46 protein-coding genes and 2 pseudogenes (1 of these 48 only partly in view) are annotated in these 46,141 nt (G+C 40.3%); 8 read left to right on the top strand and 40 right to left on the bottom strand.

From position 1 onward, the window contains the following. Positions 1-141: 141 nt before the first annotated feature. From nt5e to QM406_RS00775, 10 genes are all read right to left on the bottom strand, one after another. Complete coding sequence (nt5e, locus tag QM406_RS00820) at positions 142-2,175, bottom strand: cell surface ecto-5'-nucleotidase Nt5e (protein WP_414273135.1); 2,034 nt, start codon at positions 2,173-2,175, stop codon at positions 142-144. A gap of 139 nt (positions 2,176-2,314) precedes the next feature. Continuing rightward, positions 2,315-3,583: a D-alanyl-lipoteichoic acid biosynthesis protein DltD gene (gene dltD, locus QM406_RS00815; protein WP_414273134.1), complete on the bottom strand. Its 1,269-nt coding sequence runs from the start codon at positions 3,581-3,583 to the stop codon at positions 2,315-2,317. After that, complete coding sequence (gene dltC, locus QM406_RS00810) at positions 3,576-3,815, bottom strand: D-alanine--poly(phosphoribitol) ligase subunit DltC (protein ID WP_049549333.1); 240 nt, start codon at positions 3,813-3,815, stop codon at positions 3,576-3,578. Before dltC ends, dltD begins: the two co-directional genes overlap by 8 nt. Before the next feature lie 13 nt (positions 3,816-3,828). After that, positions 3,829-5,073: a D-alanyl-lipoteichoic acid biosynthesis protein DltB gene (gene dltB / locus QM406_RS00805; protein WP_049549334.1), complete on the bottom strand. Its 1,245-nt coding sequence runs from the start codon at positions 5,071-5,073 to the stop codon at positions 3,829-3,831. Next, a complete protein-coding gene (gene dltA, locus QM406_RS00800; RefSeq protein ID WP_414273133.1) occupies positions 5,070-6,620 on the bottom strand; it encodes a D-alanine--poly(phosphoribitol) ligase subunit DltA in 1,551 nt (516 codons plus the stop codon). The genes dltB and dltA overlap by 4 nt, the downstream gene beginning before the upstream one ends. Before the next feature lie 20 nt (positions 6,621-6,640). Continuing rightward, complete coding sequence (locus QM406_RS00795; protein ID WP_075232369.1) at positions 6,641-6,772, bottom strand: teichoic acid D-Ala incorporation-associated protein DltX; 132 nt, start codon at positions 6,770-6,772, stop codon at positions 6,641-6,643. Positions 6,773-6,999: 227 nt separating this feature from the next. Beyond that, entirely contained in the window at positions 7,000-7,704 is a 705-nt protein-coding gene (locus tag QM406_RS00790; RefSeq protein ID WP_020902151.1) for an MIP/aquaporin family protein, read from the bottom strand. Between the two features lie 70 nt (positions 7,705-7,774). Then, positions 7,775-9,601: a type 1 glycerol-3-phosphate oxidase gene (glpO, locus tag QM406_RS00785; protein ID WP_084862640.1), complete on the bottom strand. Its 1,827-nt coding sequence runs from the start codon at positions 9,599-9,601 to the stop codon at positions 7,775-7,777. Between the two features lie 41 nt (positions 9,602-9,642). Then, positions 9,643-11,151, bottom strand: a complete 1,509-nt coding sequence (gene glpK, locus QM406_RS00780) for a glycerol kinase GlpK (protein WP_414273132.1) — start codon at positions 11,149-11,151, stop codon at positions 9,643-9,645. 158 nt (positions 11,152-11,309) lie between these two features. Beyond that, complete coding sequence (locus QM406_RS00775) at positions 11,310-12,737, bottom strand: helix-turn-helix domain-containing protein (protein WP_414273131.1); 1,428 nt, start codon at positions 12,735-12,737, stop codon at positions 11,310-11,312. A gap of 166 nt (positions 12,738-12,903) precedes the next feature. Here QM406_RS00775 and hslO point away from each other — a divergent pair, with 166 nt between their 5' ends. Continuing rightward, on the top strand, positions 12,904-13,776 hold the full coding sequence (hslO, locus tag QM406_RS00770; RefSeq protein ID WP_414273130.1) for an Hsp33 family molecular chaperone HslO: 873 nt from the start codon (positions 12,904-12,906) through the stop codon (positions 13,774-13,776). Continuing rightward, positions 13,763-14,743, top strand: a complete 981-nt coding sequence (gene dusB, locus QM406_RS00765; RefSeq protein ID WP_414273129.1) for a tRNA dihydrouridine synthase DusB — start codon at positions 13,763-13,765, stop codon at positions 14,741-14,743. The genes hslO and dusB overlap by 14 nt, the downstream gene beginning before the upstream one ends. Positions 14,744-14,994: 251 nt before the next feature. Here the strand turns inward: dusB and tnpA are convergent. The 4 genes and pseudogenes from tnpA to QM406_RS00745 form a co-directional block, all read right to left on the bottom strand. Further along, positions 14,995-15,497, bottom strand: a pseudogene (gene tnpA, locus QM406_RS00760) (IS200/IS605 family transposase). Between the two features lie 256 nt (positions 15,498-15,753). After that, a complete protein-coding gene (locus tag QM406_RS00755; RefSeq protein ID WP_414273128.1) occupies positions 15,754-17,316 on the bottom strand; it encodes a hypothetical protein in 1,563 nt (520 codons plus the stop codon). Further along, positions 17,282-18,277 (bottom strand): hypothetical protein, encoded by a 996-nt coding sequence (locus tag QM406_RS00750; RefSeq protein WP_414273127.1) that lies wholly within the window; start codon positions 18,275-18,277, stop codon positions 17,282-17,284. The genes QM406_RS00755 and QM406_RS00750 overlap by 35 nt, the downstream gene beginning before the upstream one ends. Positions 18,278-18,367: 90 nt before the next feature. Next, on the bottom strand, positions 18,368-19,051 hold the full coding sequence (locus QM406_RS00745) for a hypothetical protein (RefSeq protein WP_414273126.1): 684 nt from the start codon (positions 19,049-19,051) through the stop codon (positions 18,368-18,370). A 342-nt stretch (positions 19,052-19,393) separates the two neighbouring features. On the opposite strand from QM406_RS00745, the pseudogene QM406_RS00740 reads away from it, so the two are divergent. The 4 genes and pseudogenes from QM406_RS00740 to QM406_RS00725 all read left to right on the top strand — a co-directional run. Then, a pseudogene (locus tag QM406_RS00740) lies at positions 19,394-19,630 on the top strand (hypothetical protein); the annotation flags it as partial. 105 nt (positions 19,631-19,735) lie between these two features. Then, positions 19,736-20,782 (top strand): DNA cytosine methyltransferase, encoded by a 1,047-nt coding sequence (locus tag QM406_RS00735; RefSeq protein WP_414273125.1) that lies wholly within the window; start codon positions 19,736-19,738, stop codon positions 20,780-20,782. Further along, the gene (locus tag QM406_RS00730) at positions 20,775-21,854 is read left to right on the top strand and encodes a DUF262 domain-containing protein (protein WP_414273124.1); all 1,080 of its coding nucleotides are present in this window, start codon (positions 20,775-20,777) and stop codon (positions 21,852-21,854) included. The genes QM406_RS00735 and QM406_RS00730 overlap by 8 nt, the downstream gene beginning before the upstream one ends. Continuing rightward, a complete protein-coding gene (locus QM406_RS00725; protein ID WP_414273123.1) occupies positions 21,847-22,593 on the top strand; it encodes an MAE_28990/MAE_18760 family HEPN-like nuclease in 747 nt (248 codons plus the stop codon). The genes QM406_RS00730 and QM406_RS00725 overlap by 8 nt, the downstream gene beginning before the upstream one ends. A 248-nt stretch (positions 22,594-22,841) precedes the next feature. Here the strand turns inward: QM406_RS00725 and QM406_RS00720 are convergent, their stop codons facing one another. The 17 genes from QM406_RS00720 to QM406_RS00640 form a co-directional block, all read right to left on the bottom strand. Beyond that, positions 22,842-23,441: a response regulator transcription factor gene (locus QM406_RS00720; protein WP_006154868.1), complete on the bottom strand. Its 600-nt coding sequence runs from the start codon at positions 23,439-23,441 to the stop codon at positions 22,842-22,844. Further along, the gene (locus tag QM406_RS00715) at positions 23,442-24,539 is read right to left on the bottom strand and encodes a sensor histidine kinase (RefSeq protein ID WP_414273122.1); all 1,098 of its coding nucleotides are present in this window, start codon (positions 24,537-24,539) and stop codon (positions 23,442-23,444) included. It abuts the gene before it with no gap. Further along, entirely contained in the window at positions 24,539-25,276 is a 738-nt protein-coding gene (locus tag QM406_RS00710; protein WP_414273121.1) for an ABC transporter permease, read from the bottom strand. The genes QM406_RS00715 and QM406_RS00710 overlap by 1 nt, the downstream gene beginning before the upstream one ends. A 1-nt stretch (position 25,277) precedes the next feature. After that, positions 25,278-26,162, bottom strand: a complete 885-nt coding sequence (locus QM406_RS00705; protein WP_414273120.1) for an ABC transporter ATP-binding protein — start codon at positions 26,160-26,162, stop codon at positions 25,278-25,280. Next, the gene (locus QM406_RS00700) at positions 26,149-26,343 is read right to left on the bottom strand and encodes a hypothetical protein (RefSeq protein WP_000709296.1); all 195 of its coding nucleotides are present in this window, start codon (positions 26,341-26,343) and stop codon (positions 26,149-26,151) included. The genes QM406_RS00705 and QM406_RS00700 overlap by 14 nt, the downstream gene beginning before the upstream one ends. After that, complete coding sequence (locus QM406_RS00695) at positions 26,340-26,546, bottom strand: hypothetical protein (RefSeq protein ID WP_025171227.1); 207 nt, start codon at positions 26,544-26,546, stop codon at positions 26,340-26,342. The genes QM406_RS00700 and QM406_RS00695 overlap by 4 nt, the downstream gene beginning before the upstream one ends. Before the next feature lie 148 nt (positions 26,547-26,694). After that, complete coding sequence (locus QM406_RS00690; RefSeq protein WP_248034427.1) at positions 26,695-27,237, bottom strand: SP0191 family lipoprotein; 543 nt, start codon at positions 27,235-27,237, stop codon at positions 26,695-26,697. A gap of 10 nt (positions 27,238-27,247) precedes the next feature. Then, complete coding sequence (locus QM406_RS00685) at positions 27,248-28,912, bottom strand: DAK2 domain-containing protein (RefSeq protein WP_414273119.1); 1,665 nt, start codon at positions 28,910-28,912, stop codon at positions 27,248-27,250. 2 nt (positions 28,913-28,914) lie between these two features. After that, the gene (locus tag QM406_RS00680; RefSeq protein WP_000216431.1) at positions 28,915-29,280 is read right to left on the bottom strand and encodes an Asp23/Gls24 family envelope stress response protein; all 366 of its coding nucleotides are present in this window, start codon (positions 29,278-29,280) and stop codon (positions 28,915-28,917) included. A gap of 150 nt (positions 29,281-29,430) precedes the next feature. After that, positions 29,431-29,619: a 50S ribosomal protein L28 gene (gene rpmB / locus QM406_RS00675; protein WP_001140948.1), complete on the bottom strand. Its 189-nt coding sequence runs from the start codon at positions 29,617-29,619 to the stop codon at positions 29,431-29,433. A gap of 106 nt (positions 29,620-29,725) precedes the next feature. Then, on the bottom strand, positions 29,726-30,400 hold the full coding sequence (locus QM406_RS00670) for a LiaF transmembrane domain-containing protein (RefSeq protein ID WP_414273118.1): 675 nt from the start codon (positions 30,398-30,400) through the stop codon (positions 29,726-29,728). A 4-nt stretch (positions 30,401-30,404) separates the two neighbouring features. Next, the gene (locus QM406_RS00665; protein ID WP_414273117.1) at positions 30,405-30,851 is read right to left on the bottom strand and encodes a LytTR family DNA-binding domain-containing protein; all 447 of its coding nucleotides are present in this window, start codon (positions 30,849-30,851) and stop codon (positions 30,405-30,407) included. A gap of 118 nt (positions 30,852-30,969) precedes the next feature. Beyond that, complete coding sequence (locus QM406_RS00660) at positions 30,970-31,473, bottom strand: phosphatase PAP2 family protein (RefSeq protein WP_414273116.1); 504 nt, start codon at positions 31,471-31,473, stop codon at positions 30,970-30,972. A 2-nt stretch (positions 31,474-31,475) separates the two neighbouring features. Continuing rightward, positions 31,476-31,832 (bottom strand): DUF2200 domain-containing protein, encoded by a 357-nt coding sequence (locus QM406_RS00655; protein ID WP_414273115.1) that lies wholly within the window; start codon positions 31,830-31,832, stop codon positions 31,476-31,478. A 67-nt stretch (positions 31,833-31,899) separates the two neighbouring features. Continuing rightward, positions 31,900-33,660: an ABC transporter ATP-binding protein gene (locus QM406_RS00650; RefSeq protein WP_414273114.1), complete on the bottom strand. Its 1,761-nt coding sequence runs from the start codon at positions 33,658-33,660 to the stop codon at positions 31,900-31,902. Further along, positions 33,650-35,419: an ABC transporter ATP-binding protein gene (locus QM406_RS00645; protein ID WP_414273113.1), complete on the bottom strand. Its 1,770-nt coding sequence runs from the start codon at positions 35,417-35,419 to the stop codon at positions 33,650-33,652. The genes QM406_RS00650 and QM406_RS00645 overlap by 11 nt, the downstream gene beginning before the upstream one ends. Continuing rightward, positions 35,403-35,864: a MarR family winged helix-turn-helix transcriptional regulator gene (locus tag QM406_RS00640; protein WP_414273112.1), complete on the bottom strand. Its 462-nt coding sequence runs from the start codon at positions 35,862-35,864 to the stop codon at positions 35,403-35,405. Before QM406_RS00640 ends, QM406_RS00645 begins: the two co-directional genes overlap by 17 nt. Before the next feature lie 197 nt (positions 35,865-36,061). Between QM406_RS00640 and QM406_RS00635 the strand changes: the two genes are divergently transcribed. Then, a complete protein-coding gene (locus QM406_RS00635; RefSeq protein ID WP_315640346.1) occupies positions 36,062-36,721 on the top strand; it encodes a hypothetical protein in 660 nt (219 codons plus the stop codon). A 221-nt stretch (positions 36,722-36,942) separates the two neighbouring features. Here QM406_RS00635 and QM406_RS00630 read toward each other — a convergent pair whose 3' ends face one another. Together QM406_RS00630 and QM406_RS00625 are read right to left on the bottom strand one after the other, a co-directional pair. Continuing rightward, positions 36,943-37,659, bottom strand: a complete 717-nt coding sequence (locus QM406_RS00630) for a YebC/PmpR family DNA-binding transcriptional regulator (protein ID WP_045762594.1) — start codon at positions 37,657-37,659, stop codon at positions 36,943-36,945. A gap of 97 nt (positions 37,660-37,756) precedes the next feature. After that, positions 37,757-39,127, bottom strand: a complete 1,371-nt coding sequence (locus tag QM406_RS00625) for an MATE family efflux transporter (RefSeq protein WP_414273111.1) — start codon at positions 39,125-39,127, stop codon at positions 37,757-37,759. A 108-nt stretch (positions 39,128-39,235) separates the two neighbouring features. On the opposite strand from QM406_RS00625, the gene QM406_RS00620 reads away from it, so the two are divergent. Then, positions 39,236-39,790 (top strand): GNAT family N-acetyltransferase, encoded by a 555-nt coding sequence (locus tag QM406_RS00620; protein WP_414273110.1) that lies wholly within the window; start codon positions 39,236-39,238, stop codon positions 39,788-39,790. Between the two features lie 588 nt (positions 39,791-40,378). Here QM406_RS00620 and QM406_RS00615 read toward each other — a convergent pair. From QM406_RS00615 to QM406_RS00585, 7 genes are all read right to left on the bottom strand, one after another. Further along, complete coding sequence (locus QM406_RS00615; RefSeq protein WP_075229618.1) at positions 40,379-40,573, bottom strand: PspC domain-containing protein; 195 nt, start codon at positions 40,571-40,573, stop codon at positions 40,379-40,381. Between the two features lie 176 nt (positions 40,574-40,749). Beyond that, entirely contained in the window at positions 40,750-41,904 is a 1,155-nt protein-coding gene (gene recA / locus QM406_RS00610) for a recombinase RecA (RefSeq protein WP_315640339.1), read from the bottom strand. Positions 41,905-41,945: 41 nt separating this feature from the next. Further along, the gene (locus QM406_RS00605; RefSeq protein WP_371607900.1) at positions 41,946-43,214 is read right to left on the bottom strand and encodes a competence/damage-inducible protein A; all 1,269 of its coding nucleotides are present in this window, start codon (positions 43,212-43,214) and stop codon (positions 41,946-41,948) included. A gap of 79 nt (positions 43,215-43,293) precedes the next feature. Then, the gene (gene brpA, locus QM406_RS00600; RefSeq protein WP_153224558.1) at positions 43,294-44,313 is read right to left on the bottom strand and encodes a biofilm formation/cell division transcriptional regulator BrpA; all 1,020 of its coding nucleotides are present in this window, start codon (positions 44,311-44,313) and stop codon (positions 43,294-43,296) included. 4 nt (positions 44,314-44,317) lie between these two features. Next, positions 44,318-44,839: a GNAT family N-acetyltransferase gene (locus QM406_RS00595; protein WP_153224559.1), complete on the bottom strand. Its 522-nt coding sequence runs from the start codon at positions 44,837-44,839 to the stop codon at positions 44,318-44,320. Then, positions 44,829-45,272 (bottom strand): tRNA (adenosine(37)-N6)-threonylcarbamoyltransferase complex ATPase subunit type 1 TsaE, encoded by a 444-nt coding sequence (tsaE, locus tag QM406_RS00590; protein ID WP_007555495.1) that lies wholly within the window; start codon positions 45,270-45,272, stop codon positions 44,829-44,831. Before tsaE ends, QM406_RS00595 begins: the two co-directional genes overlap by 11 nt. Positions 45,273-45,358: 86 nt before the next feature. Beyond that, positions 45,359-46,141 carry the 3' portion of an NCS2 family permease gene (locus QM406_RS00585; RefSeq protein WP_075232344.1) on the bottom strand. It continues 639 nt past the right edge of the window, so 783 of the gene's 1,422 nt are visible here — the last part of the coding sequence; its start codon lies beyond the right edge, outside the window; the stop codon is at positions 45,359-45,361.

The raw sequence follows: 46,141 nt of genomic DNA, 5'->3' as shown, positions 1-46,141 counted from the left end.
AAATGCCTTTGGTTTTAGGAACTTTGACAACTTTAAGAAACGAATTTTCATCGCTCTTAATATAAAAATAGAGAGGACAACGATTGTCCTCTCCAGATGTTAGCTTTTTATTCAACCCACTACAGTTGACAGAGAGCCGAATTATTTTTCTTGTTTACGGCTAGTCCAGAGGGCTGTCGCTCCAAGAATCATACCCAATAGCATCATGAAAATAGATTGTTCACTACCTGTATTAGGAAGTAATTTTTCTGATACGACTGTCTTGTTAGCAAATTTATCTGCAACCTTATAATCAACTTTTACAGTAGACGGTTGAGTCGGTTTTGTTGCTTGGTCTTCTACTGGTTTAGCTGGATCTTGCTCTTTACCTTCTTCAGGCAATGTAAATGTTTTTGAATCCACAGAAATCGTGCGTGAGTTTGGATTTACCTTTTCATACTGAGTCAAATCTGCTGTTTTAAGGTAATCTTCAAAGGCAGCATCCATTGAAGGACCTTCTTCTCTGGCACCACCAAGCATGGTATAACCGTCACCACCTGCTGCAAGGAAGTCATTGGTTGCTAGGTAGTAGACTTTTTCCAAATCTAGTTTTTCATAAAGACCAGTCGCACGATTCTTAACTTGAACAGCCAAGACACGTTTGCCTGCAGCTAGGTTTGTATCGTAGTAGACCTTGGCTCCTGAAATCTGTAAGAAGCCGCCACTTGGTTCTAGCAATGGTTGACCATTTTCATCCAGAACAGTTTTTCCTGCCTTATCAACCTGCAAGATAGATCCGAGTGATTTTTCAAACATATCCAGAACTTGCTGACCAGTTACTTGAATTTGTGAGATTGTGTTCCCAAATGGTAGAACCGCAATGACATTTCCTTTTGTAATTGGCTTATCTTTGGCAATCGTTTCACGCAAGCCACCACCGTTTGTCACAGCGATATCCGTCGGATGACTAAAGCCTGTTTGACCATACTGGTAGAGAGAATCTGCGACAACATTTCCAAGGTTAGTTTCGCGGACACGGACATTTTCACGGTCACCGTTCAATTCAACTGGGCTATTTGAAACAACTTCTACAGCATTTTCAGCGTCATACTTTTGTTTGATGTCCTTGACAAGTTTTTCAATTTTTGGATTAGCTTCCAATTTCTTAGCATCAGCAGCTGCAATGAGTGAAGGATTACCCAATAATTGACGAGATTTGTAAGTGATTTTTCCGACATTATGGAGATAGCTTCCTGTCTGGTTGTAGGTCACATTGTTCCCATAGGTAGTCGATTCTACTGTATGAGAGTGACCGTCAATCACTGTAACACGCTTACCTTTCAAAAGAGGATTTTTTGAAAGTGCTTCTGCAAGAGTAGAACCACGCCATTCTACTGGTGTTGTTGTATCAACTCCCAAATGAGCAAGGACAACATAGTGTTTGTAGTCTTTGCCTTCTGCCAAGGCTTTAGCTTGAATCTCTTCGATAACCTTGTTAACCTCGGCAATAGGTTCTGTAAAGGTTACTCCTTTGACATTTTTAGGGTGGGTCTTAGTAGCTGTCTCAGGCGTTGTCACACCGATGACGACAAATTCATCACCTTCAACATCCTTATTCTTATCAACAATTGTTGCTGCTTCAAATAGACGAGCGCCATTCACATAAGTGTTTGAGCTGAGCAATGGGAAGTTCAAAATTTCTTTGTATTTTTTAACTTCATCAAGTCCAAAGTCAAACTCATGATTTCCTACAGCCATAGCATCGTATCCCATCTCATTTAGGATTTTGGCGCGAGCTTCACCCTTTGTAGAGTTTGAAATCGGTAGACCTTGGAAGGCATCACCTGCATCCACCACTAGAGTCGTTTGGTTGCCCTTTTCTCGCTCCTTCTCAATAACTGTCGCGAGTTTGGCATCTCCGATTACTCCTTTTTCTTCTACGATACGACCATGCACGTCATTGGTGTGCAAGATAACAGTATCTGCTTCTTCTTTTTGAGGTGCAGCTTCTTCAGCTGGCGTTGCCGGACTTGTAACAACCTCAGGAGTCGCTGCTACTACTGGTGCTTCTGCAGTATTTACAACTTCTGTAGCTTCTGAAGTACTAGTATTTTCTTCAGCATAGACCTGTCCAGCTAAGAAGGCTGGAGCTAATAGGGCTGTCGATAGGACTGGCAACAAAAAACGTTTATTCATATTGAAATCCCTTTCTCTTCTTTCTTCTACCATTATACGCTATTTAGCATCATTTTAAAACTTTTAACCTTTTTGAAGGTAATCTATCTGACATTTCATAAAAAAAGTCTGAACAAAAAGTTCAAACTCCTTTTCTATATTATTGAAAATCTTTAATATTCCCATCGTAATTTGCCCAATCCTGGCTAAAGAAACGGTCATTCATCTGGTAATTAGGTGCTGTTGTCGGATTGCTCAAAAAGGGATTTACCACCTTATCAAACGCCAACCAGCCTAACCAACCGATATGAATCGTATCCTTAACAAAGTAGGGATCTCCACCATTTTTTGAAAAGTCAGCGATATTGGTGAAGCCTTGACTCTCCAACTGGTAACGAATTTTTTCAATAGAGTGTTGATACATTTCTTCGCTCAAACCTGTATAGTTCATCCATTTTTGATTGACAGGTTGAAAGACAAAGAGCACATTAACCTTAGACTTGGCAAATTGATCAAGCACTAGCTGCAAATCATTGTACTCAGTTGATTGGAGAAAGTTAAAATTCTTTTGAGATCCTTCCCATTTTTTCCAATCTTTCTTTAACTTAGTATTGTAAAAATGGTTCTCTACTCCCAAATCATTATTGGTCGTATTTTCTTCACCCTCTTTTCGAGCGATATTTTCCAATTCTTCATAAGAAAATTGATCTGGGAGACTGCTCAAATATTTCTCAACATGATCTTTGTACCTTAATCGTCCACGAATGGAGAATTGTCCAAAAAGAGCTGATTGTTTCTCATTTAATTGCGACGAAATATTAATCATACTTTGGTCGAACTCTGATAATTTTTCTCCTTTAGCTAATTTCTCAACGATGCTCTTCATAGAAACACCAGGATTTTGCTTTAAGAGTCTATTGGCAGCATACTGAGAGGCTGCATCCCCAGATTGATTCTCTAAAAAGGCAGTCAACTGGTCATTGTTAAAATAAGTTTGGAAAATAGTCGGGTCATGATCTTCTTTTGTAAACCACTGTGGAGAAATGACAAATACCGCTTGCTTATTTTCAAGTTCGGATGTAATTTGTTGTATTCCAAAATACTGACTGAGGGTAGCTGCTCCTGCCTGTCCCATAAAGTAAGGACGATAAGAACGGTCATACTTTTCAGCTAGTACTGCTGGATGCATACTATCAAAACGCATCCACTCACTAGATCCACAAAAAGGCACAAAACGCATATCAGGATCCGTAAGAGCTCTTACTTTTTGACTTCTTTCCTTAAAGCTTTCTGCACTTATCGAAGCGGCAGAGTATTTTTCCTCCATGAGATTATGACTTGGGCTACTTGGATAGAAACAGATAAGAAGGCACACCAACAAGCCCGCTAGAAAGACAGGCCCGAAAATCACCCACAAACGCTTAAGCATTCTTTAACTCCGTAATTCCTGCTATGATTTTATTAGCTGTATTCCAGTCATCACGACCAAATTCTGTAACTGGGACACGAATATCAAAGTGATTTTCGATTTCCACGATTAATTCAACTGTTCCCATACTGTCCAAGACACCCGCATCAAAAAGATCATCATCCATCATGTCAGAAACATCTTCCATAAACAATTCATCAATAATTTCAATAACTTCTGATTTGATATCCATTTTTTAATTCCTTTTATTTTTTAAACCATAAATCATTCAAAAATCCAGAGAAGATTAAGAATGAAATCATTACGACATGGAAGGTTATAACCATGCCAAGCAACTGAACCCAGCGATTCTCAGGCAAGGGAGCTTGCCCTGCTTTCTTACGTTCTTTATTGAGCGTTTTTTTCTTTCGAACCCAAGCATCATTAATCACTAAACCTAGCCCATGAAAGAGTCCATAGACAATGTAAAACCAAGTTATCCCATGCCAGAACCCCATAAGGAGCATGTTCAGGATATAGGCGACACTTGAAGTCACATTTCGATTCTTAAAAAGCTTCTTTCTCGTCATCACCATGACCATGCGCATAAAGACAAAGTCACGAAACCAGAAGGATAAACTCATGTGCCAGCGATTCCAAAACTCTTTCAAATCTCTTGACAAGAAAGGTTTGTTGAAGTTAATCGGACTACGAATTCCCATCAGATTTGAAATAGCTATAGCAAACATAGAGTAACCCGCAAAGTCAAAGAAGAGCTCCAGACCAAATGTGTACATGACTGCAACTACATAGTAGTTAAAGAAGCCACCTGTTTGTAAAGCTAAATTCTTTAGCGGTGGCAATAAAATCTCGCCTAAAATATGAGCTAGGATAAATTTATACAGAAATCCCCACATGATATACCGAACGGACTCGGCTAGCATATCCATCAACTCATCGCGCTCTGGAATTGTCTGATAATTTTCATTAAAACGTTTGAAACGATCAATAGGACCACTTGAAAAAGTCGGCATGAAGAGAAGGAAACGAAGGAATTCCCAGAGTGCGAAATCCTTAATCACTCCATCTCTCAGCTCGATTATAATCCCAACCGAACGAAACGTCAGATAAGAAATTCCCAAAAATCCAAGCAAAGACTGCGTTCCATTGATAGCTGGTTGCACCTTGACAAAGATAATCGGAAGTAGGGACAGAAAACTAACTAAGTAGAAAACCCACTTGCCATCCTTATTTTTTCGATAATGCTTGTAAAAAAGAACCAGTACCATTTGCCAAATTAGATAGATTCCTAAGGCAGCTAATTGATTGGTCTTGCCACCCGTCAACATGGTAACGATAAAGAAGAGACTAACCAGTATTTCATACCAAGAAAAGCGTTTTTTGAAAAAAAGACCGATAAAGATGGGCAAGGTAGCAGTAATCACGTACAAAAAGTACTGCGGATTCCCATACGGCTCAATATGAGGCAGCTGTTTCAGGAAATCCATCATCTATTATTCACCTCGTTAATCAATCCTTTGATATCAATCTTGCCATTTGGAGTCAGTGGCAATTCCTCTCTATAAAGAAACTTAGATGGCATCATGTAAGACATCATAATATCTTCCAAGTCTTCCTTGATAGCTTTCGTGATATCAATTTCGCGCTCAAATTGTTCTTTGACGCCATCTTTTAAGATAACATAGGCCAAGAGGTTTTGAACCTTGTGGTCTTTGTTGTAACGTGGAACTGCAACAGCGGATTCAACATACTGAGATTTATTCAAGTTTTGAGAAACATCTTCTAGCTCAATGCGGTAACCGTTAAACTTGATCTGGAAGTCCATCCGTCCACCATAGAGAAGGAGACCTTCATCTGTCATAGTTCCCACATCTCCCGTATGATAGGCTGGAAGACCTTCAAATTCGAAGAAGGCTTCAGCTGTTTTTTCAGGATTGTTCATGTAGCCTTTTGAAACAGCAGGTCCAGATACGATGATCTCCCCTTGTTCTCCATTTGGCAATTTGTTCCCTTCCTCATCAATGATAAAGGTTGGAGAATCTTCTTTGGTGTAGCCAATTGGAAGACGTTTCAAAGTTACTAACATCTCATCTGTAATAGCGACTGCTGACAAAGCAACTGTTGCTTCCGTTGGTCCATATGCATTAATGATGCGTGCATTTGGAAAACGCTTGCGCAATTTCTGAGCTGTTTTAACTGTCAACTCTTCCCCATCAAAGTAAAAATGAGTAATGCCTGGCATCTTTTCAGCATTGAAATCTTCAGACAACATGGCCATATCTGCAAAAGATGGTGTTGAAGTCCAGATAGCAATCGGAAGAGAAAAGATGGTCGCAAAGAGTTGCTTAAAGTCTTGAGTAATGGCTGATGGGAGGGCAAAAAGTGTACCACCAAGTGCCAAGGTCGGTGCCCAGTACATGACAGACAGGTCAAAAGAATAAGGTGGCTGAGCCAGCATTTGTGGACGACTTGGCGTCGCAAATTCCTTATCCGTAATCATCCAGTTGGTAAAGCTGAGAAGGTTATTATGCGAAATCTGCACCCCTTTTGGTTTCCCAGTTGTCCCTGAGGTAAAGATGATGTAGTAGTTATCATTCCCTTTGACCGGATGCGTCATCTCATAGCTTGCCCCTTGAGCAAAGGCTTCTTGAACCTGAGCTAGATTCATCATCGGTGTAGAAACCTGCTTCAATGGAAAGTCTGAGATAGCAATAATCAAACTTGGCTCTGCCACTTCTAAAATAGCCGAAACTCGCTCCAAGGCCGAATGACTGTCAATTGGAATGTAGGCATGACCTGACTTGGTCAAGGCTACAAAGGTAGCCAACATCTCATACTCCTGACCACCAAAAACGACTACTGGAGATTTTTCAGGTAATCCTAGCTGATCAATGGTTGCAGCCAAACTATCTGAATCAGCCTTTAAATCACCATAGGTACGTTCCTCACCAAGAACATTATAGACTGGAAAGGTAGGTTGAGTTTGGGCGAAATATTCAATCGCTTCAATCATATCTTTTATCGGCTTATTAGACACGATGATTTTTCTCCTTTAAACTAAAATTCATTGTAAATAAAGCTTCCCTGACCTTGACCTAGGTAACTAAAAAAGTAAAGCAAACCCAGTAAAACAATAAAATACAGGACCGTTTGCCCTAAAAAAATATATAATGGTTTCTTTCTATCCATGATCGATTTCTTTTCTGTAAATTTCCGTCAATTTTTCCACAAACAATTACTATTTTTTCTTGTTCCCATTTTACCACTTTATTCCCTCTATTTTCAACTGTTTACCATTTTTAGAAAGCACATTTTAGCTTATTTTAAGACAAGTTAAAATATTAATGTTTTGCCCTCAAAAAACAACAAAGTTTGAGAATCCAATCTCAAACTTTGTTACAAATAGCTCTTTTATCTTAGAAAAGTGAGAATACAAGCACGGCCAAGGCTGCACCGATAACAGGTCCCACAACTGGAATCCAAGCGTAAGACCAATCTCCGTCTCCCTTGTTTGAAATTGGCAAGATGCTATGCATGATACGAGGTCCAAGGTCACGCGCAGGGTTCAAGGCACAACCTGTTGTTCCACCTAGTGATAGAACGATACCGACAATCAAAGTTCCCACTGCGAAGGTTCCGATTCCTGCTTGAAGGTCATAAAGTCCCAAAGCAAAGATTGTTAATACCAATACAAAAGTTCCTAGGATTTCACTAATCAAGTTTGATACAGTATCTTTTATAGCTGGTCCAGTACTGAAGGTTGCCAGGATATTGCCTGCATTTTCTTCTGCCTCATAATGCGGTTTGAATTGCAACCAAACCAAAATCTGACCCAGCATAGCCCCTGCGAACTGAGCTAGGATGTATGGGAAAACGGAAGCCCAAGAGAGCGTTCCTTTTAAGGCCATCGCAAACGTTACAGCTGGATTTAGGTGGGCTGGGCTGAGCGTGCCAGATACAAAAGCCGCAACGGCTACAGCAATTCCCCAACCCATAGTAATCACAATCCAACCTGCATTGTTGCTCTTGGTTTTAGGAAGAACCACACCTGCAACAACACCATTTCCTAGAAGAATCAGGATTAAAGTCCCCAAAAATTCTCCAAATAATTCTTTCATCATATCGTTGTCTCCATTTTAAAGAAGGAGAGGGAAGGCAAGGAAGGCTTGTCTCCCTCTCTTCTAGTTTTTCTTAATTTTTCAATTCCGCTAGATCGTTGTTAGCAAGGGCTGCTTCAACATCCGCACGGTAAGTTGCTTTCTCGTCTTCTGTCCAGTCATAGAATCGTCCCATTTCATCTAAAACTGGCTCAACGATGCTATCCAAACTATCACGCATAAAGAGCATGTGGTTGGTACGACGAAGGAGGAAGTCAACTGGGCTAAGAGCCAACTCATTGCGCATTGCATAGTGAAGTGATAAAGTATCTGCCAAGCTGAGTCCTGGTGCTTGTTCTAAACTATGAGCAAGGGCAAAGACTTTCGGTACATTTGAACCATAGAGATTTGCGAGATAGTGAGCTTCCTTGCTATCCAATCCACGTGACACTCCAAGTTGCGCAAAGGCTTCGATTTCTGAATCAACATTTGCTGGGTTCAATTCCCCACCTGAAACAGGGTAAGTCTTAGAGTTGATAAGTTTAAAGCTACGGTCAAATTCTGCTTTGAGGATGTCAACCACGCGCTCCATAGCTCCTTCAGCCATCTTACGGTAGTCTGTGATTTTACCACCAGCAAGGGTCAAAAGGCCATTGTCATCACGATCCAAGCTCGAACCACGAGAAACTGCAGATGGGTCCAAATGTTTCTCAGATGTGCTGCTTTCAAGCTTGCTGACAGCAGACTCAACATCTTCACGCGTTTTTTCTTTAGAGAGATAAGATTCAACAGTCGCAATCAAGTTGTTAAAGCTCTCATCACTAATGGTTCCGTTATTTCCTCCATTGTAGTCAGAAGCGCTATTGCCTGCGATCAATGGACGAAGACCTGCCCAGCTACTTTCGATATCATCAATGGTGATATTGGCTTCTGGGAAGCGGTTGTTGACAATGCCAAGTAGATAATCTACATCTTCCTGCGTCACTTTTGGATGTTCCAAATCACCTGTGTAATCTGTATCAGTTGTACCAAAGTAAGTCTTGTTTTCACGCGGGAGAACAAAGACCATACGGCCATCACCCAAACCTGTATCAAAGTAAACTGGCTGTGAAACCTTGATCTTGCTTGAATCCACTACCAAGTGAACTCCCTTAGTTGGACGCATTTGTGAGAATTGGGTTCCCTTATTAGACAAATTGCGTACTTTGTCACTCCAAGGACCTGTTGTGTTAATCACCAGACGGGCCTTGATTTCAAAGACTTGGTCTGTCAACAAATCACGAGCTACAACACCAGTAATCTTGCCACTTTCGTCAAAGAGGAAGCCTTCTGCCTTAACATGGTTGGCAATGAGGGCACCGTCTTGATTGGCACGTTTGATATTTTCAATCACGAGACGCGCATCGTTGTTACGGAAGTCAAGGTAAACCCCACCTCCTACCAAACCTTCTTTCTTCAAGTTTGGCTGGCGTTCCAAGACTTCTTCCTTACTCAAAACCTTGTTAGCAGCTGGCGTGTTATTAACACCTGCCAAAAGGTCGTAAAGATCCATAGCTACTTTCAAACGGAAGAGGCTAAAGGTCGCTCCATCCTCATCGTAAACTGGCAAGAGCATTGGGTCTGGTTTTGGAATATGTGGTGCGATTTGTTGAACCACTGCACGTTCTGAAACCGTATCTGATACAACTTCTACGTCAAATTGTTTGAGGTAACGAAGACCTCCGTGAACCAATTTTGTTGAACGGCTTGATGTTCCTTCTGCGAAGTCCTGCATTTCAATCAAACCAGTTTCAAGACCACTAGCTGCCGCCTGTAAAGCTACACCAGCCCCTGTGATCCCCCCACCGATAATCAAGAGATCCAAGGTACGTTCCTGCATTTTTTGAATTGATAATTCACGTGTTTTCTTTGAAAATTCCATATTTACACACTTTCTAACTGAGTCGCTTTATTCTTCCAGTATTAGTCGTCGATTTCCGCAAAGACTTGAGTTGCTTTCACAGCTTTCTTCCAGCCCTTGTAGAGTTGTTCCTTGCGAGATTCGTTCATGGATGGCTCAAAAAGTTCTCCTGTCTCATTCAAGAGTTTCAACTCATCCAAGTCTTTCCAGTAACCAACTGCCAAACCAGCTAGGAAGGCTGCACCTAGAGCTGTTGTTTCCAAGTTTTTAGCGCGTGCAATGTCAATTCCTAAAATATCAGCCTGGAACTGCATGAGGAAGTTGTTCATAGCTGCACCGCCATCCACTTTCAATACTTGAATAGCTGTTTGAGCATCCACTTGCATCGTGTCAATGATATCACGTACTTGATAAGCAATTGATTGAAGAGTTGCCTTGATAAAGTCTTCCTTACTTGTTCCACGAGTCAAACCAAAGACAGAACCGCGAGCATTTTGGTTCCAGTATGGTGCTCCTAGTCCTGTAAAGGCTGGAACTACATAAACTTCATCATCATTGTGAGAATCACGAGCGTATTTTTCAGATTCTGGTGAGTTCTCTACCATACGAAGTCCATCACGAAGCCATTGAATGGCACTTCCTGCGATGAAGATAGAACCTTCCAAGGCATAGTAAACCTTGCCGTTGATTCCGTAACCAATCGTTGTCAAGAGGTTGTTTTCAGACAACTGCATTTCTTCACCAGTATTCATGATGATGAAAGAACCTGTTCCGTAAGTATTCTTGACCATACCAGGCTCAAAAGCCAACTGTCCAAAGAGGGCTGCCTGTTGGTCCCCAGCCATACCTGAGATTGGCACTTCACCGCCGTAGAAATGGAATGGAGCTGTCTTACCGTAGATTTCAGAGTTAGAACGAACTTCTGGAAGCATAGCCTTAGGAATATTGAGGATTTCCAAAATCTCATCATCCCATTTGAGTTCTTTAATGTTATAAAGCATGGTACGAGCTGCATTTGAGTAGTCAGTCACGTGAGCCGCACCGTCAGTCAATTTCCAAACCAACCAAGTATCAATGGTACCAAAGAGCAATTCCCCTTTTTCAGCTCTCTCTTGAGCGCCTTCTACATGGTCCAAAATCCAACGAACCTTAGTCGCTGAGAAGTAAGCGTCAATAATCAAACCAGTCTTTTCATGGAACTTTTCTACATAGCCTTTGCTTTTTAGTTGCTCAGCCAAAGGTGCTGTCTGGCGTGACTGCCAAACGATTGCGTTGTAGATAGGACGACCTGTTTTCTTATCCCAGACAACAGTTGTTTCACGCTGGTTGGTAATCCCGATAGCTTGGATTTGATTTGGCTTGATACCACTTTCGATAAAAGCCCCAGCGATTACTGACTGGACTGAGTTCCAAATTTCATTGGCATTGTGCTCAACCCAACCTGCTTGTGGAAAGATTTGTGTAAATTCTTTTTGACTTGAACTGACCTTTTCCCCTTTTTTGTTAAAAATAATGGCACGAGAACTGGTAGTTCCTTGGTCAATGGCCATGATGTATTTTTCTTGTGACATGTGCTGTCCTCCTGATAAAGATCTTGAGGTTATTCCCTCTTTACAGTAACTAGTATACAAAATAAAGCGCTTTCTTGTTTATCAAGTTTTTTAAAATTTTAAAAAAAATTGATAAAATTGTGAGAATTTCACAAAAAAGGCCTGGATTCCCAAGCCTTTTAAGCAAATAGTATCTGACGAATCCCTGCCAAATCTTCCATATCCAAGTCGTTTTTTAAATAATATACTGGAGTCTGGTCCTTTTTATGAATAGGGTTATTTGTAACCAGCAAATCATAATGGCGAGTTCGGTCATAGGCTTCAATAGTAATAAAACGATTGTATTCCAAATAGCGTTTCAAGATAGCAGTCATTCTTGAAAAGACAAGAAAACCAGATGTTAAATCCAGACCAATCCGCATATGCTGACCACCATTTTCAGCCATATACTCTATCAACTGGAGCCATTCCCAAAGTATTTTTTTATCCAAGTCCGTCCCCTGATGAAAAGGGGGCAAGGCATGGAAAATCTCCTCTGCCGTCCCCTTGAAATCATGTTCCATCAGTAAATAAGGATGACGATTCTCTAACTGGTACTTATAGTGATCCTGTAAAATATAACCCTTATATAGATAGACTTGAGCACAAAGCTGACTGAGTTCATAGGTGACATGGTCCTCTGTGTAGTCCCCCAGCAACTCCTCCTTCTTCATTTCTTGAATCAACTGTGTCAGCAAATCGGCCAACTGCCCTCCAAAACCAAGGATATATTCCATAGTATGAAGAGGAAGAATGCGATGAGATAGGAGGAAAGAGAAGAAAATCATCATCTCCCCATCCTCAGTTCCTAGAGGAAGGTGTTGTCCAGCAAAAAAGGACGGAACCTTTCGATGCAAACGAAGGTAGAAAATATTGTCAAAATACCCTCGCATTTTCTCTTCTATGACTTGAAACTGACAGGCATTGACACGGAGACGTTGTTGACTGATATGAGCCCAGAGAACCAAGTCCAATTTCTGCCCCGCAGACAAACTTGCACCGCAGATTTCTTCTAGTGTAGCAATCTCCTGTTTTCTCTCTGGTTTCTGCATGTGACCTTCCCACTCCTGACTTGACCAGACCTTACGGAAAAGACAAAAATAGAAATAACGAATCTGATGCTCTGGACCTCGCCACCGTCCATTTTGGATGGATAAATCAAATTCTGACAAAATCTGATTTAAGCTAGCTAAGTGACGACCAAGCGTAGCCTCGCTAATCATCAATTCTTGAGCCAGCTGATGGGCTAAAAACTGTTGGTGATAGAGGAGATAGACCAAAATCTGGTATTTAACAGCATTCTCCAAAAACAAGCTCCGAATATCTCTCCCCTTGGTAGCTGCACCGATTGACAGACGCAAATTTTCATCTTCTAAGGAGATATTCAGCTCCAAACCACTGTCCAAAGCCTTGTCATTGAGCAGGGTGACATATTTTGTTAGGGTTGCTTTTGAAAATCCCGTCTCCTCCATCAGTGCTTTTAAGGTCGTTTGTGACTCCTGCAATAAAAAAGAAAGGACTAAAAATTGACCAGCTTCAGCTTTTTCCATCAAGTCTCCTAAATACATTTATTACCCCTTTCATTTTCTTCTTCAAGCATAGCATAAATTAAAAAAATGCTAAAATAATCTGTTTATCTTTTTCAGTTTTTCCCTAGTTTCAAACTCAAATAATCCTCAGAATCAGCAAACACAGCACTCCCCCTTTGGGCATTTTTATGCTAAAATAGTAGCTATGGATAAAATTATTAAAACTATATCAGAAAGCGGAGCCTTTCGTGCTTTTGTCCTTGATAGCACAGAAACCGTTCGCACTGCTCAAGAAAAACACCGAACCCAAGCTAGCTCAACTGTAGCGCTTGGTCGAACTCTTATCGCTAGCCAGATTCTCGCAGCCAATGAAAAAGGGAGTACCAAACTAACAGTGAAGGTACTGGGCTCTAGCTCTCTAGGTGCTATCATCACCATCGCTGATACCAAGGGAAACGTCAAAGGCTACGTTCAAAACCCTGGAGTTGACATTAAAAAGACTGCAACAGGAGAAGTCCTCGTTGGACCTTTTGTCGGAAACGGTCAATTTCTAGTGATTACAGACTATGGCACTGGAAATCCCTATAATTCCATGACGCCTCTTATCTCTGGAGAAATCGGTGAAGACCTCGCTTTCTACCTGACAGAAAGCCAACAAACCCCTTCAGCTGTAGGGCTTAATGTCCTTTTAGACGAAGACGATAAGGTCAAGGTTGCAGGTGGTTTCTTGCTACAAGTATTGCCAAATGCCAAAGAGGAAGAAATTGCACGTTTTGAAAAACGCATCCAAGAAATGCCAGCTATCTCAACCCTTCTAGAAAGCGACGACCATATCGAAGCTCTTCTTAAAGCCATCTATGGTGACGAGCCATACAAACGCTTGTCTGAAGAAGAGATTCGTTTCCAATGTGACTGCAGTAAAGAACGCTTTATGAAGGCTCTTTCTAGTCTCCCAAGCTCAGACTTGCAGGAAATGAAGGACGAAGACCACGGGGCAGAAATCACTTGTCAATTCTGCCAAACAACTTACAACTTTGATGAAAACGACCTGGAGGAACTCATTCGTGACAAATCTTAATACACCTTTTATGATTGGCAATGTTGAGATTCCCAATCGTACCGTTCTAGCACCCATGGCTGGTGTCACCAACTCAGCCTTTCGTACTATCGCAAAAGAGCTCGGAGCTGGGCTCGTTGTCATGGAGATGGTCTCTGACAAGGGAATCCAATACAACAATGAAAAAACCCTTCACATGCTTCATATCGATGAAGGCGAAAACCCTGTCTCTATCCAACTTTTTGGTAGCGATGAAGACAGCCTAGCACGCGCAGCAGAATTCATCCAAGAAAATACCAAGACCGATATCGTGGATATCAACATGGGTTGCCCAGTTAATAAAATCGTAAAAAACGAAGCTGGGGCTATGTGGCTCAAGGATCCTGATAAAATCTACTCTATTATTAACAAAGTTCAATCAGTCCTTGACATACCCCTCACAGTTAAAATGCGTACAGGCTGGTCTGATCCATCTCTAGCTGTGGAAAATGCTCTAGCTGCTGAAGCTGCTGGTGTCTCTGCCCTCGCCATGCATGGCCGTACCCGTGAACAAATGTACACTGGTCACGCAGACCTTGAGACCCTTCACAAGGTTGCCCAAGCTCTGACCAAGATTCCATTTATCGCCAACGGTGACATCCGTACAGTCCAAGAAGCCAAACAACGCATTGAAGAAGTCGGTGCTGATGCAGTCATGATTGGCCGCGCTGCCATGGGAAATCCTTACCTCTTCAACCAAATCAACCATTACTTTGAAACAGGAGAAATCCTCCCTGATTTGACTTTTGAAGACAAGATGAAAATCGCCTACGAACACTTGAAACGCTTGATTAACCTCAAAGGGGAAAATGTCGCAGTTCGTGAATTCCGAGGACTCGCTCCTCACTACCTCCGTGGAACATCTGGCGCAGCCAAACTCCGTGGAGCTATTTCACAAGCTAGCACCCTAGCAGAGATTGAAGTTCTCTTACAATTGGATAAGGCTTAAACTTCTATACTGCCTTTCGAGTAAGGGGTGATTTCTAGAGCCTCTCATACCACCGTACCTGTCGTTCTGCATACAGCGTTTCAACGTATACCGTTCAAGGTAACAATCCAATCACCCCCGGTCTAACGGCTAGTTTGCATCAGAACGCTATAAGCCCAAATTCCCAGCCAGCGCCTAAAGACGCTGGCTTTCACTTTGTTCAAGCCTTATTGCTCTTGACTCGTCACTTGCCTCTCAAAGAGGCTTTAGTATTACTTACCACTATCCCTAAAGGGATCCTCATGCTCTTTTACACTCAATTTATCTAGTGCTATATCATGCTTTACTCGTTCTCAAATTTTTATACTCGTGAAGAAATCATCCACTGGATAATTTCTTTAATCTTGGATGTATTTACTTATTGTGGCTTCATTAAGCCCTACTGTACTTACATAATAACCTTCCGCCCAGAAATGTCGATTCCTAAACTTGTTCTTGAGATTGACGTGTTTGTCAAACATCATGAGTGCACTTTTTCCTTTTAAATAACCCACACTTATCCTTGGTGGGATACTTACTAACATATGTACATGATCTGGCATCAAGTGTCCTTCGATAATTTCAACACTTTTATAACTACACAAGCGATGGAATATTTCTCCTAAACTACTCCTATATTGATTATAGATGACTTTTCGTCTATACTTAGGGGTGAACACAATGTGATAGAACACATCCACTTTGTGTGCGATAAACTATGAGCATTTTGTGCCATATTTTTCTCCTTTCGCTTTACAATTGGCTTGAACACCTTTATTGTATCGCGTTTGGAGTTTTTTAGTATAACCTTCGACGCGCACCCGCATAGCGGGTGTTTTTTTATCTCGCACCTAACGGAGCGAGACGGACTAATAGTCACAATTAAAAAGCTAGAGTTCCGCAATTGGAAACCTCTAGCTTTTTTGTGGTTGAGAACTATTTTGTCCAAGGCTCTTAAAACAACCTTATAAAAATGACAAATTTTATCCCTTTTAGCGTTCACGTTTACGTTGAATTGTAAATCCTAAAATTAATCCCAAAATAGTATATCCACCGAGAGCTATCTGACGTTCCACTCGAGAATAACTACCAGTATTTGGTAACTCCTGTTTAGTCGCATCTTTTCTACTAAACGTAGGTAATATTTGAGATGGCGTGTCATTCGGTCTAGCACCAGCATGTTTTGGACTTGTCTTATAACCATTCAATTCGGCATTCAAATCAAAAGCTGGAAGTTCTGTCAGTGTTACAGTTGGTGTGTCAACTGTTGTGGCACCAATTCCATCTTCATTTTGGGTCACTTTGTAACCATTCAATTCGGCATTCAAATCAAAAGCTGGAAGTTCTTCAACACTTGGTGTTTCACGCGTAACTGCAGAAACTACACCTGTTGTGTCTTGATAAACTGCAAGAGCTTTGTCAATTGCAAGAATATCAGTCAAACGTTGAACATTAGATTTAGCGTCAGAAAGTGCTTTTTGAGCTTGTGTAAGCGCAACTTTTGCGTCCGCCACACGTTTGTCGGCAGCTGCTTTATCTTCTTCAGCCTTAGCCAATTTAGCATTCAAGTCACCCAATTGGCCTTGCAGGCGAGCTGCCTTATCACGAGCCTCAGTTGCTTTATTGATTTCACCTTGGACAGCCGCTACGCGTCCAGTCAAATGTTTGACGTAATTTGTAGCACGGTCAGCTGCAACTTTCTTTTCTTCAAGAGTTTCTGTAGTTGCTTGGGCAGCTAACTTAGCAGTCGCAAGAGTTGAAGTTGCCTTGTTTAATTCGTTTGTTGCAGTTGTAATAGCCGCAGCACGTTGTTCTTGACTACGTGTAGCCGCTGACAACTTGCCAGCTAATGCAGTTTGTCGCGCTACAAGTGCGTTTCGTTCATCTTCTTGGTGTTCTTTGAGAGCTTTTAGGTCATTTAAATCGCGTACAAGAGAGCTGTTATCGCCTTCTTGTTTACGAGTTACGAACACAAAGTGATGGTCTGCGATGAATTTCATTTTGCGACCGTAGAAAGTTGGATTTAGTGCATCATCTTTGAAGTTATGGATGTTATCCCAGAATTTCTTGCTGGACTCACTTTCTTCTTCAAGATATGTTGCGCCGTCTTCATCAGTTGAATATGTGCTACCAGTATGTGCATTATTTTCAAATGCGGCATAGCGTGATGTATCATTAGAACCCACAATATTAGCAAGTGCTAGACCCATCTTACCACCCATAGGCGCTAGAAGTGAACGGCGGTGCCCGTGATTGGCACCTGTTACGTTTGTGTATTTATCATACCATCTAAGTAGCATATCGTAAGCTAACGTTTCATTTGTTTCAATTCGATTAAAATGGATATATCCATCTTCGGAAGATGTAAACTCTCCGAAACCATCGCTGGCATTTTCGAGACCTTTTTCATTTTTATCCCCTGGCGCAGTCAATGATGTCTTATGACTCAATACATTATTACGTTGCATCTCGTTAGCGCGTTGTTGGGCGTAATCCAAGTAAGCGTCATCCACTTGCATATTACCCTGCGACACCGTTTGCTTCACGTAATTCATTCAACAATTTAACAAATGCTTGGGACAATCCGCGGTTATCCACTTTGTAGCGGAATACTGGACGTTTCTTGTAAGTGCGAGTTGCAAAGTCATATGGTGCCTTACGGTAGTCTTCAAGTGCTTTTTGGAAATCCAACATATCTTGAGTTGCTTCGATTTCAACGATTTTGACACCTTGGAAGTTGACAGGTTCCATTGTTGGGTTACCAGATGCATCTTTTGGCACATTGTTACGATTATGCTCGTAATCCATAAGATTGTCATGAGCTACTGCATTACGTTCAGATGGATTTAAATCAATCGTTTTGATAATTGGTTTGTAATTATCCACTTCTTGTTGTTTGGCATCAATGAGACTAGTCGTTGCAGCAATTTGTGTAGATTTTGCAGTCACTTGACTATTAACATCATCCAATTCTTTTTGGATTTCTTTAGGGTCTTGACTAGTTGTCGCAGTTGCTTGGTTCAAAGCAGCTTTCTTGTCTTCGACAGTTCTCTCTGCTAATGTGACAGCTTTTGTAGCGTTATCATGGGCTTGTTGAGCTGCTACGAATTCATTTTTTGCTGTTTGTTCGGCAGTTTTTGCGTCTGAAAGTTCGGTATTGAGTTCTGATTTTTGCTCAGTTTTAGCCTCAATTACCTTGTTTTGTTCTTCGACAATTGCAGATGCATTTTGCGCAGTTTTGACATCTTCTTTGACATCTGTAACAGCTTTTGTAGTGGCTGATTGTTGGTCTTCGGCAACTTTCACATTGGCAGTCTTTTGGTCAACTGTTGATTGCGCTGATTTAGCAACTTCTTGAGCCTTAGTCAAATCTTGACCAGTAACTGGTGTTTTGTGTGTAGTTGTTGATTCTATTGGTTGTGTAAGTTCATCCGCTTGAACAGCAGTATTAACAACATCGGCACCGACAAGAACAGAAGTTAAAGCAGCACCTAATAAAATATCTTTCTTTTGCATATATTCTCCTAGTATAAAATTCATGATTCATTTTCAAAATTATAACCTGTTCTCCTAAGAGGAACAAAGTTCAGTATTCTAATCCTCTGATTACCTGTTTTCTATAATCCTATGATGAGTCCTTGTCTCTAATAATTGAATTGTCTGAATTACAGATTGATAACGAACATTATCTTGGATAGTAGCTAAACTACTTTGCATTACTTCCTGATTGTATTCCACTCTTTCACGGTGTTTTTCTTCCGCCAGTAAGTTAGCTGCTTCTTTAAAGTTATCAGCTCTATAAGTTTCTAGATAACTATATAAGAGATATAGGTCATCCATATTAAAATAATCTTCTGGAATTTCTTCTTTATAGTCAAGGAACTGCTTATCTCTCAACAGTTCTACACCTTTTTGGCGATATTTGTTAGAAGCATCATTATCATAAGCATTTGAAAATTCCTTCTTGGCAGAATGATTATAAAATGCTTTTACAATAGCAAAAATAGGATAAAACGCAAACTGTAACAAAGCATAAGCTATAGCTATATGGAAAGTAAATATAGTTGGCACTAAACTGTCTTTAATCGACTTATACATAAAACCTATTATAAGAATGCTGATGATAATTATGTTAAATACTTTTTTAATTCTATAATATTTATCCATAATGCCATCATAGGCTTTATTTTGTTCAGCCGAAATAGCCTGCTCCAAATCCGATACTGTTTTTAAAACTTGAAAACAATACCCAAACATATAAAGCAATTCTTCCCTATTATATCTATTCATATTGGTTTAATGTTCCCCTATAGCCATAATCCGATTTTTGAGTATATTTATCATACAACTATCTATTATACCCCCCCCCCCGAAATGGCTTTGTCAAGGGATTTCTATTAATTTTAATAAAATATTTTATTGCCATCTATCTAGATTTTTGTTATCTGAAAAAGATTGATATCTAGTGTGTCACAACACTCAAAACTGAGCAAAAAAATAGGTTCATTTAAAAATTATTGTTTAAAATCATAACCACCCGTCAAACGGGTGGTTTGCACCAGAACGCTATAAGTCCAAATTACCAGCCAGCGCCTAAAGACGCTGGCTTTCACCTTGTTCAAGCTGACTCGTCACTTGCCTCTCGCAGACCTCCTCAATGTCGAAGAAGAGCTCACTCGTCTCGACAAGGAACTGGCTAAATGGCAAAAAGAACTGGATATGGTCGGTAAGAAGCTCTCTAACGAACGCTTCGTAGCCAATGCCAAACCAGAAGTCGTCCAAAAAGAACGCGACAAACAAGCCGACTATCAAGCTAAATACGACGCGACAGTCGCACGTATTGATGAGATGAAGAAGTTGGTGAAATAAAGAAACCCTAAGCAGTTCTGATAAATTAGTCTAATATCAGAACTGCTTTTTTTGTTGATTTATGGTAAAATGTAAAGATAAAACAAAAAGCAATAGGAGGCCGATATGAAAATAAATGCAGTTGATTTATTTTGTGGTGTAGGCGGTCTAACGTATGGTATTCAGCAAGCGGGTATCAATGTTGTTGCTGGTTATGATATTGATGAAAAAAGCAAATTTGCGTACGAGCACAACAATGATGCTAAATTTATTTTAAAAGATGTTAAGGAAATTGAAGACGATGAAATACTAGGGTTATATCCATCAGATACTGACATAAAAGTGCTGATTGGATGTGCTCCCTGTCAACCTTTTTCGACATATAGTCACAAATATAAAAATAATAAAAATACAATTCAAAAGATGGATTTACTAGACTACTTTGGAAAGCAAGTTAGATTGGTAAAGCCAGATATTGTTTCAATGGAAAATGTACCACAACTAGCTAAAGAAACTGTTTTTAACAATTTTCTAAGATTACTAGAAACTGAAGGATATAAAGTAAATTGGAAAATTGCTTTTGCCCCTGCTTATGGCATTCCCCAAAATAGAAAACGTTTATTACTTCTAGCATCTAAATTTGAAGAAATTTCCTTTATAGAAGAATTGTCTACAAAGGATTACCCGACTATTAGACAGGCTATAGGGGATCTACCTAAGTTAAACGCTGGAGAGACCGACCCGTTAGATGTGTTGCATACAGCTCGAAATCTATCTGATATTAATTTAAGTCGAATTCGTAGTTCTAAACCAGGAGGGACGTGGAGAGACTGGGATGATTCTTTATTACCGGAATGTTTTAAAAAGGAGAGTGGCGCAACTTATGGTTCCGTATATGGTAGATTAGAATGGGATAAACCATCCTCTACAATAACAACTCAATTCCCCGGTTATGGAAATGGTAGGTTTGGGCATCCAGAACAAGATAGAGCACTTAGCCTTAGAGAAGGAGCTATTTTACAAAGTTTTCCAAAAACCTATCAATTTATCAATAATTTAGACTCATTCTCCATTCAAAGAATTGCAACACAAATTGGCAATGCTGTCCCTCCAAAGCTCGGAGAGGTAATAGGAAAAAGCATATTGAAACATTTGGAGGATTATTATGCTTAAGCAAATAAAATTATTTGAAGATGAAGAAAAGCAGAAAAGAATACAAGAACAAATAGATCGTTTACAATATGAACTTAATTATGATACTCGAGATTATCCTATTAGTTTTATTGTAGATTTATATAATAATGAGAATGAAATTTTTTCTCCTGACTATCAGCGTAACGAATTATTATGGGGACCAAAGCAAAAATCAAGATTTATAGAATCGTTACTACTTGATTACCCTATTCCTCTTATATTTCTAGCTGATACGGATGAAGGTAGTATGGAAATAGTTGATGGATTACAAAGAATTTCAACTTTATCTGAGTTTTTTAATGAAGAATTAAAATTGGTAGGCCTAAACAAACTTACCGAATTAAATGATTGCACCTTGGATGAAATGCCTAAAAATGAAATAAGACGATTAAAAGCTAGATCATTGAGAGTCATTGTGTTGAAACATAATACTCCAGCAGATGTTCGCAAAGAATTATTTGATAGACTCAATACTAGTTCCTTACGTGCCAATACAAGTGAAATTCGGGCAGGAAGAGAACTTGATAATCCTCTTATGATATTGATAAAAAACTTAGCAGAAGATGAACTCTTTAGGAAGAATACAAATCTTTCCAAAAATAAAATTAACCGGAAAGAAGATATTGAATTAGTAAGTAGATTTTTTGCTTATAGTAATAATTTAGATAATTATGATGGCTCAGTGATGAATTTTGTTGATGGCTATATCCAAGAAGCTGGAAAAAATTGGTCTGATGAAATAAAACTTTCATTTGAAGATGAGTTTAATAAAACAATGAAATTTGTGTCCGATAATTTTGAGAGAGGATTTCAGAAAGAGGATCGAAATCATACACCTCGGGTACGTTTTGAGGCCCTTTCAGTTGGTATTAATCTTGCTTTAAGGGAATCTCCCCAGTTAAATGTCTCCGTAGAACAAATAGATAAACTATTAAACAGTGACCACTTTAAAAAATGGACAACTTCCGATGCTGCTAATAATAGAGCTAAAGTCATTAGTAGAATACATGGAGTTAGAGACTTTTTATTAAATGGTGAATTTAATGACTGAATATGAAAAATTGAAAAACGAAATTAATCATTTTATCAATGTAATTAATATTTATGAACAATCTATAATGGGAATTCCAAATGTGTTGACTAATTTATTCGAAATACAAATAATTAGCTCTCCCGAAGTTTTGACTGAACTAGATTTCCTACTGCATATTAAGGATAAAGATAGTTTTGAAGCAATTGTTAAAATTATGAAATCCAATTCTATTTTAATGCTATATAATTTAGTTGAATCAACCATAAGAGTTTCAATGTTAGAATATTATAGCACTTTAAACGATAAACAAATATCTTTTAGTCAAGCGATTGAATCAATTCAAAAATTATGGGTTAAAAACTATTTGAATCAAATAAATAGCAATGAGTTAAATCAAACCGTATTTGATATGATTTTAAATGTAATAGACGATAATTATAGTGTGGCAATAGAAAAGGAATCTTTTCATCTTTCTGGCAATGCAGATGTTAAAGAAATGAAAAAGATATTAGAAACACACGGTATTACATACAATAATGATTCATTTAGAGATTATGGTGGTGCTCTTTTAACAATTAAAAACAAGAGAAATTATTTAGCTCACGGAAATATTTCTTTTGAAGATAATGGGAAAGGATTTTCAATTCAAGACATAATTGAATTAAAGGATAAAACTTATCAATGTCTAGATTACTTTATTTCCCTAATAAATTCTGCCATTAGTAATCATAAATTTATGTCAGAAGATTTATTATAGTCTCAAAAAACCAATATTGTTCAATACTTTTAGAAATCACTTTACTACTTAACAAATTCTGTAAATTCAAGTCAATCTGAAAAATACAACATTGTAATTTAACTTCCATATATCATTAAGAATTGAGTTCATCTGGATTGATACCGAAAACCCACCAAGCGATGCCATTGGCTAGGTAGCAAAACAAACCTGAACAACACACAAAAATCTCTCAGATACATTTCTAAGAGATTTTTTCTTTCTCCCCCTCACAACCAGCCTTCTTCTTCGGCAGTTTTGGCTGCTTCAGTTCGGTTGCTGGCGCCTAGTTTAGAGAGGATATTGGTCATGTAATTACGGACGGTGCCGTTTGAGAGGTAGAGCTTGTCAGCAATTTCTTGGTTGGAGAGGCCTTGCGCAACTCCATGCAAAACAGCGACTTCTTGCTCGGTCAAGGGGTTGGGATGGGTCATCATGACTTCCATCAGCTCTGGAGAATATTCCTTGCGTCCCTCTAACACCGTATGCAGGGTTTGCATGAGCTCAGCGATGCTTCGCTCTTTCAAGACATAGGCGTCAACTCCTGCTTTGACAGCTCGTTCAAAATAACCCGGGCGTTTAAAGGTCGTAACGATAACCACCTTGGTTTCAGGCACTTCTTGTTTGATCCACTCGAGCGCTTCGAGACCTGTCTTGACTGGCATTTCGACGTCAAGGATGGCAATATCTACTGCTTCTTTCCCCAAAACCTCAATAGCTTCAGCTCCATTTTTCGCCTGCAAGACAGTCTCCACATCTGGTTGAAAGCTCAAGAGCTGGCACATGGCGTCTCTAAGCATACTTTGATCTTCTGCGACTAATACTTTCATCTACTTTCTCTCCTTATAAGGCAGATGCACGCGCACCTCTGTTGGATCTTTCAAACTGACCAGCTCTACTTGACCTGAGAAGGCTGCTGCACGGTCACGGACTGTATGGAGTTCATTTCCTTTTACAGTTGCAAAACCTTTCCCATCATCTCTGACCGTCAATAGCAATTCCTGATCTGTACGTTCCAGTTTTAGATAGGCTTTTTCAGCGCTGGCATGCTTGATGATATTGGTCGCAAGTTCTAATAAAATCATAGCAGCCGTCGACTCCACATCCTGGGTCAGGCTAGCCTTGTCCAATTGATTGTCAACCTCAACCTCAATTCCAGCAATCTCCAGCATCTTTTTGACAGTTTCAAGCTCTGAAGCTAGGGTCCGTGATTTCAGATTTTCCACAATAGTTCGCACTTCATTCATGGAATCCTTGCTGATCTGGTGAATTTCTTTTAATTCCTTTTCCACCTGTGGATAAGCCTCCATCTGAAATAACTGCAAGGCTAGATCTGTCTTGACACTCAGCATAGCAAAGGTATGTCCCAGGCTATCGTGCAAATCCTGACCGATACGACTACGTTCATTTTCAGCTAACAAGAGATTTATCTGGGCATTTTGCTTGGCCTGCGCTTCTTTCAAATCCTCTACAATACGAATCCGAACCAAACCAAAAGTCATCAAATCGACAAAAGTAAGAATCCCAAGCTCAAAGGCTACAGCCTCAGTTTCGACTGACTGAAACATCATGAGTTGTCCAACAACAAGAGCTTGAGCAAGAAGGAAAGTCCAGACATGAAGAGAACGTAGGCTACGCACTCTAAAATGATAAATCAAGAGATTGGCAAGGAAAAAGAAGAACCAGACATAGTTGCCATAAATAAAGACGGTATTCCCAGCCACATAAGCTAACATGATGAACCAAAAGAGCCAGGATAAGCGCTGACTCTTGGTGGTTAAAACGCCTAAGTAAGCCACCACAAATAGAATATCAACTAGTAAATGCCAGCTAGGAATTTCCCCAACTACTGCAGAGAGGATGGGAAAAACCATAAAAATCAAACTGGCCCAAAACATATAGTGTATGCTTTTCAGTCTTTCAAGCATTAAGTATTCTCCTTATGACCTTGAAGGTAAATGGTCAAACCAAACAAAACTGCTGAAAAAACAAGTAGATAAACTGTGGCTGATAGATTGATGCCACCCTCATTTAAGAAGGTCTTGATCAATTCCATCAACTGATAGCTTGGCAAACGCTTCCCGATTGCTTGCATCCAGTCTGGAAATAAAGAGACAGGCATCCAGAGTCCGCCTAACACAGCCAAGCCAAAGTAAAGAAGATTGCCTACGACAGACATCAACTGACTAGAAGGTAAGAGAGTCAAAGTCAAACCAAGAGCTACAAAAGCTACACTTCCTACTATCAGCAAGAGCGCAGCCCCAATCCAGCTTCCTAAAGGCATATCCACACCTCTGACCAAGTGCCCAACTGAGAAAACAACCAGGATTGAGACCAAATAATCAACCATCATACTTGTTATCTTTGATAGATAATATTCTACCATATTTACTGGAGTATGGCGTAATGTTTTCTGCCAGTTGTTGATTTTATCGGTATGTAAAACAACTGGGAATGAAAAGATAGCTGTCGACATCATGGAAAAAGCCGTCATGGAGATGAGGTAGTCGCGCATAAAATTAGCTGGTCCACCTGGTGTTTCCTGGTACATACCTGAAAAGAATAAATAGAAGGCTGTCGGCATCCCTACGGATAACAGATAATAGACTAATTGTCGTTTGGTCAATAGAAATTCTATCTTGTTTAATGCGATCCATCGTTTCATCTTAGTCATCTCCTTTTTGTGTTTCTTCAAAGATTGTATCCAACAAGCTACGATTATTGACTTCAATTTCTTGAATCCTACATCCTGCTTGCACTAACAGTTGCCAAAAAGCATCCGCTTCACGTGTAACTACTTGCAGAGCATCTTGTTTTTGTGACCAGTTTTCAACCAAGTTTGACTGTTCGACAACTTCCTTGTATGCTAGAGGAAGGATAAAGTGCTTTTCAATCTCCTCACTGCGCATAGCTAGAGGTGTTGTATCGCGAATCAACTCTCCCTTATTTAAGACCAAAATCCGGTCCGCTGTATGCTCTACTTCTTCGATATAATGGGACGAATAGAGAATGGTTACTCCCTGCGCTTTTAGATCCTGAACAATTTCCCAAAAACGTTGACGGGTTGAAGTATCCATGGCCGCAGTCGGCTCATCTAAAAAGACTAGCTTTGGTCGCCCAATCAAGGTCAAGACAAAAGAGAAGAGACGCTTCTGCCCACCTGACAATTTTTCTGCGAATTGCTCTTTTTGTTGCTGGTCAAACTGCAATAGTTGATCGATTTCCTGGTTGCTCAAGGGATTTGGGTAAATGCTTTGAAAGAAAGCAACCAACTCTTTGACCTTTAATTTCTGAACGATGACATTTTCTTGAGGGAGGTAGGATCTTGTGTAGTCTAACTTAGAGCTCGTCACTGGCAAGCCTTGGATGGATACTTGACCGCTTGTGACAAGTTTATCTCCAAGCAAACAGTCCAAGAGTGTGGTCTTCCCAGCACCATTGGGACCAATCAAGGCGACGCATTCGCCTTCTGCTACCTCAAAGGAAATATCCTTCAAAATAGCTTTACCCTTGATGTTTTTATTTAGGCTTTCTACCTTAATCATGTTCATGATATTCTCCTTTCAGCCACTCCTTTCCCATCGGAAAGGCGATAAAAATCATAAATCCTAAACCCCAAGCACCGCGAATGACTTGGTGAAGGAAGGCTTGGTCAAACCACCCTGTAAACATTTCGACCAACCATACCACTAGTGATAGTGCAATAAAGAGATAGAGAATCGCTTTTTTCATTTTTCAAACTCCTTTTTCACATCTGAGACCAATTTCAAACCTTCTCGGATCAACCAAGACATCATACCAAATCCTGCAAATAGCTCCCAAGGAAAATGATAGAAGCCTTCGTCCAATCCTGAAAACATGAGATAAGTCATGACTCCTGCTGCTACTAAACTCATTGCAATAATTACTTTATGTTTCATTTTTTCTTCCTCCATTTGATACATCTAGTATAATTCTTTGAAGGTAAAATTACTAGAAGCTTCTGTCATGAGGAGATATGACAAATGTCACAAAAAGTTCACTCAGCTAGGAAAATAAAGGTCTTTCCAAATCAAAAAGGTCGGGAAATCCCGACCTCTCTTTTTATTCTTCTTTAAATCCCTGTAATTTTAATGCCGCGAATAGTGCATTAGGCTTTTTAAAGTCTTCTATACCATCCGCTAGTGATTTAAAGAAATATGTGTTTTTTACTTTATCTAAATCTGCTTTTTCAAGATCGAGTTCCATAACGACTCTCATCTTTTTGTCCTCGGTGATAAAATATTCTACATTAACACCAGGCTCGTCCTTGATTTCAAGATACTCTGGACTATCTTCCATAGCTTCACGGAAGATTGCTTGGAATTCTTCAGGAGTAACTCCAGCAGGAATCTCCATGTTCATTTTCCCGAGCATCTCCATCTTGAAGTGTTTAACAACATCCGTATAAACAAATGTCATAGTGACATCAAATTCATCCATTTTCCCTTTAAGGATTTTTGTTTTTTCTTCTTTTACCTGACTCGACTGACTAGATGAATCAACCGAACTTGCTGTACTACTTGACTCTGTTGTTGCGGTGTTGGTTTGACCACAGCCAGCAAGAGCAAGTAACGCTGCAAAAATCAATCCTAAAACTTTCTTCATTCAAAGTCTCCTATTCCACACTGAAAAGGTATGGATAAACCGGTTGTTGACCTTGGTGGATTTCTACTTCTACATCTTCGAATTCTTCTGCGATTTCTTGGGCGATTTGGTTAGCCAATTCTTCACTTCCATCTTCACCGATATAGAAGGTTACGATTTCACTGTCTTCATCCAACATATGTTTCAAAGTTTCAGTCAGAGTTTGGTGCATGTCAGGGTTTGATACGAGGATCTTACCATCTACCATACCAAGATTGTCATTTTCATGGATTTCCAAACCATCGATAGTCGTGTCACGAACGGCTGTTGTTACACTACCGCTGACCACATCACCAAGAGCTGCTGTCATGCGTTCTTTATTTTCTTCGATAGACTTGCTTGGATCGAAGGCAAGAAGACTAGTCAATCCTTGAGGAAGGGTACGAGCTTCTACCACTACTGCTGGTTGTTCCAATACTTCAGCTGCAGATTGAGCTGCCATGAAGATATTTTTGTTGTTTGGCAAGAAGATGATGTTACGAGCATTGACTTGCTCAACGGCCTTGATAAAGTCTTCTGTTGAAGGGTTCATGGTTTGTCCACCTTCGATGACATAATCTACACCTTGGGCACGGAAGATATCTGCCAAGCCTTGTCCAGCTACTACTGCGATAAGAGCATATTCTTTTTCCTCAGCTGGTTTGCTGACTTTAGCTTCTTTTTCTACTTGTGCTTCGTGTTGGTTACGCATGTTATCGACTTTAACCTTAACCAAGCTACCATATTTGAGACCTTCTTGCATAACAAGACCTGGATCTTCTGTATGGACGTGAACTTTAACGATTTCATCGTCATTGACAACAAGAAGTGAATCCCCAAGTTCGTTCAAGTAGTTACGGAATTCTTCGTAGTCAAACTCTTTAGCATAAGTTGGGCCTTGTTTAAGGGCAACCATGATTTCTGTACAGTAACCAAAGGTGATGTCTTCTGTTGCCACATGTCCAGCTACAGACTTGTGGTGTTCGGCATTAATCATCTCACTCATGTTGGCTGGAGTAGCGACAAAGTCTTCAGAAGCGCTGTATTCACCAGTAAGAGCTGAAAGGAAACCTTCATAGATGAAGACCAAACCTTGACCACCTGAGTCTACAACTCCAACTTCCTTCAAGACTGGAAGCATATCTGGTGTCTTCGCAAGGGCTGTTTTAGCTCCTTCCAAGGCAGCGCGCATAACCTCAATTGCATCGTCTGTCTGCTCGGCTTTTTTCTTAGCACCGATGGCAGCACCACGTGATACGGTCAAGATTGTTCCTTCAACTGGCTTCATAACGGCCTTATAGGCTACTTCAACACCTGATTGGAAGGCAAGAGCTAGGTCTTTCCCTGTTAACTCCTCTTTAGTTTTGATGGCTTGTGAAAATCCGCGGAAAAGCTGTGAAGTGATAACTCCTGAGTTCCCACGTGCACCCATCAAAAGACCTTTAGCCAAGATACTTGCAGCCTCACCAACAGTTGAAGCTGGTTTGTCTGCTACTTCTTTGGCACCATTTTCGATAGTCATTCCCATGTTTGTTCCTGTATCTCCATCTGGAACTGGGAAGACGTTCAATGAGTTGACATATTCGGCTTGCTTGTTCAAACGAGTAGATGCAGCCTGTACCATTTCTTGAAATAAGCTTGTAGTAATATTTGACACGATTATTCTCCTACAACTTTGATATTTTGAATGTAGACATTCACAGTTTGAGCAGTGATGCCAAGTTGGTTCTCCAAACTAAAACGTACACGCTCTTGGATGTTTTTTGAGACTTCACTAATCTTAGTTCCGTAGCTCAACACGGTATATACATCAACTGCAATGCTACCATCTTCGGCCGCTTTTACAACGACACCTTTAGAATAATTTTCCTTTCCAAGGAGGGCTTGGAAATTATCTTTGAGGGCTTTCTTACTTGCCATACCGACCACACCAAAAATCTCAGTTGCTGCACCGCCTACAACGGTAGCAATCACTTCATCTGTTAGTTCGATTTGACCATCTTTTGTATTAATTTTTACAGTCATTTTTTCTACCTCAACTAGTTGATACTCTATTTTATCATATTTCAAGCCAAGTGTAAAAGCAGAATACTGTATCGGCGGATATTTGCGCCTTTTACAAGTGATTTTGATCTTAGAGCAAAAGAAAAAGACCTGATGGCCTTTTACTCTTTATTAAACGCGTTCTACTTTACCTGATTTCAAAGCACGAGCTGAAGCCCAAACTTTTTTAGGTTTACCATCGATAAGTACAGTAACTTTTTGAAGGTTTGGTTTTACGGCACGTTTTGTTTGGTTCATCGCGTGTGAACGGTTGTTTCCTGATACAGTCTTACGACCTGTAAAGTAACATACTTTAGCCATTTGTATTTTCCTCCTATTAGATCTAATATAGCGGATGTGCTAGCACCACATACTGTACTATGTTATCACACTTTCTCTTTTTTGGCAAGGGGATTGGAAGATTTTTTTATTTAACGTAAACAACTCCTAATTTCCCAAAAGCAACGTCTCCACGGATAATCAAAGTTTTGCTGGTTGGGGCTAGAGGGGCATCTGCCTTGGCTGCTCCACAAAAAGTCTCTACCTTTAGATCTACTCTCCAGTGTTGAGGCACGTAGATAACTGCATTCCCAAATCCGACTTCGATATTCAGAGTAGCAAAATCACCTAACATCTCTGCATTGTCATAATAGATTTTGGCATTCCCAAATCCGACTTCAAACTCGTCTTCTACCAATTCTTGGTCTTGCTTGTAAAATGTACCCGCCCCAAAAGCGACTCCCTTGTCTGTCAGAATGGTCTTTTCACCGTCATACCACCATTTTTTCCCATTCCAAGTTCTGTTAGAATGAGTGAGTGCGCTGACACCCATTACGATTAAAATACTTGCCCAGAACAGTGACTGATTGGGAATCGGTAAAATATCATAAAAGTGATTAGCAATCAGGAGAGCCACTAGGGCTGTAAAAGTGGCTGAAGTTAAGTGGCGACGCAACAAAGCTTCAACTGATTGATAGGCAAAAAATCCAATACCGATCAAAGGCCAAATGTGCCCTCCTAGAGAAGGAATTCCAAAATTCCCCTGTAATAATACTAAGGCTGCCAATACTAGCAATACAATACCAAATGCTTTCTTTTTCATCTTCTTACCTCATGTTTCTTAGATTTTCTTTTAGGAGGGATTGGTAGTGCCGTGACACGTGCACCTCCTTGTGGGTCTGATAAAAGGAAATAGTGCCTGTCCCTGAGAAGGACTTATCCACCGAGTAGACCTGCCGAAGATTGGCAATGGTCGACTTGGAGACTCGACTGAAATAACGAGGCAAGATGGACTCCAACTCATAAAGCTTGAGTCGAACCTCGTAGGCTTCTTTCTGGGTATGGGCGTAAATCTTGTTGCCTTCTGTCTCAAAAAAGAGAATTTCTGACAAGTCTAAGTAGTACTCACCCGTCCCCTTATAGAAAATCAACCTAGGAGCCTTGGTTTCTTGCAAGAGTCGTTGCAAATCGGCTATTTCATCTGTCAGGGCTGCAGCCTTGATGACAATCTCTGTCTCAGTTAATTCACTATCAATCTCGATTCGTAACTTCATCCTATCTCCTTTCTGCATCTACTATACCAAAGGCCAGAAGACTTTACAAGGGCAAAAAAGCAAGTGGTCACTTTTAGCCTGTAAGTGGTTACGAGGCCAAGCCCACTTGCTTAACTTTTTAGAAAATAAAGAAAAGAATTCCCCAGAGAAGCCCACAGACATAGCCAACCAGAACATCCTTGGGATAATGAACGCCTCCTAAGACCCGCACAAGACCGAGAAGAGCTGATAAGACCAATAAAATCAATCCCACTGGTAAACTTGCGTGAAAACAAGCCATGGAAATGATAGTTGCTGAAAAGACATGGCGACTAGGCATTGAATTACCAGAACTGTCCTTGTCTAGTAGCGGAATAATTTCCCAAGTCTCATAAGGACGCGGTTGATTGATCCACTTACGAACTAGCGTCAATAGGACAAAGCCAGAAGCTGGCACTAAGATATAGGTGGAAAATTCTTTCCCCAATCCCTTGCTCATAGAGCTTGTCCCCAACAAGGCCATGTAGGCTAGGGGCATCAGAACTGTCATTATGCGATTAAAAACTCGCATCAATTGCAATAGCTGTGGATGACGAAGGAGACTTGATTTCCTCTTATCGTACCACTCTTGATAGTTTTTCATGTCTATTTCTCATACTTTTCTAGGACCTGCTGGGCTGTTTTTCCCTTGGCAAGCCAGTCCACTAATTTGTCCAGACGACGGATTTCCTGCATCAGAGGATCGTCAATTTCCTCAATACAAACACCACAAATCTTCCCTGTAATTGAAATCCGTTCAGGCACATAAGACGGTGCCTGTCGAAAAAAATCTTCGTAGGTAAGGTCCCTATCCAGACAAGTGAGGATGTCACTCACTTCATAACCTGTCAGCCAACTGGTCACTTGGTGAACGGACTCTGCCCCTCCACCCTTTCGCTCGACCTTTACGACCAAGGCTGGATAAACCGCAGAAAATTTCATATTGTATAATTTCTGACTCATACATTTCTCTTTCTATTATACCAGTATAAAGAAGAAAAAGAAGGCCGTCAAGCCTTCTTTTGAATTACTATTCTTCTACTTCATCTTCTGTAAATTGACTATTGTAGAGGTCAGCATAGAAACCACCCTGAGCCATAAGTTCTTCATGATTTCCTTGCTCAATGATATTTCCATCTTTCATGACCAGGATTAAGTCGGCATTACGGATAGTTGACAAGCGATGGGCAATAACAAAGGATGTGCGTCCCTCCATCAAACGGTCCATGGCTTTCTGAATCAACTCCTCTGTACGTGTGTCAACTGAGGATGTCGCTTCATCAAGAATCAAGAGCGGAGCATCCTTGAGAAGGGCACGAGCGATAGTCAAGAGCTGTTTCTGTCCGACGGACAAGGTCACTGTATCATCCAAGACGGTATCGTATCCATCTGGTAAAGTTGTGATAAAGTGGTGGATTCCTACTGCTTTGGCTGCTTCAATCACGCGCTCATCACTAATACCAGTTTGATTGTAGATAAGATTATCACGAATGGTTCCTTCAAAGAGCCATGTATCCTGCAAGACCATTGAAAAGGCATCGTGCACTTCTGAACGTTTCATCTTCTTGGTATCCACACCATCAATGCGAATGCTTCCCTTATCAATCTCATAGAATTTCATCAAGAGATTAACAATAGTCGTCTTCCCAGCTCCAGTTGGCCCGACAATAGCGACTTTTTGCCCTGCACGAGCTGTCGCAGAAAAGTCATGAATGATGGTTCGCTCAGGAGTGTAACCAAAGGAAACTTGGTCAAAGACAACTTCACCCTTCATGTTGCTTAATTGTCTTTCCTTATGAGATTCGTCTTCCATCTCAGCTTCGCCTAGAAACTCAAAGACACGGGTCATAGCTGCACTGGCCTGTTGCAAACTTGTAATCCCTTGGGCAATCTGTGATAAGGGTTGTGAGAAGGTACGAACATAAACCATGAAGGCTACGATGATACCGATACTGATATGTCCTTCAAGAGCTAGAACTGCACCGACGATGATCACCAAAACATAGCTAAAGTTCCCAACAAAGATCATTGCTGGCATCATGATTCCAGAAATAAATTGAGATTTCCAAATACTATCATGTAGGTCTTGATTCAATCCTGCGAATGTTTCTTTAGTGGTGTCCACAGCGTTATAGCTGGTCACCACATTGTGGCCAGAGTACATTTCTTCCACATAGCCGTTTACAGCTGCTAGATTGTTTTGTTGGGCTTTAAAATAGCCTTGTGACTTAGCCATAATGACTGAGACAGCAGCAAAACCTACAAGGGTTGAAACAACTGTTACCAATGCCAAAATCCAGTTCATGCCAAACATGGTAATCAAAACAGCGATTAGCAAGAAGCTAGCTGAGATAACGGTCCCTAGACTTTGGTTGAGGGACTGTGCTGCTGTATCAACGTCATTGGTCACACGAGAAAGGGTGTCCCCTTGAGAATGACGGTCAAAATAAGCAAGTGGCAGACGATTAATTTTTTCAGCAATGGCCGTCCGCAAGCGTTTTGAAAAATGTTGGATACTCGTTGAAAAGATATAGGCTTGCGTATAGTTGAGAATGGCACCAAGCACATACAAAACAGCTAAAAAGCTGGCGATACTTGACACAGCTACCAAATCGATTTCTGTAGCCAAACCATCTGAAATCAAGTTGGTGATTTCCTTAATCTTAGTTGGTCCATAAACAGTGATGATACTTGAACATACAGCAGCCACAACTGCAACTAGTAGAGGAAGTTGGAGACCTGCTAGAAAAGGTTTATATTGTTTCCAAAAGGACATCTTCTTATTTTCCATGTTCCAATTCCTCCTTCGATAGTTGTGAATAGGCAATTTCTTGGTAAACTTCGTTGGTCGCAAGAAGTTCCTTGTGGGTGCCTTGTCCAACGACTTTACCTTGATCTAAGACTAAGATTAAATCTGCATCCATGATGGTTGAGATACGTTGAGCAACGATTAACTTGGTCATAGATTGGGTTTTTTCAGCTAGTTCTTGGCGCAAGATACGGTCTGTCTTGTAGTCCAAGGCTGAGAATGAATCATCAAAAATGAGAATTTCTGGTTTACGAGCCAAGGCACGCGCAATGGCCAAACGTTGTCTTTGTCCTCCTGAAAAGTTGGTCCCACCTTGGGCCACTTCCGAGTTTAGACCTGCTTCCTTATCTTCAATAAAGTTTTTAGACTGAGCCAACTCAAGAGCTTGCCACATAGCAGTCTCGCTTAGAGGAGTTTCTTGGCTCTTACCAAAGTCTAGGTTCCCCTTGACATCTCCTGAGAAGAGAACAGCTTTTTGTGGGATATAGCCGACTTTATTCCGCAAGTCTTCCAAATCATAATCCTGCACATTGACGCCGTCCACTAGGATTTCCCCATCCGAAACGTCATAAAAACGAGGCAAGAGATTCACAAGCGTAGATTTACCAGAACCAGTTGAACCGATAAAGGCGACCGTTTGACCAGCTTCTGCCTTGAAGCTAACATGTTCCACAACTGCTTCTGAATTTTTAGAATAGCGGAAGGTTACATCACGGAATTCTACTTGACCTTGAATAGAGGAATCTGCCGTCTGTGGTTGACTAGGATTTTCAATAGAAGAATGCAAGTCTAGCACTTGATTGATACGTCCTGCAGAAACCAAGGTACGAGGAAGGACGATAAAGAGAGCACCCATAAGCAAGAAGCCCATCACGACCTGCATAGCATAAGACATGAAGACCACCATATCACTAAAGAGTGGTAGACGGTCTGTCAGGCTAGCATCATTGATGATATAGGCACCAATCCAGTAAATGGCTAGACTCAAACCGCTCGAAATCGCCATCATAATAGGATTCATAATCGCCATCAAACGGTTGACAAAGAGATTGAGACGAGTGACTTCCTCATTGGCTTCTTCAAATTTCTTATCTTGATAATCTTCAGCATTGTAAGCACGAACCACTCGAATCCCTGTCAAACTTTCACGAGTGATACTATTGAGTTTATCTGTCAATTTCTGGATGACAGATTGTTTTGGAAAGGCAAGCGTCATGAGAACAGTTGTCATCAGAACATTGACGATAACAGCAACCACTACTGCCCAGAGCCAGTATTCAGATTTGCCAAGGATTTTTCCAATGGCCCAGATAGCCATGATAGGACCACGAGTGACCACTTGGAGCCCCATAGTAAAGAGCATTTGAATCTGCGTGATATCATTAGTCGTCCGAGTCAAAAGACTAGGAATAGAGAAACGTTTGATCTCTGTCTGAGAGTAATCCAAGACACGATTAAAAATATCACTACGCAGATGAGCCGTGTAAGATGCTGCAACGCGAGCTGCAAAAAATCCAACAGTAACGGATGACAGAAAAGCAAGTAGAGACAAGCCTATCATCTTAATGGCTGGTGACCAAAGTGCACCCATATCCGTACCTGGAGTTCCAAGTAATTCTGTAATTTGTGAAATATAAGTCGGTACTTCTAACTCTAGATAGACCGAGAAACAGGTAAAGAGTATGGTCAAGAGAATCATTCCCCACTCTTTTCCTGTGATACGCTTAGCGAGTTTCTTCATCTTCCCCTCCTATTTTTTCTACATTGGCTTGTAATTGCCCCATGACTTCCTCAAAAATAGCTAGTTTTTCCTCAGAAATTCCATCAAGTAGACTACGGTCAATTCGATCAAAGAAAGACTTGATTGGCTTCATCTGAGAGCGTGATTTGTCCGTCAATCGAACGTACTTAGCTCTCTTGTCATTTGGATTCACTTCCAATTCCACCAAACCATTTTGCACCATACGCTTCACTAAATTACTAGCAACTGACTTGGTGACATTGAGTTCTTGTTCAATATCCTTGATTAACACCGCCTGTTCAGACTCCTCACGATAGTCTAAAAATCGTATGACTTGGCCCTGCGGTCCGCCCATAAATTCAATACCACAACGTTTAGCTTCCTTTTGCACCATAAGGTGAACCTGATGACCAAAACGTTTAAAAGCTAACATCGGCTTATCCATGATTGCTCCTTTTTACACATAAATAGTTCTCACGAGAACCAATTAGTTTTCATGAGAACTATTTTATCACTTTCAAATAGGATGTCAAGAAAAAAGTTTCTATGAGAACTATTTCGATATAAATTGACAATAGTTGATAATTTATCTATAATAGGCACTAACTTGTCTGATTACACTAGAAATGGGAGAACTTTCAAATGAAACAAGAAGAGTATAAAACCTTAGGAACCCTTGCTGTCATTTTTGGAGCTGGTGCTCTTTTATGTTCTCGGATACCAATTGTCAATGGTCTATCCTTTCTCTTTGGATTTGTTGCCTTGATCTTAGGAGTCATCGGCATTGGCCTCAATCTCCAAAATCAAAAAACATTAGCTATGATTGGTTCAAGCTTTGGCCTCATTTCCATTATCATTGTACTGATAAGCCAACTGCTGTTCACTCCTATCTTCGCTGATTTTATAAGAGGCTATCGTAGCTCTTCTAATTATCTCATGGAAGAACCAACCAATGAAGATTGGCCAAATAGTACCATTGATGAATATGAAGAGGAAGAAGAGATATTTACCTGGACTCAAGAACAGTTTGATGCCTTAATAGAGGGCGACCCTTCCAACCAAGGGCAAGGCGGTAGCAATTACAAAGACATTATCAGTGAACATGGGATTCCAGATTCTGAAGTAGATTCAAGTGACAGTGATTATGAAACCAAAAGAATCACCTACCTCTCCCTAGGTTCACCTAGTAAGGCAGTTGTTTTAAACTTTGTAAAGCAGAAAAATGGTCAGTTTCTTCTGATTCATAAATTTGCTGTCGGACTGGATCGAAAAGAACAATCTGATTCTGGAGTGAAAGTTTAACATAACTAAAAAGGTACTGGGAATAGCAATCGGTAGACCAAGCCTCGATTTCTAAATCCCAACACCACGATATTTCCACAATCCATTGGATTATGGACAATTATAGATTACTAATAACGTTTTGAGCAAAAGAGATTTTCGTCTCTTTCCTGCCCTTTTGTCATCACAGGATAAACAAACCCCTTGAAAATATTGAATTTTCAAAGGGGTTATTTTTATTCTTAGAATCCGTCTACGTTTGTGTAGATTTTTTGTACGTCTTCGTCGTCTTCAAGTACTCCGTAAAGTTTTTCAAATGTTTCCAAATCTTCACCTGACAACTCAACTTCTGATTGTGGAATCATTTCCAATTCAGTTACTTGGAATTCTTCAATACCAGATTCACGCAAAGCAACGATAGCCTTGTGAAGGTCAGTTGGTGCAGTGTAGACAGTGATTGTTCCTTCTTCTGCTTCTACATCATCTACATCAACATCTGCTTCAAGCAAGAGTTCAAAGATAGCATCAGCATCTTCACCTGCAAAGACGATAACACCTTTGTTGTCAAAGAGGTAAGATACAGAACCTGAAGCTCCCATGTTCCCACCGTTTTTACCAAAGGCAGCACGCACGTTGGCAGCTGTACGGTTAACGTTTGAAGTCAAAGTATCAACGATCAACATAGAACCATTTGGTCCGAATCCTTCGTAACGTCCTTCTGTAAAGGTTTCGTCTGTGTTTCCTTTTGCCTTATCGATAGCCTTATCAATAACGTGTTTTGGTACTTGCGCTTGTTTGGCACGATCGATAACGAATTTCAAAGCAGTATTTAGTTCTGGATCTGGCTCACCTTTTTTAGCTGCTACATAGATTTCTACACCAAATTTTGCATATACTTTAGAGTTAGCTCCATCTTTAGCCGTTTTCTTAGCTACGATATTGGCCCATTTACGTCCCATTAGGAATCTCCTTTTTTCACATTTTAATCTTTCTTATTATAACACAAGTCTATCCGATTTTCACTAGAGGAAATGGATTTTTCTTTTGTAAATTAAGCTAGGATTTCCCGCCAGTAGCCAAGAGTTTTTTGCCTTCTTTGATCCATGGATGTTTGGAAAGTGAGAAGTAAAGTTGGGCAGTCATAACTAGCCAGAGAAGGGGCTCACATAGAATCACACCTGTATAACCTGTCCAAGGAATAATCCAAGCGACGAAAATAATTTTCCCAAATAACTCGATAAAGCTAGATACGAGAGGTAGGAGCTTTTGACCTAGCCCCTGTAAGCTATTTCTATAGATCAATAACAGACTCAAAAATGGATAGAATACAGAACTGATGCGTAGGTACAAAGTTCCGTTTTCAATCAGATAACCATCTGTCGAACTCGCTAGGAAAGAAACCAGGCTAGGACTTGCAAAAAATAGAAATACACAAGCAAAGCTTGCCCAAGCCATACTGATATAACTCCCTAGTCGAAGACCGTGGACGATACGTTCGGGACGTTTTGCCCCAAAGTTTTGAGAGATAAAAGTGGTCATAGAGGCAGAAATTGCCGTCATTGGCAATAAAGCAAAAGCCATGATTCTGCGCGCTGCAGTTTGGGCGCTGATAATGACTGCTCCAAAACTATTAACAGAGGATTGCAAAATGACGCTTCCTATAGAGACGATTGAACCCATCAAGCCCATAGCTAACCCTTGCTCTAAAAGGTCAACATAGAGAGCCTTATTCCATTTGAAATGTTTGAGACCTGGAAGAAGCTCTGGAACACTCTTGCGAATATAGAAATAACAGAGGATTGCTGACAAGCCTTGCGAGATAATGGTTGCAAGACCCGCAGACTGAACTCCCAACTGCAATTGTGTAATAAAATACAAATCCAGAATGACATTAACGATGGCTGAGAAAATAAGAAAACCAAGCGCAGCAAGGCTATCACCAACAGAGCGTAGCAAACCTGCAAAAAGATTATAAGCAAAGCTCACTCCCACACAGCTAACAATCATGGAGATATATTCATAGGACTGAGGGAGAATTTCTACAGGTGTTTCTAGGTACTGTAAGAGTGGATAAAGACCAAAAAAGCCCATCAACATGACAAGCACACTCAAGATAATCCCTAAAATCCAAGTTGCTGCGACAGCTTCCTTAATCTTTTCAAAATTACGAGCGCCGTAGAGACGTGCAATAACAACACCCATCCCATTTCCAACACCGAGAGCAAAGCCGATAATCAAATCAAAAATGGCTGTCGTTGCTCCGACTGCCGCCAAGGATTCTTGACCTAAAAAACGCCCAACAATCAAAATATCAGCCGTATTGTAAAGTTGCTGAAAGATATTGGAAAGTAGAATCGGTAATGCAAAACTAATTAGCGCGGGAAGGATGGGACCATGAATCAGGTCCACCGTTGATTTTTTATTCATAAGGCTATTATATCAGCTTTCTAGTAGGGGAACAAGGGAGTTTGGATAAGAAAGCGTTGCCTAGATACAAACAATCTGGTATAATCGTGACAGAAAAGGAGGATACGCATGAGCTTAACCAGCCAGTTAATTACAGATGCATTCCCAGACCTTGAAAAAGTCGACCAATTAAACAAGGAAGCCTTTCCTGAAGAAGAACGTGTCTCTTTGGAAGAATTTTTAAGTTACCAGGATAGAGATGATGCCCACTTTTTCGCTTTCTATAACGAGGAAGAATTTGTCGGCTTCGCTTTTGCCATTTCCAACCAAAAAGCATTCTACATTAGCTTCTTTGCTATTATGCCTCATCTCCGTAGTCATGGCTACGGGAGAGAAATCATTGAAAAACTCATTGATTTTTACCAACGTACCATGATTCTTGAAGTGGAGCGGTTGGACGAAGATTGTGATAACCTCGAACAACGAAAAGCCCGCATGGACTTCTACCTACAAAACGGCTTCAAAACAGCCAATGCTTTTTTGGAGTACGAAGGTCTTAGTTTTGAGATTCTATATCGTGGCGACCACTTTGATGAAGAAGCCTATCGGAATATCTTCCAAAAATTACAAGAAGAAAATTATTTTGACTTCCACATCGAGTACCGTCGCTTTAGTGAACACTAATCTATACTGCAGTCTTTAACTTCCCAGTAAGAAACTGCAAACTTCTCGACAATGAAAACTCAATCACCTGTGCTACAGGTGATTTTTTTGTGATTCCGAAATCAAATAGCAGAAAGTTTTGCTAAATCCATCAAAATATAGTAGATTGAATCTAGAATAGTGCATTACGACTGCTAAAAATATTCCTAGAAATAAGTTTGACTTTCCTAATCGAATTGTTCATCCCTTATTTGAATCTACTATAGTATTTTCTATTCAATCTGCTACACAACAAAATTATAGTAGATTGAATCTATAATAGTACATCACGACTGCTAAAAATATTTCTAGAAATAAGTTTGATTTTTTTAATCGAATTGTTCATCCCTTATTTGAATCTACTATAGTGTTTTCTATTCAATCTGCTACACAACAAAATTATAGTAGATTGAATCTAGAATAGTACGCTACGAATTCTAAAATATCTCTAGAAATAAGTTTGACTTTCCTAATCGAATTGTTCATCCCTTATTTCAATCCACTATAAATAAGGCTGAAACAATTTTGTCTCAGCCTTATCATGATTTATCTTATAAAGATGCACTAAGTTTACGCTTCTGTTCCAGCTTCTGGCATGATGAGCCAAAGAATGAGGTAAGCAAGAATTCCTGATCCACCTAGCAATGTGAAGAGAATCCAAAGTCCACGAACAAGTGTTGCATCAATATCTAAATAGTCAGCAAGACCTGCACAAACACCTGCAATTTTTTTATCTTGAACATTGCGAACTAAACGTTTTTCCATACCAACAATCTCCTTGGCATTACTTTTATTTTCAATTTATTTTATCATCAAATCAAATCTTTTGCAATAGTCTTCCTCATTTTTACTGTGAAAATCTGTCATTCCTGCTCTCATAACCTTGTTTCTTTATTCTCATATAGCAGAAAAAGTGGGGATTCCTCCGCCACTTTTACTTTTTAATCTTCAATTTCGATTTCAAGATCATCGCCAAGGTCAAGAGTCACTTCTTGATTAGTTACTTCTGATTCCACAGGTGCAACTTTTTCATCAGCTACTGCATCATCTTCAATCAAGCCAAACTTGACACGAACTTGGTGGTCAATTTCATCAAAGATTTCTGGGTGATCTGCCAAGTATTTCTTAGCATTTTCAGAACCTTGACCAATCTTTTCGTCTTTGTAAGAATACCATGCTCCTGCTTTCTTGATGATGTCAAGATCACTTGCAATCTTCAAAAGCTCCCCAGTTCTTGAAATTCCTTCACCATACATGATTTCAACAAAGGCTTCTTTAAATGGTGGAGCTACCTTATTTTTAACAACCTTAATCTTGGTTTCCTTACCTACGCTCGTATCTTTTTGGTCACCAGTTCCCTTGATTTGTGTGCTTCCACGAACATCCAAACGGACAGAAGCGTAGAATTTAAGGGCACGTCCACCAGGAGTTGTCTCTGGATTACCAAACATAACTCCTACTTTTTCACGCAATTGGTTAATGAAGATAGCAATTGTCTTAGTCTTATTAATAGAAGCTCCGAGTTTACGCATAGCCTGGCTCATCATACGAGCTTGAAGACCAACGTGGCTATCTCCGATATCTCCATCGATTTCTGCACGAGGTACAAGGGCAGCAACTGAGTCGATAACAACAAGGTCAACCGCACCTGAGTCAATCAATTTCCCAGCAATTTCAAGACCTTGCTCACCTGAATCTGGTTGTGACAAGAGCAATTCATCGATATTAACACCAAGCGCTGCTGCATAGGCTGGGTCAAGCGCGTGCTCCGCATCGATAAAGGCAGCAATTCCGCCTTCTTTTTGTGCTTGTGCTACAGCGTGAAGGGCTACTGTTGTCTTACCTGATGATTCTGGCCCGTAGATTTCAATGATACGTCCCTTTGGATAACCACCTGAACCAAGTGCAATATCAAGAGCCAAAGAACCTGAACTCATCACTTGGACCTTTTGCTCTGCACGTTCACCCAAGCGCATGATTGACCCCTTCCCAAAGTCTTTTTCAATCAATTTAAGGGCATCGTTTAGGGCTTTTTCACGATCAGCACCAAATTTTTTGCCAATTTCGTCTAATTTTTTTGTTGGTTTTTTCGCCATTTTATTCTCCTGTATTCTAATAGTCCTTAGACCTTCTTCTATTATAACAAATCTCCAGCACTTAATAAAGCTTTGCGAACTAGGTTAAAAGCATGTAAGACTGCAATTTCTCGCACATCTGCACGACTTCTACCTGCGATATTGGCCTGGATAACTTCTGTCCCCGAAGCTTGCGCCAAAGCGATAAAGACTGTACCTGCTGGTTGACCTTCTAGGCTATCTGGTCCAGCCACTCCTGTCAAACTAATGCCAAAATCTGACTGAGTCTTGATTCGCGCCTGTTCAGCCATTTTTTCAGCAGTAAAGGCTGAGACGACTCCGTGTTTTTCCAATTCAGCATTTGGAATATCAAGCATCTTAGCTTTTTCTTCAAGGCTATAGGTCACAAAACCACCTTTAAAGATAGCAGATACACCTGAGAAATCAGCCAAAGTAGCTTGAAAAAGACCTGCAGTCAAGCTTTCTGCTGCAGTGATAGTTTTCTTTTGCTTTTTCAACTCTTCTACTACCAGGCTAGCCAAACTGGTTTCTTCCCCATAGCCATAGCAAATTTCTCGAAGTGAAACACCCTCAAAGGTTTCTCTTTCAAGGATTTTTTGTTCTAAAGTATCTAGAACACGATCCGCTTCTTCTTGACTCTTAGCCTTGGTCGATAAGCGAAGCGTCACTTCCCCAGTTTTAGCATAAGGTGCCAAGGTTGGATCCGTCTGTTGGTCAATCAAATCTGATAGAATGGTCACTAGCTGGCTCTCACCAATCCCAAAGAAACGTAGCACACGTGAATAGAGCTTAGATCCTGTTGTCAATCTTGGAAGCAACTCATTTAAGACCATAGGTTTCAATTCACTTGGAGGTCCTGGTAGAACAACGTAGGTTACCCCAGCCACCTCGATCATACCACCGACTGCCAGTCCTGTTTCGTTTGGTAATGGAGTTGAACCTTGAACAATCTGAGCTTGGCGCTCGTTGTTAGGAGTACGAGCATAGTCTGGTCGATGAGCAAAAAAGTCATCTAGCTTAGCCTGAGCCTGAGGATCAAAAGTCAAGTCGCGTCCCAAAAATTGGGCCAAAGTTTGCTTGGTCAAATCATCTTCCGTCGGTCCCAAGCCACCTGTTAAAATGACTAGACTACTGCGATTCTGAGCAATTTCTAACAAGGATAAGAGACGAGCCTCGTTATCTCCTACAGCTGTCTGAAAATAGACATCTACACCGATTTCAGCCAATTTTTCAGACAAGAATTGCGCATTGGTATTGACAATCTGACCTGTCAAAATCTCTGTTCCAACAGCTATAATTTCTGCTTTCATTTTTTCCTCCTACTTACCTATTCGGATTTCTTTGAAAAAATCGCAGGATAATTCCTACGATTTGATGGATAGTTTCTTGTTATTCTGACTCCTCAGAAGATGGTGGCAAGTGGCCAAAAAGATTCTCGTACAAGACTATATTGGTCTCCAAATTCGTAACCTCTGGTTGTCCGAGCGAACGGCGTAAAAGATTTTGCATCTCTAGTATATGCTCACCAGAAACGATTTGGTAAGAAATCCCGTCAATCATTTCACCTTCACCACGTAATTGTTGGGTTTCGATATTTTTAAAGGAATCTTGATAACCCATCAACTGAGGAATGGTTGTCGTTGTAATCTCGATATTTGTCTGCATGTTGTCACTAAGAGCCTTCAGAATCTCTTGGTAGTGACTCACACTGTTCAAACTAAGAATTTTCTCGACAACCTTTTGAATCACTTCACGCTGGCGTTTTTGACGACCATAGTCCCCTTCAGGATCCTGATAACGCATGCGTGAATAAACAAGGGCTTCTTCACCATTGAGGGTTTGCTCACCGACTCCAATCGAAATCGTATTAAAAGGTTCCTGATCTTGAATAGAAATTGGGAAGCCGAGAGTGTTGTTGACTGTAATACCACCTACAGCATCAACCATTCTTTGAAGGCCATGCATATTGACCATCACATAACGGTCGATATGAATATTCATCATCTTTTGAATCGTTGAAATAGACAACTCTGCTCCGCCATCAGCATAGGCAGCATTGAGTTTCGCTTCTCTAACACTACCATCTGGTTGCTGGATTTGTGTGAGAATATCACGCTCCAAACTCATCATGACCGTCTTCTTAGTTTTAGGATTCACTGTCACTAAGATCATTGAATCACTATTCCCAGCCCATGGGTCTGTACGTTCAACATTTCCTGTATCCACGCCCATAAGCAAAATCGTCAGAGGTTCGGTCGCTTCAATGACCTTGGTTTCTTCACCGATTTTTTTATAGGTTTTAGCTAAAGTTTGCGTACTTTGCTGATAAATTGTATAGGCATAGGCACCTACACCTAGCACAGTCACAAGGACCAAACCCAAAAACATTCCAATTATTTTTTTTACCATACTCTTATTCGTCTATCAGTTGACCCATTAGGTAAACATCTAGAAACTCTCCTCCTTCTATACAAGCACCACGTTCCTGTAATCCTTCTATGATAAAGCCCATTTTTTCATACAGATGCACCGCGGCAAGATTTCTTTTTTGAACTGTCAATTGTAACCGTCGAATACTACCACTTGATTTGGCCCATTCAATAGTTTCTTCCATCAAGATACTACCGAGACCATTTCCCCAGTAAGCTTTTTTTATTCCTAAAAAAACATCTCCAATATGACTGACTCGCGGACGTTGATCAGCTGTTGTATTGATGATTCCTACTAACTCATCATTCAAAAAAGCGAGTAGGGTAATTTGATTATCCGACTGGGCCTGCTTATCCAAAAAATGTTGCATCTCAGACTCACTCATTGCAATCCCATTTTCATCCAGACTGGTAAAATTAGACTCTTGACCAATTTGATCTAAGAGAGCAATGACCGCTGAAGCATCCTGGATTTCCGCTTCACGGATTAAAAGATCATACTCCATCCGTCAATCCTTTCAAAAGTTCTGTCGCTCTTTGGCCATGAGCATGAAAGACGATTTCTCGGCCCTCATCTTTTTTAAGGATTTCTAACTCCAGATAATCTGATGGAAGATTTTCCCCCAATAGATGTCCCCACTCAATAACCGTTACACCTGAACCAAAAAGAAATTCATCCAAGTCGATAGAATCTGCATCCCCTTCAATACGATAAACATCTAAGTGATATAAGGGTAGACGTCCTTCATATTCTCTAACAATGGTATAAGTAGGACTCTTAATCATTTGATGAATGCCTAATCCCTTAGCCAGACCCTTTGTTAGCGTTGTTTTCCCAGCACCTAATTCACCAGTCAAAATCAACACATCATTTTTTTCTAACAAGTGCCCTAGCTTTTCCCCAAGTGCAACCAACTCATCTTCATTTTTTGTGTACATGTAATTATTATACCAAAAAGTTTTATTTTGTGATATTTCCATCAACAAAAAAAGAGGAGACTCCCCTCTTTTTTTAGTTTTTGTCATTAGTTAAGAGCCATACTGATGTAGTTCAAGATAAACAAGGCATCCAAAATCCAAATCATGACATGCACATCTTTCACTTGACCTTTGACAACCTTCGTCAAAGTATAAGTTAAGAAACCAACGGCAATCCCTTGTGTGATTGAGTAGCTGAATCCCATAAAGATAGATGTGAAGAAAGCTGGAACAGCTTCAGCCATATCATCCCAAGGGATATTTTTCAAGTTAGAAAGCATCATAATTCCGACAATGATCAAAATTGGTGCAGTTGCAGCTGTTGGAACAATTGCTAGAAGTGGGCTAAAGAAGCTTGATAGGGCAAAACAGATGGCAACAACCAAAGCTGTCAAACCAGTACGTCCACCAGCACCTATACCAGCTGCAGACTCAACATAAGTTGTAACGTTTGAAGTACCTGCAATAGCACCTACTGAAGTTGCCACCAAGTCAGAGTAAAGAGCCTTATCCAATTTAGCTGACTCATGGTTTTCACCACTTGTTGCAATGATACCAACTTTTTCACCAGTACCGATAAGAGTACCGATAGTATCAAAAATATCTGTCAATGAGAAAGCAAGAATGGCCATCAAGGTTTCTGGCAAACGAGAAGTGTTTGAAATCAGAGATCCCAATCCTTCTGAACCAAGAGCAGCACCAAACAAGGTTCCTAGGTCATTAACGGCTGATGAAAGATTATTGCTTGCAAAGTCAATCCCTGACACATTAACAAGACCAACCGCAATGGCAAGAACAGTCGTTGTTAAAATAGAAAGGATGATACCACC

Source organism: Streptococcus infantis (assembly GCF_047465035.1).
GTDB lineage: Bacteria > Bacillota > Bacilli > Lactobacillales > Streptococcaceae > Streptococcus > Streptococcus infantis_T.
Note: the sequence above shows the minus strand (reverse complement) of the source record. Positions and strands in the feature narration are given on the sequence as shown.

Coding starts and splice junctions, on each gene's coding strand:
- nt5e (WP_414273135.1), bottom strand. CDS start 2,175: ATGAATAAACGTTTTTTGTTGCCAGTCCTATCGACAGCCCTATTAGCT.
- dltD (WP_414273134.1), bottom strand. CDS start 3,583: ATGCTTAAGCGTTTGTGGGTGATTTTCGGGCCTGTCTTTCTAGCGGGC.
- dltC (WP_049549333.1), bottom strand. CDS start 3,815: ATGGATATCAAATCAGAAGTTATTGAAATTATTGATGAATTGTTTATG.
- dltB (WP_049549334.1), bottom strand. CDS start 5,073: ATGATGGATTTCCTGAAACAGCTGCCTCATATTGAGCCGTATGGGAAT.
- QM406_RS00795 (WP_075232369.1), bottom strand. CDS start 6,772: ATGGATAGAAAGAAACCATTATATATTTTTTTAGGGCAAACGGTCCTG.
- QM406_RS00790 (WP_020902151.1), bottom strand. CDS start 7,704: ATGATGAAAGAATTATTTGGAGAATTTTTGGGGACTTTAATCCTGATT.
- glpO (WP_084862640.1), bottom strand. CDS start 9,601: ATGGAATTTTCAAAGAAAACACGTGAATTATCAATTCAAAAAATGCAG.
- glpK (WP_414273132.1), bottom strand. CDS start 11,151: ATGTCACAAGAAAAATACATCATGGCCATTGACCAAGGAACTACCAGT.
- QM406_RS00775 (WP_414273131.1), bottom strand. CDS start 12,737: ATGTATTTAGGAGACTTGATGGAAAAAGCTGAAGCTGGTCAATTTTTA.
- hslO (WP_414273130.1), top strand. CDS start 12,904: ATGGATAAAATTATTAAAACTATATCAGAAAGCGGAGCCTTTCGTGCT.
- QM406_RS00755 (WP_414273128.1), bottom strand. CDS start 17,316: ATGAATTACGTGAAGCAAACGGTGTCGCAGGGTAATATGCAAGTGGAT.
- QM406_RS00750 (WP_414273127.1), bottom strand. CDS start 18,277: ATGCAAAAGAAAGATATTTTATTAGGTGCTGCTTTAACTTCTGTTCTT.
- QM406_RS00745 (WP_414273126.1), bottom strand. CDS start 19,051: ATGAATAGATATAATAGGGAAGAATTGCTTTATATGTTTGGGTATTGT.
- QM406_RS00735 (WP_414273125.1), top strand. CDS start 19,736: ATGAAAATAAATGCAGTTGATTTATTTTGTGGTGTAGGCGGTCTAACG.
- QM406_RS00730 (WP_414273124.1), top strand. CDS start 20,775: ATGCTTAAGCAAATAAAATTATTTGAAGATGAAGAAAAGCAGAAAAGA.
- QM406_RS00725 (WP_414273123.1), top strand. CDS start 21,847: ATGACTGAATATGAAAAATTGAAAAACGAAATTAATCATTTTATCAAT.
- QM406_RS00720 (WP_006154868.1), bottom strand. CDS start 23,441: ATGAAAGTATTAGTCGCAGAAGATCAAAGTATGCTTAGAGACGCCATG.
- QM406_RS00715 (WP_414273122.1), bottom strand. CDS start 24,539: ATGCTTGAAAGACTGAAAAGCATACACTATATGTTTTGGGCCAGTTTG.
- QM406_RS00710 (WP_414273121.1), bottom strand. CDS start 25,276: ATGAAACGATGGATCGCATTAAACAAGATAGAATTTCTATTGACCAAA.
- QM406_RS00705 (WP_414273120.1), bottom strand. CDS start 26,162: ATGAACATGATTAAGGTAGAAAGCCTAAATAAAAACATCAAGGGTAAA.
- QM406_RS00700 (WP_000709296.1), bottom strand. CDS start 26,343: ATGAAAAAAGCGATTCTCTATCTCTTTATTGCACTATCACTAGTGGTA.
- QM406_RS00695 (WP_025171227.1), bottom strand. CDS start 26,546: ATGGAGGAAGAAAAAATGAAACATAAAGTAATTATTGCAATGAGTTTA.
- QM406_RS00690 (WP_248034427.1), bottom strand. CDS start 27,237: ATGAAGAAAGTTTTAGGATTGATTTTTGCAGCGTTACTTGCTCTTGCT.
- QM406_RS00680 (WP_000216431.1), bottom strand. CDS start 29,280: ATGACTGTAAAAATTAATACAAAAGATGGTCAAATCGAACTAACAGAT.
- rpmB (WP_001140948.1), bottom strand. CDS start 29,619: ATGGCTAAAGTATGTTACTTTACAGGTCGTAAGACTGTATCAGGAAAC.
- QM406_RS00670 (WP_414273118.1), bottom strand. CDS start 30,400: ATGAAAAAGAAAGCATTTGGTATTGTATTGCTAGTATTGGCAGCCTTA.
- QM406_RS00665 (WP_414273117.1), bottom strand. CDS start 30,851: ATGAAGTTACGAATCGAGATTGATAGTGAATTAACTGAGACAGAGATT.
- QM406_RS00660 (WP_414273116.1), bottom strand. CDS start 31,473: ATGAAAAACTATCAAGAGTGGTACGATAAGAGGAAATCAAGTCTCCTT.
- QM406_RS00655 (WP_414273115.1), bottom strand. CDS start 31,832: ATGAGTCAGAAATTATACAATATGAAATTTTCTGCGGTTTATCCAGCC.
- QM406_RS00650 (WP_414273114.1), bottom strand. CDS start 33,660: ATGGAAAATAAGAAGATGTCCTTTTGGAAACAATATAAACCTTTTCTA.
- QM406_RS00645 (WP_414273113.1), bottom strand. CDS start 35,419: ATGAAGAAACTCGCTAAGCGTATCACAGGAAAAGAGTGGGGAATGATT.
- QM406_RS00640 (WP_414273112.1), bottom strand. CDS start 35,864: ATGGATAAGCCGATGTTAGCTTTTAAACGTTTTGGTCATCAGGTTCAC.
- QM406_RS00635 (WP_315640346.1), top strand. CDS start 36,062: ATGAAACAAGAAGAGTATAAAACCTTAGGAACCCTTGCTGTCATTTTT.
- QM406_RS00630 (WP_045762594.1), bottom strand. CDS start 37,659: ATGGGACGTAAATGGGCCAATATCGTAGCTAAGAAAACGGCTAAAGAT.
- QM406_RS00625 (WP_414273111.1), bottom strand. CDS start 39,127: ATGAATAAAAAATCAACGGTGGACCTGATTCATGGTCCCATCCTTCCC.
- QM406_RS00620 (WP_414273110.1), top strand. CDS start 39,236: ATGAGCTTAACCAGCCAGTTAATTACAGATGCATTCCCAGACCTTGAA.
- QM406_RS00615 (WP_075229618.1), bottom strand. CDS start 40,573: ATGGAAAAACGTTTAGTTCGCAATGTTCAAGATAAAAAAATTGCAGGT.
- recA (WP_315640339.1), bottom strand. CDS start 41,904: ATGGCGAAAAAACCAACAAAAAAATTAGACGAAATTGGCAAAAAATTT.
- QM406_RS00605 (WP_371607900.1), bottom strand. CDS start 43,214: ATGAAAGCAGAAATTATAGCTGTTGGAACAGAGATTTTGACAGGTCAG.
- brpA (WP_153224558.1), bottom strand. CDS start 44,313: ATGGTAAAAAAAATAATTGGAATGTTTTTGGGTTTGGTCCTTGTGACT.
- QM406_RS00595 (WP_153224559.1), bottom strand. CDS start 44,839: ATGGAGTATGATCTTTTAATCCGTGAAGCGGAAATCCAGGATGCTTCA.
- tsaE (WP_007555495.1), bottom strand. CDS start 45,272: ATGTACACAAAAAATGAAGATGAGTTGGTTGCACTTGGGGAAAAGCTA.